General features: G+C 59.1%; 38 protein-coding genes and 9 pseudogenes. 20 read left to right on the plus strand and 27 right to left on the minus strand.

From position 1 onward, the window contains the following. Positions 1-183 precede the first annotated feature (183 nt). The 8 genes from EOB59_RS37205 to EOB59_RS15525 form a co-directional block, all read right to left on the minus strand. Entirely contained in the window at positions 184-573 is a 390-nt protein-coding gene (locus tag EOB59_RS37205; protein WP_281061723.1) for a transposase, read from the minus strand. Positions 574-1287: 714 nt separating this feature from the next. Further along, positions 1288-2337 carry a C45 family peptidase gene (locus EOB59_RS15490; RefSeq protein ID WP_128288723.1) on the minus strand — a complete coding sequence of 350 codons (1050 nt, stop codon included), beginning with the start codon at positions 2335-2337 and terminating at the stop codon, positions 1288-1290. A gap of 319 nt (positions 2338-2656) precedes the next feature. Next, positions 2657-3730 carry a dipeptide ABC transporter ATP-binding protein gene (locus EOB59_RS15495; RefSeq protein ID WP_128288724.1) on the minus strand — a complete coding sequence of 358 codons (1074 nt, stop codon included), beginning with the start codon at positions 3728-3730 and terminating at the stop codon, positions 2657-2659. Beyond that, positions 3727-4734: an ABC transporter ATP-binding protein gene (locus tag EOB59_RS15500; protein WP_128288752.1), complete on the minus strand. Its 1008-nt coding sequence runs from the start codon at positions 4732-4734 to the stop codon at positions 3727-3729. The genes EOB59_RS15495 and EOB59_RS15500 overlap by 4 nt, the downstream gene beginning before the upstream one ends. A 1-nt stretch (position 4735) precedes the next feature. After that, positions 4736-5617: an ABC transporter permease gene (locus EOB59_RS15505; RefSeq protein WP_128288725.1), complete on the minus strand. Its 882-nt coding sequence runs from the start codon at positions 5615-5617 to the stop codon at positions 4736-4738. 1 nt (position 5618) lies between these two features. Continuing rightward, the gene (locus EOB59_RS15510; protein WP_128288726.1) at positions 5619-6560 is read right to left on the minus strand and encodes an ABC transporter permease; all 942 of its coding nucleotides are present in this window, start codon (positions 6558-6560) and stop codon (positions 5619-5621) included. After that, positions 6560-8164: an ABC transporter substrate-binding protein gene (locus EOB59_RS15515; protein ID WP_128288727.1), complete on the minus strand. Its 1605-nt coding sequence runs from the start codon at positions 8162-8164 to the stop codon at positions 6560-6562. Before EOB59_RS15515 ends, EOB59_RS15510 begins: the two co-directional genes overlap by 1 nt. Before the next feature lie 866 nt (positions 8165-9030). Beyond that, a complete protein-coding gene (locus EOB59_RS15525) occupies positions 9031-9918 on the minus strand; it encodes a MurR/RpiR family transcriptional regulator (RefSeq protein WP_245486642.1) in 888 nt (295 codons plus the stop codon). A 468-nt stretch (positions 9919-10386) separates the two neighbouring features. Between EOB59_RS15525 and EOB59_RS15530 the strand changes: the two genes are divergently transcribed. The 5 genes from EOB59_RS15530 to EOB59_RS15550 all read left to right on the plus strand — a co-directional run bounded on the left by EOB59_RS15530 (position 10387) and on the right by EOB59_RS15550 (position 16507). Next, complete coding sequence (locus tag EOB59_RS15530) at positions 10387-11742, plus strand: Glu/Leu/Phe/Val dehydrogenase (RefSeq protein WP_128288753.1); 1356 nt, start codon at positions 10387-10389, stop codon at positions 11740-11742. Positions 11743-11840: 98 nt separating this feature from the next. After that, positions 11841-13484, plus strand: coding sequence for an MFS transporter (locus tag EOB59_RS15535; RefSeq protein ID WP_128288729.1), 1644 nt, complete (start codon positions 11841-11843; stop codon positions 13482-13484). A gap of 344 nt (positions 13485-13828) precedes the next feature. Then, entirely contained in the window at positions 13829-14347 is a 519-nt protein-coding gene (locus tag EOB59_RS15540; protein WP_245486643.1) for a UPF0262 family protein, read from the plus strand. Positions 14348-14403: 56 nt separating this feature from the next. Then, positions 14404-16047, plus strand: coding sequence for an MFS transporter (locus EOB59_RS15545; protein WP_128288730.1), 1644 nt, complete (start codon positions 14404-14406; stop codon positions 16045-16047). Between the two features lie 178 nt (positions 16048-16225). Beyond that, positions 16226-16507 carry a hypothetical protein gene (locus tag EOB59_RS15550; RefSeq protein ID WP_206622050.1) on the plus strand — a complete coding sequence of 94 codons (282 nt, stop codon included), beginning with the start codon at positions 16226-16228 and terminating at the stop codon, positions 16505-16507. A 480-nt stretch (positions 16508-16987) separates the two neighbouring features. On the opposite strand, the gene EOB59_RS15555 is transcribed toward EOB59_RS15550, so the two are convergent. From EOB59_RS15555 to EOB59_RS15580, 5 genes are all read right to left on the minus strand, one after another. Further along, positions 16988-18016, minus strand: coding sequence for a helix-turn-helix domain-containing protein (locus EOB59_RS15555; RefSeq protein ID WP_164895659.1), 1029 nt, complete (start codon positions 18014-18016; stop codon positions 16988-16990). Between the two features lie 655 nt (positions 18017-18671). Continuing rightward, positions 18672-19853, minus strand: a complete 1182-nt coding sequence (locus tag EOB59_RS15565; RefSeq protein ID WP_128288732.1) for an acetyl-CoA C-acyltransferase — start codon at positions 19851-19853, stop codon at positions 18672-18674. Beyond that, positions 19850-21919, minus strand: coding sequence for a 3-hydroxyacyl-CoA dehydrogenase NAD-binding domain-containing protein (locus EOB59_RS15570; RefSeq protein ID WP_128288733.1), 2070 nt, complete (start codon positions 21917-21919; stop codon positions 19850-19852). The genes EOB59_RS15565 and EOB59_RS15570 overlap by 4 nt, the downstream gene beginning before the upstream one ends. After that, positions 21919-22398, minus strand: coding sequence for a MaoC family dehydratase (locus EOB59_RS15575; protein ID WP_128288734.1), 480 nt, complete (start codon positions 22396-22398; stop codon positions 21919-21921). Before EOB59_RS15575 ends, EOB59_RS15570 begins: the two co-directional genes overlap by 1 nt. Next, positions 22395-23156 (minus strand): TetR/AcrR family transcriptional regulator, encoded by a 762-nt coding sequence (locus tag EOB59_RS15580; RefSeq protein WP_164895660.1) that lies wholly within the window; start codon positions 23154-23156, stop codon positions 22395-22397. Before EOB59_RS15580 ends, EOB59_RS15575 begins: the two co-directional genes overlap by 4 nt. A 121-nt stretch (positions 23157-23277) precedes the next feature. On the opposite strand from EOB59_RS15580, the gene EOB59_RS15585 reads away from it, so the two are divergent. The 8 genes and pseudogenes from EOB59_RS15585 to EOB59_RS35640 form a co-directional block, all read left to right on the plus strand. Further along, on the plus strand, positions 23278-24909 hold the full coding sequence (locus EOB59_RS15585; protein WP_164895661.1) for a class I adenylate-forming enzyme family protein: 1632 nt from the start codon (positions 23278-23280) through the stop codon (positions 24907-24909). A gap of 186 nt (positions 24910-25095) precedes the next feature. After that, positions 25096-25563 (plus strand): GNAT family N-acetyltransferase, encoded by a 468-nt coding sequence (locus EOB59_RS15590; RefSeq protein WP_164895662.1) that lies wholly within the window; start codon positions 25096-25098, stop codon positions 25561-25563. Then, a complete protein-coding gene (locus tag EOB59_RS15595; RefSeq protein ID WP_128288738.1) occupies positions 25560-26612 on the plus strand; it encodes a histone deacetylase family protein in 1053 nt (350 codons plus the stop codon). Before EOB59_RS15590 ends, EOB59_RS15595 begins: the two co-directional genes overlap by 4 nt. Beyond that, on the plus strand, positions 26609-28231 hold the full coding sequence (locus EOB59_RS15600; protein ID WP_128288739.1) for an NAD(P)/FAD-dependent oxidoreductase: 1623 nt from the start codon (positions 26609-26611) through the stop codon (positions 28229-28231). Before EOB59_RS15595 ends, EOB59_RS15600 begins: the two co-directional genes overlap by 4 nt. Then, entirely contained in the window at positions 28218-29789 is a 1572-nt protein-coding gene (locus EOB59_RS15605; RefSeq protein WP_128288740.1) for an NAD(P)/FAD-dependent oxidoreductase, read from the plus strand. The genes EOB59_RS15600 and EOB59_RS15605 overlap by 14 nt, the downstream gene beginning before the upstream one ends. Continuing rightward, entirely contained in the window at positions 29789-31015 is a 1227-nt protein-coding gene (locus tag EOB59_RS15610) for an aminomethyltransferase family protein (protein ID WP_245486644.1), read from the plus strand. The genes EOB59_RS15605 and EOB59_RS15610 overlap by 1 nt, the downstream gene beginning before the upstream one ends. Positions 31016-31072: 57 nt before the next feature. Then, positions 31073-31586: pseudogene (locus tag EOB59_RS15615) on the plus strand (IS481 family transposase); the annotation flags it as partial. A 33-nt stretch (positions 31587-31619) separates the two neighbouring features. Next, positions 31620-31719, plus strand: a pseudogene (locus EOB59_RS35640) (transposase); the annotation flags it as partial. Positions 31720-32111: 392 nt separating this feature from the next. On the opposite strand, the gene EOB59_RS15625 reads toward EOB59_RS35640, so the two are convergent. The 3 genes and pseudogenes from EOB59_RS15625 to EOB59_RS36345 form a co-directional block, all read right to left on the minus strand. After that, on the minus strand, positions 32112-33401 hold the full coding sequence (locus EOB59_RS15625; protein WP_128288741.1) for an acetyl-CoA carboxylase biotin carboxylase subunit family protein: 1290 nt from the start codon (positions 33399-33401) through the stop codon (positions 32112-32114). A gap of 227 nt (positions 33402-33628) precedes the next feature. Next, positions 33629-34456, minus strand: a complete 828-nt coding sequence (locus tag EOB59_RS15630) for an IS5 family transposase (protein WP_128288742.1) — start codon at positions 34454-34456, stop codon at positions 33629-33631. Between the two features lie 109 nt (positions 34457-34565). Continuing rightward, positions 34566-34708 (minus strand): annotated as a pseudogene (locus EOB59_RS36345) (IS5/IS1182 family transposase); the annotation flags it as partial. Between the two features lie 301 nt (positions 34709-35009). Here EOB59_RS36345 and EOB59_RS36350 point away from each other — a divergent pair. Both EOB59_RS36350 and EOB59_RS15640 read left to right on the plus strand, forming a co-directional pair. Next, positions 35010-35175 (plus strand): annotated as a pseudogene (locus EOB59_RS36350) (IS110 family transposase); the annotation flags it as partial. Positions 35176-35435: 260 nt separating this feature from the next. After that, positions 35436-35642: pseudogene (locus EOB59_RS15640) on the plus strand (ISNCY family transposase); the annotation flags it as partial. 219 nt (positions 35643-35861) lie between these two features. Here the strand turns inward: EOB59_RS15640 and EOB59_RS15645 are convergent. The 4 genes and pseudogenes from EOB59_RS15645 to EOB59_RS15660 form a co-directional block, all read right to left on the minus strand. Beyond that, complete coding sequence (locus tag EOB59_RS15645; RefSeq protein WP_128288743.1) at positions 35862-36401, minus strand: SET domain-containing protein-lysine N-methyltransferase; 540 nt, start codon at positions 36399-36401, stop codon at positions 35862-35864. A gap of 206 nt (positions 36402-36607) precedes the next feature. After that, complete coding sequence (locus EOB59_RS15650) at positions 36608-37888, minus strand: KamA family radical SAM protein (protein WP_128288744.1); 1281 nt, start codon at positions 37886-37888, stop codon at positions 36608-36610. A gap of 209 nt (positions 37889-38097) precedes the next feature. Then, positions 38098-38226: pseudogene (locus tag EOB59_RS15655) on the minus strand (aminocyclopropane-1-carboxylate deaminase/D-cysteine desulfhydrase family protein); the annotation flags it as partial. A 53-nt stretch (positions 38227-38279) separates the two neighbouring features. After that, a pseudogene (locus EOB59_RS15660) lies at positions 38280-39000 on the minus strand (IS6 family transposase). A 567-nt stretch (positions 39001-39567) separates the two neighbouring features. Here EOB59_RS15660 and EOB59_RS15670 point away from each other — a divergent pair. The 4 genes from EOB59_RS15670 (at position 39568) to EOB59_RS15685 (ending at position 43865) form a co-directional block, all read left to right on the plus strand. After that, the gene (locus EOB59_RS15670) at positions 39568-40326 is read left to right on the plus strand and encodes a class I SAM-dependent methyltransferase (protein WP_164895663.1); all 759 of its coding nucleotides are present in this window, start codon (positions 39568-39570) and stop codon (positions 40324-40326) included. A 634-nt stretch (positions 40327-40960) separates the two neighbouring features. Further along, on the plus strand, positions 40961-41737 hold the full coding sequence (locus tag EOB59_RS15675; protein WP_128288746.1) for a condensation domain-containing protein: 777 nt from the start codon (positions 40961-40963) through the stop codon (positions 41735-41737). Between the two features lie 37 nt (positions 41738-41774). After that, positions 41775-42827, plus strand: a complete 1053-nt coding sequence (locus EOB59_RS15680) for a lysine 2,3-aminomutase (RefSeq protein ID WP_128288747.1) — start codon at positions 41775-41777, stop codon at positions 42825-42827. Positions 42828-42983: 156 nt separating this feature from the next. Continuing rightward, entirely contained in the window at positions 42984-43865 is an 882-nt protein-coding gene (locus tag EOB59_RS15685; RefSeq protein WP_128288757.1) for a MurR/RpiR family transcriptional regulator, read from the plus strand. 472 nt (positions 43866-44337) lie between these two features. Here the strand turns inward: EOB59_RS15685 and EOB59_RS15695 are convergent, their stop codons facing one another. The 5 genes and pseudogenes from EOB59_RS15695 to EOB59_RS15715 all read right to left on the minus strand — a co-directional run bounded on the left by EOB59_RS15695 (position 44338) and on the right by EOB59_RS15715 (position 50232). Beyond that, on the minus strand, positions 44338-46014 hold the full coding sequence (locus EOB59_RS15695) for an IS66 family transposase (RefSeq protein WP_128288748.1): 1677 nt from the start codon (positions 46012-46014) through the stop codon (positions 44338-44340). Positions 46015-46058: 44 nt separating this feature from the next. After that, a complete protein-coding gene (gene tnpB / locus EOB59_RS35650; protein ID WP_281061724.1) occupies positions 46059-46424 on the minus strand; it encodes an IS66 family insertion sequence element accessory protein TnpB in 366 nt (121 codons plus the stop codon). Then, a complete protein-coding gene (locus EOB59_RS15705; protein ID WP_245486645.1) occupies positions 46343-47800 on the minus strand; it encodes an ISKra4 family transposase in 1458 nt (485 codons plus the stop codon). Before EOB59_RS15705 ends, tnpB begins: the two co-directional genes overlap by 82 nt. A 47-nt stretch (positions 47801-47847) precedes the next feature. Next, positions 47848-48804 (minus strand): annotated as a pseudogene (locus EOB59_RS15710) (DUF1403 family protein); the annotation flags it as partial. Between the two features lie 768 nt (positions 48805-49572). After that, positions 49573-50232: a hypothetical protein gene (locus EOB59_RS15715; protein ID WP_128288750.1), complete on the minus strand. Its 660-nt coding sequence runs from the start codon at positions 50230-50232 to the stop codon at positions 49573-49575. A 385-nt stretch (positions 50233-50617) separates the two neighbouring features. Between EOB59_RS15715 and EOB59_RS15720 the strand changes: the two genes are divergently transcribed. After that, positions 50618-52564, plus strand: a complete 1947-nt coding sequence (locus EOB59_RS15720) for a nucleotide-binding protein (protein WP_128288751.1) — start codon at positions 50618-50620, stop codon at positions 52562-52564. A gap of 227 nt (positions 52565-52791) precedes the next feature. Here EOB59_RS15720 and EOB59_RS15725 read toward each other — a convergent pair. Beyond that, positions 52792-53001, minus strand: a pseudogene (locus tag EOB59_RS15725) (HRDC domain-containing protein); the annotation flags it as partial. Positions 53002-53756: 755 nt separating this feature from the next. Further along, a partial coding sequence (locus EOB59_RS36355) for an HRDC domain-containing protein (protein ID WP_245486646.1) occupies positions 53757-53874 on the minus strand: 118 nt, incomplete at its 5' end.

Raw genomic sequence — 53874 nt, forward strand, 5'->3', positions numbered from 1 at the left:
CCTGAAGCAAAACAGGTTGCCCCCAAGGGGATTATGTTTGAGGACCTCCTGCACCCGTAGCGCCAATGATGGAAAGCCACATCTCATGTCGGTGTAGCCTGTGGCTAACCACACACGCACGCCTTCTGTCGGGATCATCGCAGCATTTCCAGCCCCTGCAAGATCCGCATCAGGACACCTACGTCAACAGTGGTCAATGATCACACGCCGGCCGTTGGCCCCGACGATTTCCATCCGGCCACCGGTAGACACCGCTTGGCTGGTCGTAGCTGGTACTTCAGAGTGCGATCGCTCAGGAGCCGGCTCTTCCAGCTCTACATCGTGCAGGCTGGGACCGACAACACCCATGTCGATGAAGGCGATCGGTGGGGGCTCGGGCAGCGGGTTGGACCGGCCCAATCGCCCTTGCTGGGCTTGCTTCATCCAGATGAACAAGTGGTTCGCGTTCATGTCGTGACGCCGCGCCACAACCGACACCGGATCGCCGGACTCCTGCACCTCACGCACGACCGCCAGCTTCTGCTCGACCGTCCAGGAGCGGCGCGTCCGCTGTCGTTCCGCACCCGGCGGCAGCGGCACAGCCGCGGGCGTGCTCGCTTCCACCGTCGACGGCTGCTCCATAGCCAGATACTTCATTCGCCAAGTGTCCACTTAATCTAAGCGGACACTAACGCCTCAAGGTACGCGTCAGTAGGCGGCCTTCATCGTATGAATACCGAACTTATTCGGTCAAGCGCAATCATCGGGTCGGCGTAAGCTTTCTCGACGAAGGCGCCAAAGGTCTCGACGTCCCTGGATCAGGTTCGGCGTCGCCGCTTACCATGTAGCACTGGGGTGACCTCTTGGCCGCGCTCACCGCGCGCCGGTATTCGTCCACTAGCTCAAGACAGTCACGAACCAACGCTACGATGTGCCGGGGCCGCTTGCGGCGGCCAAGATCCTGAAGGCCGAACCCAGAAGAACTCCTCGTTGTTGGCAAGCAGGATGAGGGATCCTTAGGCGGCGATGCAGAAGCTGGCTATGATTAAGCAGGAGGCCTCGACAAGGTCCGGTAGCCTCTCCTCGATGGAGGCGACATCATTTTTGAGCCTTGGTCAAGTTGTTCCGTTCGAGGGTCATCAGACGAACGATAGTACGTGCGGCGGGAACGTAGCCAAGACCGCTTACAGCTTTTTCGGCACATCTTCGTCGGGCTTTCGCGCGACGGCGGCTGACTCATCCACGACAATAAGACGCGGAATAAAGCCGAAACACCTGTCGCGTTTTCGTCAGCTCAACGTCCGCAAGTTAGACGACGGGCATTGTCCCGCCTAGCGCATCGCGCTCGTCAGGACCGGCATGAACGCGCCATTCAATGCGATCGGGGAAAAGCGAAAAGATGCCGGTGGCAAGAGTCTGGGAAGTACCTGAACCGTTCTTATAGATCGGGACGGTCTCGTCAAACAGCACCACCTCTGCGCCCGGAGTGTGCGCGTGTTCCGCAATCATCCGGTCGGCCGCTTCCTGTCGATCGCGCGACGAAGGGGAGATCGTCTGCCCCAGACCGTCGAATTCCCGCGAAAGTAAATGGTTTGCGTGGGCAAGCGGCGAGACAGCTTCCCGAAAGACGCAACCTGAGGCCGGCGCCTCGACAGAGACGAGCCGGCCCGTCTTCGCCTCACCAAGATTGTGATGATAGCCGCTGGCGCGGTCCCTGCGTTTCAGAATTTCGATCGCGTCGTCCAACCCTCTCGCGCTTAGGATCGCGCGGCAGATGATTTCCCGCGGCACGCCAGCTTTGAAATCATCGGGCGTGACGTTGTTATTGGCTTGGACGAGCCCGGCTTCGTTCAATCCGAAGTATGTCGGCAGCACGCCGGGCGTCATGAAACCGCTCCAAGCCGGGCCCTCGTCGGGTTCAACCTCGACCCAGAGACAGGTGCCGAGAAATACCGCCGGGCCGTCTTCGTTATGGGCAATGATCGCCGGGCCATCACCGTCGGATGGGATCAGGAGCGAAGTGCAACCTGTGGTCGCGGCGTTTCTCGTCTCCAGGGAAACATTTTCGGGAAGGGGCAGGTCGGCGTCGCAGATCTTGAGAAAGATGGTTTCGAAGTCCTGCCCGGAGCCTGCGGCAATTCCCTCGATCTCGCGCACATATTGAGGATAGGCCGCGCGGGCCGCCGCTTCAAGATTCTTCACATAGTCCGATCCGCGCCAGCAAGCGTCCAGGGCCTGGTAGTACTCAGTTCGAAAGCCGTGCTCGAAGAAGGTGGAGGCGGTAGCCTGACCGATCGCTACGCCGATCGAGAAGGCATCTCCCTTCGCGCGGACGCGTTGGATGGGATTCTTGGACATTTTTTACATCTCCTCGCTTATTAGTTGATGATTGCACCGGGCCGTGCGATCCGCTGGGGTCCGACCTGATCAGCGAAGAAGGATCGCCGCGTCAAAAGCCGTATTGTGTCCGGAACATCTACGACGACCTGGAAGCCGGCCTTCTGGTATATTATTGCCAGTGCCGGCGGATGGTAGAGCTATCAAGGTTAAACGTACGGGTCGTCTCACAGCCTCCTGCCCTTGGGCTGGCTGACAACCTTTCTCGTGCGCATGTTTCCCCACGGACTTCTCCTTTTTCTTCTTCCTGCCTAACTTGACACGATGTTCCGTGTTCGTGTCAGCCGTACGCTGGAGATGTCCGATCGGATGAAGGCGTCTGTGGCCTGCCACGGGACTGAGCAGAACTAGCTGCCGCAGCGGGCTGGGTTGTGATGTCTGTGGCCGGAGCGCGTACATGACAGGCCACGACGCGCCCATCTGGCATTGGCACCAAAGGCGGCACTTCGATGCGGCACCGCTCGATTGCAAGCGGGCAGCGGGGATGGAACGCGCATCCCTTTGGCGGATTGATCGGGCTTGGAACCTCGCCCTCGACGGGCGCCTCCAGCCGAACCCGCGTCGGATCCGGCACTGGTGCCGCCGCGATCAGCGCCTCGGTGTAGGGATGGACCGGCTTCGCGAACAGCGCCTCGCTCGGGGCGAGTTCCACGATCCGCCCCAGGTACATGACGGCAACGCGATGCGCGATATGCTCCACGACGCCGAGGTCATGCGAGATGAAGACGAAGGCGATGCCCATCTGCTGCTGGAGATCCAGAAGCAGGTTCAGGATCTGCGCCTGCACGGAGACGTCAAGGGCTGACACCGCCTCGTCGGCGATGATGAGAGAGGGGTTGAGCGACAGGGCGCGTGCAATGCCGAGCCGCTGGCGCTGACCGCCCGACAATTCGGACGGGAGCCTGTGCATCATCTCGGGCGACATTCCGACTTTTTGGAGAAGGTCCGCGGCGAGCGCGTTGCGCTGCTTGCGGCTGAGGCGCTCAAAATTCTCGACGGGTTCGGTGATAATTTGCCCGGCCGTGAGGCGCGGATTCAGCGACGAGTAAGGATCCTGAAAGACCATCTGCATCCGACGGCGCCACGCGTGAAGCGCGTCCTTCTTGAGACCCGCAATATCCGTCCCGTCGATCAGCACGCGGCCGCCCGTCGGCTCGACGAGCCGCATCAGGAGCCGAGCGACAGTCGACTTGCCGCAGCCGGATTCGCCGACGATGCAAAGCGTCTCGCCCGCCTCGACGGAAAAGGATATATCTTCCACCGCCCGGATCACTGACACGCTTTTCTTGAAGATTCCTGCACCAAGCGGATAATGCTTGGTCAGATTTTCGACCTTCAGCAAAGGACCGTTCATGCGCCCATCACCTCTTCGGCGCGCCAGCAAGCCGCGCCGTGGCCCGACCCGACATCTCGCAGGGCAGGTGTCTTCTCGCGGCAAATGTCGATCGCAAACGGGCAGCGTGGTGCAAAGCTGCAGCCGACGATGGGCTCGCGCAGGCTTGGCACGATGCCGCGAATCTCCGGGAGGCGGCGCTGTCGGCCGCGCCGCGGATCCGGCACCGATCGCAAGAGGCCCTGCGTGTAGGGGTGCGCCGGATGCGCAAACAAATCTATGACGTTTGCTTGCTCGACGATCCGGCCGGCATACATCACAATTACGCGTTGGCATGTCTCGGCGACGACGCCGAGGTCGTGCGTGATGAACATCACGGCCGTTCCCGTGCGTTCTTTCAGATCGACGATCAGCCGCAGGATCTGCGCCTGGATGGTGACGTCGAGGGCCGTGGTTGGCTCGTCGGCGATCAATAGTTCTGGTGAGCAGGCGAGAGCCATTGCGATCATGGCCCGCTGGCGCATGCCGCCCGACATTTCGTGGGGATAGTTGTTGACGCGCCGTTCCGGATCAGCGATGCGGACGAGACGGAGCATCTCTTCGGCTTTCTTCATGGCCGCCGGGCGGGAAGCCTTGGTGTGGATCTGCACCGCCTCGGCGATCTGGTGGCCGACAGTATAGACCGGGTTCAGACTCGTCATCGGCTCCTGAAAGATCATGGCGATCTGGTCGCCGCGGATCTTCCGCATCTCCCGATCGGACAGTTCAAGGATGTCGCGTCCGTGAAAGCGGACCTCGCCGCCGACAGTCCTGGCGGTCAGCTTCGGCAGCAGGCGAAGGATGGAAAGAGCTGTAACGCTCTTGCCGCAGCCGGATTCACCGACGACGCCGAGCGTTTCGCCTTTCTTTACCTGGAAGCTGATGCCGCCCAGCGCGCGAGTGACGCTCTCTTCGCCGTAAAAGTGCGTCTCAAGGTCTTGGACGTCGAGAAGCACGTCATTCCCTGCGGTTTGATGCATCTGCATGTCAGCGCCTCCGCTTCGCGCGGGGGTCGAACAGGTCGCGCAGGCCATCCCCGAGCAGGTTGACTGCAAGCACCGTGACGGCAAGGCAGATACCAGGGGCGAAGATCGTCGATGGGGCGATAGCGAGATACAGTCGAGAGCTTGAGATCATGTTGCCCCAGCTGGGCGTCTCGGGCGGCACGCCCACGCCGAGGAAGCTCAGCCCCGCCTCTGTCAGAATCGCATCTGCGCAGACTATGGCGCCCTGCACCATAAGCGGTGGAATGGTGCTCGGCAGAATATGCCGCCATAGCACTTTCGGCAGGCGCGCGCCGCCGCAGAGGGCGGCTTCCACATAAGGACGCTCGCGAACGCCCAAAACCACCGAACGGACTAGCCGCGTGACGCTTGGCAGCTGGGGGATCGTGATGGCGACGATGAGAATGCCTATCCCGGGACCCGTCAGAGAAATAAGGGCGATGGCGAGCAGAATGGTCGGGATCGACATCAGGCCGTCCATGACCCGCATTACGATATTGTCGAAGCTGCGGACATAGCCGGCAATGACTCCGATAAGAAGCCCGCCTAGAGCCGCGCCCACCGCCGACGTCAATCCCACCAAAAGTGAGATCCGGGCGCCGAACACTGTTCGTGCAAAGACGTCACGGCCGAGATTGTCAGTGCCAAACCACGCCTCCGAGGAAGGCGCCTGAAGCCGTTTGAATGGATCCAAGTTCAATGGATCCCCGGCGTAAAGCGGGGCAGCGATAGCTACAACGATCAACAGAGCTAACAGGCCGCCGCCTATCACGACTAGCGGATTCCGCCTCGCCAGACGGGGAAGGTCAGATAGTCGCCAGCGTCCCGTCGGAACTGTTTCAACTGGCGCGGAGAGTATCGTCATATCAGTACCGGATCCGAGGGTCGACGAGCGTATAAGAGAGGTCGATCGCAAGATTGATAATGACGTACAGCCCGGAAACGAGGATGAGCACGCCTTGAATGATGGGATAATCGCGGTTGTTGATCGCATCGACCACCAAACGACCGACACCAGGTATGTTGAAAACCGTTTCCGTGATGACAACACCGCCAATCAGACCTGCGAAACTTAAGCCGATCACGGTGAGGATCGGGACACCTGCATTCTTCAGTGCGTGGTGGAAAAGCATAGAATAGGATGACGCGCCCTTGGCAGCGGCTGTTCGCATATAGTCTTCCGACAGCACTTCGAGCATGCTCGCCCGCGCGATCCGAGCAATAAAAGCAATGTAGGGAACGCTCAAAGTCACAGTCGGCAGGATCAGATGCACAAGCCAGGGCCCTAAGCCATGGTCGATAGGCTGGTATCCTTGGACGGGCAGCCAATGTGCTCTGATAGAGAACACGTATATGAGAAAGAAGCCGACGACAAACACCGGGACAGAAAAACCAAGTGTCGCGAATGCCGTCAGGATGCGATCAACAAGACCGCTCGCTCGCCACGCGGCAAGGATGCCGAAGGAGACCCCAATCGTCACCGAAAGGAGCATCGTCAGGATCGAAATCGAAATTGTCGGTTCCAGCCGCTGCGAGATCAGCCCGAGAACGGATCCCCCCGTGAAAATCGAGTGCCCGAGGTCGCCGCCGAGGATGCTGAGGGCCCAATTCACGAACTGGACCGGCAGCGGATCATTGAGTCCCAACTGCTCGCGGATGCCAGCAATCTGATCGGCCGTGGCCGACCTGCCGGCGATCATGGCCGCCGGGTCACCCGGTGCTAGCCTCAGCAACAAGAAGACAAAGATCCCGACCATCGCCATGACGGCGATGGTCGAGAACATCCTGCGAAGGATATAGGCAGGCATTACGCCCCGGCCTTCTGCATGTTCCACATCGGCATGCCGTATCCGCTCGTGACGTCGAGGAGCCCGGTTAGAACCTTGCGGCGCGCAATCGGCGAGACACTTTGACCCAGTTGAACGTGGCCGACGAAGTCCCACCATATGTGTTGCATCTTGCGGGCTAAAGCTTTGCGCTCTTCGAATGTTTCGACGTCCGCCCATTTGGCCCTGAGAGCCTCGTATTCATCGTTCTTCGGCCAACCAAACCAGGCCTTGTCGCCGTTCGCGAGCAAGGGAGCAGTGCTGATGGGGTTGCCGAGGCTGAAATCGGGATAGGTCGTAATGAAGATGTTCCAGCCGCCATTCTCGACCGGGCCCTTATTCGTTCGTCGCGAGGCAAGTTCTGCAAAGGCCATTGACTGAAGCTCAGCTTTGATCCCAATCTTCCGCAATGAGTCCACTAGCAGCAAGGAGGTATTGTTGCCGTCACCCCAATCCGTAGGTTGCAGAATGACGACCTTCTCGCCCGCATACCCAGCCTCATCGAAAAGTTGCTTGGCCTTTTCCGGGTTGCCCCCCTTCTTATACCATCCCGTATTTTCGTCATTTGTGTAGGGGCTGGTATTTCCAAATATCGAAGTGGCAGTGTGGCCGTATTTTGGATCCGAATTTACGACATGCAAAAAGGCCTCCTGGTCGATCAGGTGAAGCATTGCTTGACGCGCCTTCACGTTGTCGAACGGCGGCTGCAGGAAATTCATGCGCATGAAAAATAGTTGGCCAGACTTTAGGATGACGTCAAGAGCAAGATTGGGATCGGCCTCGATTACGCTGTAAAAATCTTGGGGCGGGGTCAGGAGATCTACTTCTCCTGCCTGTAAGGCGGCGAGAGCCGTCTGGCTATCGTTAAGATGCTCCCAAACGACCCGATCGACATTGACAATCTTGCCGCCGGCCAGTCCGTCGGCCGGCTCGCTGCGCGGTACGTATTTATCATTGCGGTCGTAGGTGATGCTCGCGCCTGGCTTCGCAAGAGCCTCGTTGAACTTAAACGGCCCAGAGCCGATGTTTGAGGTCACCTGCTCGGTTGCCGGACGATCCGCGTCCTTCGCGCGCATGACAGCGAGATAAAGTCCGCCTGCCATCAATTCGCGCAGTAACCCCAGCGGCTCCTTTAAAGCGATCCTGAAGGTCTTCTCGTCGATTTTCGAGACATCCTTGGCCCTCTCCATAATCAGTTGTCCACCTGCATCGGCTTGGCCCCAGCGGCGGATCGAAGCGACACAATCGGCCGCCGTGACGGGAGTACCGTCGTGGAAACTTAGGCCATCCCGGAGCTCAAATGTGTAAGTCCTCTTGTCGTCGGAAGTGCCCCACTTCCCAACCATTTGCGGCTGCGGCACAAGTTTGGAATCGAACGAGAACAAGGTGTCGTAGACTGCCAGACCATGACTATAGACAATGTCCAGCGTCGATACGATGGGATCGTAACCACGAAGGGCCTCCGTCACCATGCGGACTGTCCGAGCGTCGGCGGGCGACGTCTGCGCCCGAAGGATCGACGGGAAAGACAAAGCGGTACCGGCCGCTATCCCAGCCTTGATAACTTCGCGTCTAGATATTGTCATGTTCCTACTCCCCTTTTTCTAGTTTTGACATCCTTGGTTGATCGATTACGTGGTCAGCGCTGGCTCACCAAGTCACGCGGCACGGGACCGTCACGAGAGCAATAACACTAGGTCAGGAGACATGCAACAAGTGTTTTGCCACTGACACGTATGATCCGTGCGTTTCGCAGGGGCCCTGACAGTGAAAGGTCGTCGAGGACTTATTTTAGGGCCACGTTTTCAGCCAAGACGATTTCATAGAGTGCGTAGCAGGATCCCCCGGCCGCGGCCTCGGGCTCTTGTGTTGGGGCTACATCATACGAAGGGTCTGAGGAAGTTTGCCGCCGGGTTACTATCACTCACGAGTTGGCCTTATTTTGCGCTGGAGGATTGGGTCAGCCCGCGCCAATGCGGGTTCGCCCGGCGTGGACGGTCTGACCTTTGCCCGGATCGAGGCTGAAGGTGTAGAGGGTAGCTGGAGGGTCTGGCCGTAGCCGGTGCGCGGGGGCGGTGAACGCCCGCTCGGCATCCCGACTATTCGGGATCGGGTGGTCCTACGGCCGCCAAGCTACCAAGCTGCCAAGCTGCCAAGCTGGTCCTGGAACCGATATCGAGGTCGACTTCGAGGATAATGCCTATGGCTATCGGCCCAAACGCAGTGGCACCGACGAGGGCGCCGATCTTGAACAGTTTGTGGCGGATGGTGCCGCAACTGGCGCTCGCGAATTGGGTGAAGCGCAGCCCGATGTGGCGCAATGCGCATAAGACAGCTCAAGTTGTCGTGTCCCGATTTTCTTGTTGTGATAAGCATCCCCTAACACGCCATCTTCGCTCGGGATTAATCAGAAGCTCATTTTGTCACAGACTTGATCGCGAATTAGGAGTGATTACTCGCGTCTCGAGTCACTATTTTCATTTCCTTGAAGAGGCAATCGGATGTTTCGAGACGAAGGACCCGATTGTGCGTGGGCATTGATATCTGAAAGGTGAGCGTCAAATTGAAGGAGGTTCTCACGCGCGACATCCGAACTCCGCCCAGCAATAAGAGCGCCGAGAACCTCGGCTACAGCGAATGCCGGAGTCATTGTATGGAAAAATGATGGACTCTTAGTTTGTACAATAACTACATCGTCTGCGATGCGCGCAAGTGGAGACACTTCACTATCGGTGACAGCAACAACGGGAATACGGTGGCGGCGCGCGTATTCTGCAATTTCTAAAGTAACGCGGGTGTATGGAGCAACACTTACTGCCAAAAGCACATCCTGTTCAGCTGCGCGGGATAAGGCATCAGATCCTGTTCCTCCGACGGCGTCGAGTAAAACCGATTTGTCTCCTATCATCGATAGTATATAGCTGAAATGCCACGCAATCGAATGACTCGACCTTAAACCAATGCAAAAGGTCAGGCGCGAAGCCGCAATGCGCCTTGCGGTTGATACAATCGCATCAAGCTGCGTGGAATCGGCCAATTGAGCAATCTCAGCGGCTTGGGCACGGAGGATTTCGCGAGCAAGCCCATGGTCACCCTTCCGTCGCTGTGCAATAGCTTGAGCGCTGGCCTTGCCGGCAAACCCGGATTCCCCGCCGCGCAGGGCGTCAGCATAAAGCGCGCGAAATTCATCATAGCCTGCGAGGCCAAGATGCTTTGCCAGCCGGGTCATTGTCGATGGCTGAACGCCGGCTATTCTCGCTTGATCGCGCATGGACAGAAGTGCGACGTCATGAGGCTGGTCGATGATGTATCGTGCCGCCAGCTTGAATTGCTCCGACATTGTATCGAAGTCTTTGATTAGTCGGTCAGATAAGGGTCCGTGAGCCATATACCGTTGATAGCTTAGCAAGCTGCGTCATGCAACAGATGTTGCGTCGCAGATCCATTCATACTCGTGTTCCCTCGCCTCTCCGGTTTCAGTCGAAGAAATTTCCTGGGCACCTAAGATCGGCTCCATCGTGCGTCGATCGATTCATGAATGGGTGTCGTGAAACACATGTTGCATTGTGGTCAAACTTTGCTATTTTGAATTTCAGTAAGCCAGTTCTGGGCCTCATTGGATGGACGGATGTCGGCTCCCAATCAATATTCCCAGGAGAAAACACGAAGTGTATGCAACGTCTCAGCTACCGATGCGGATCGGCAAAAGTCAGTCTCGACATACTTCTTCTCAAGCTGAGAGAGGTGCATGATGCAGGTTGGTTCCGCAGGCTTTCTCGAAAGCGTCGACCAGAACTTCCGACATGCCATGTCTTTCCTGGATCTGCCGGAGGGTCTCGCAGAACGGATCATCCAGTGCAACTCGACCTATACGGTCCGGTTTGGTGTTCGGCTGCGCGGCCGCATGTACAGCTTCATTGGCTGGCGTTCGGTCCACAGTGAGCACTGCGAACCGGTCAAGGGCGGCATCCGTTACGCCTCCAATGCCGATGCCGAGGAGGTCGAGGCGCTTGCTGCTTTGATGACGCTGAAGTGCTCGCTCGTCGACGTTCCCTTCGGTGGTTCCAAGGGTGCACTTAAGATCGATCCGCGCGAGTGGACAGCGCAGGAACTCGAGCGCATAACCCGCCGCTTTACCCAGGAACTCAACAAGCGCGGCTTGATCGGTCCGGGCGTCAACGTTCCGGCTCCCGACATCGGCACCGGCGAACGTGAAATGGCCTGGATGATGGACGAGTTCCGCCGAGCCAATCCGACCGACGTCGTCAACGCACGCGCCTGCGTCACCGGAAAACCCTTGTCTAAGGGCGGCATTGCCGGGCGGACGGAGGCAACCGGCAGGGGTGTGCAATTCGCCATTCAGAGCTTCCTGCGCGACACCCGCACGCCCGGTCTCGACGGCCGGCGAGATCTCAAAGGAGCCTCCGTCGTCGTCCAGGGCTTCGGCAATGTCGGCTTCCACGCTGCCAAGTTCTTGTCGGAAGAGGACGGTGCGCGCGTCACCGTCGTTGCTGAACGCGATGGCTATGTGGCCAATCCCGAGGGCTTGTCGGTTGAGGCGCTGAAGCAGCATCAAATCCGCACCGGCAGTATTCTGGGCTTCGAAGGCGCCAAGTCCTTCGCCGACAGTATGACTGGCATCGAACAACCTTGCGACGTTCTCATCCCTGCGGCGATGGAGAACGCCATCCATGCCGAGAACGCGGAGCGCATCAAGGCGCACCTCGTCGTCGAGGCCGCCAATGGGCCAGTTACCTTCGATGCTGACAAGATCCTCCGCTCCCGCGGTGTGACCATCCTTCCGGACCTCTATGTCAACGCCGGCGGGGTCGTTGTCAGCTACTTCGAGTGGGTCAAGAACCTGACCCATATTCCGTTCGGGCTGATGGAGCGGCGGCGGCGCGAGCGGCGCAACCAGACGATAGCTGCTGCACTCGAACGGATGACCGGCAAGGAGTTCCCGGCCGACATTCGAGACGAGTTTCTCGAAGGCGGCGCCGAGATCGACCTCGTCCGCTCAGGTCTCGAAGATGTTATGCGCAGCACCTGGGCCCGGATCGGGGATCTACTGGAGAAGCAACCGGAACTCGGTGACTATCGCACAGCGGCTTATGTCGCCTCCATCCGGCAGATTGCCGAGGCATATGAGGCAATTGGGATCTGACTTATGTGGTTCAAGGGGAACGAAAAGGCGCCAGGAAAGAGGCGGCCACTAAAGCCCTCTGTCGAAAGGTGACAACCGAGTTGTGAGAGACATCCATCATGCAGCGTGAGGATTCCCATTCGGCCGTCTCGGCGGTACTAGCCCCTCTTCAGAACCGTGCGTTCCGCGCGATCTGGTCGGCTACGCAAATTTCTAGCCTCGGCTGGCTGGTGCAGACCACGGCGATCAGTTGGCTCATGGCGACGATTTCAGCGTCCGATGTGATGGTCGCGCTCGTTCAGGCTTCGTCGACGCTGCCGGCATTCTTTCTGTCCATCCTGGCAGGCGCTATCGCAGACAGTTTCAGCCGACGCGGTGTGATGCTCGCCGGCCACTGCCTGATTGCACTGGCATCCGCAACGCTGGCAATCTCTGTGGCACTGGGCTTTTCCAGCCCCTGGTTAATCCTCTGCCTCGGCTTTCTGGCGGGATGCGGATTTGCGCTGAACGATCCGGCCTGGCACGCCTCCGTTGGCGACATTCTCGAAAAGCGCGATATCCCGGCAGCGGTGACGCTGATGTCAGTCGGGTACAATATCATCCGCAGCATTGGTCCGGCTCTCGGTGGCCTTATTCTCGCTTTCCTCGGACCACTTGCCGCCTTCGTCCTGGCTGCGCTGAGCGATCTGGTGCCGCTAACCGCGGTGGCCCGTTCAAAATGGCATGTTCGCGCTTCTCCGCTGCCGCGCGAGCGCATTACCACAGCCATCCATGATGGCCTACGCTTCACCGCGATATCTTCGGAGATCCGAGCGGCCATTCTCCGCGGAACCTTGTTCGGACTGGCGAGCATATCCATCCTGGCGCTGCTGCCACTCATCGTACGAGATCGCTTGGCGAGCGGGCCGATTGTTTATGGCGCACTACTGGCCGCATTCGGCATTGGCGCATTTTCCGCTGGCCTTTGCAGCAGCCACCTGAGGCGGACGATGTCTCGAGATCAACTGCTCGCAGCCGCGTCCACCGCCTGCGCCGTTTGCTGCCTGACGCTGGCTCTCACATCGTCGCTTCCTTTGGCGGCCGTGGGTTTGGCAATTGGCGGTGCAGGCTGGCTTCTTACCTGGACCGGAATTGACGTCGCGATACAATTGTCGAGCCCGCGATGGGTCGTCGGCCGCACACTATCTATCTACTATGCCTTGTCGTACGGCGGCTTGGCGGCAGGCAGTTGGATCTGGGGTACCATTGCCCAGAACTACTCCCTGACCATCGCCTTCGAAGGCGCGGCGGCGGTCCTGTTGCTCGTTGCGGCCGGTGCTTTCGCGTTGCCGATCGAGCTTTGGGAGGAATCCGAACAGGGGTCGTCAGAGTTCGTCGCACCGTCGCTAGCACTGGATCTGAAGCCCAGAAGCGGGCCGATTATCGTCAAGGCCGATTACCTGATACCCGAGCACAACGTCGACGCCTTCCTGGACTGCATGCGCGAACGGCGACGTGTTCAGAGCCGGGCCGGTGCGCGGAACTGGTCGCTGCAGCGAAGCTTGCACACGCCCACGCTTTGGACCGAGACCTACTGGACGCCGACTTGGATGGACTACCTGCGCCTGAATCATCGGCTGACCGTCGGCGACAAGGAAATCGGCGTGCGTCTGGCCGCTCTGCATGACGGCGACCTTCCGCCTGAGCCAGCGCTGTCGATAGAGCGCGGAACCGGTCCGGCTCGCAGCCGCAGCCAGCCCATAACGCGCATTTCGCGGCCTTGAGGTGAAACTGGCGATGAGGAAAGCAGTCAATCAGCCGCAGCATGCTGTCCGCACATACTTCGAGGGCAGGTTCCCGACCTGCGCACGGCTATGTCTCCGGTCTCGTCGGGCCACTCGGCTGTCGTTGCCCCTGTCTCGACGACAGCCGCTTTTTCTTCGTTGTTCGGCGATGACGATGCGACCGTGGCAACGCGGAACAGCGAGACGGTCTCTAACAAGTTCCCCCTGCCTCCCAAGGCGCGTGGCTGTCGCTGGACATGTTTCGGCGGCAGCCACATTTTTCGGAACGCCGAGGGGCTTCGTCCGTGCCGACATATAACCACCGAAACAGAACGGGGCGCTCGATGACCTCCGTAACGATCACTTCGAGCGCCTTCCGCCTTTCCGCGGTATCATTGGACAATTCGTCCGGGCGCCCGACCAATTCAGAGCGGAAACACGAACAGGCTGTCGCGATTTTCGATCTGATTGACAGCAACAGTGTTGCGCCCGTCGATCACATCGGCGGCCCCTGCCGCTCTCTCTTGCGTTGGTGGAAAGGCCTGATGGTCTCTGTCACCACCGAAAGAGCCGGGCATGTTCTTTGCCATTATCAATCGCTCACGCCGTTCCGCCACATCCTGAAGGACTATGCTCTCGTTTGCAACGTCTACGCCGATGCCAAGGCGCCGCCGTCGCTAGATAAGCTTGAAGCGATCGACATGGGCCGCCGCGCCGTCCACAATGAAGCTGCTGCACTCCTGCTGGAACGGCTCAGATCCAAGCTCGTCATGGATCAGGAGACCGCCCGTCGGTTGTTCACGCTGATCTCCCTGCTGGTCACCCGCGATTCATTCGATCGCGCGGCACCCTTTCTACGGTAGCCGGAAGCTGTCTGCGACGGCGGGCGGCGCTACCTCTCCACAAGAGAATAAACGACATGTCGTCAAACGCAGAAATCGCATCCACAGGCTTGCTGGCGCCGCTGAAGAACCCGATTTTCCGTTCGGTCTTTCTCGCGTCTCAGCTCTCAAGTCTCGGCTGGCTGATGCAGACGGTGGCGCTCAGCTGGCTGATGGCCACGGTTTCAACCTCGGACGTGATGGTTGCGCTCGTCCAAGCCTCGTCGACGTTGCCAGCCTTCTTTCTGGCGGTCTTCGTCGGCGCGATTGCCGATAACTATAGCCGTCGCATGGTCATGATCGTCGGTCGAAGCCTGATGATGGCCGCAGCCGCGATGCTGACGATCCTCATGGCGTTTGGCATTACCGATCCTTGGCTGATCCTCGCGTTCAGCTTTCTGGACGGCTGCGGCATAGCGCTCAGCGATCCCGCCTGGCGCGCCTCGCTCGGCGACATATTGGAACGCCGTCAGCTGCCGGCTGCCGTCACCCTCCTCAATGTCGGGTTCAACACGGTGCGCAGCGTCGGTCCGGCGCTTGGCGGGATCATCGTTGCCGCTTTTGGACCGCTCGTCACATTCGCGCTGACCACGCTCGGTTTTATCGCCCCTCTTACCGCCTTGTGGCGCAATAACTGGAAGGTTGAAATATCGTCCCTTCCGCGCGAGGCGCTGATGACCGCCATTTACGATGGTCTGCGCTTCACCGCCATATCCTCGGAAATTAAGTCAACGATCGTCCGCGGAACGCTGTTCGGGTTCGCAGGCACCTCAACGTTGGCACTGTTGCCACTCGTTGCACGCGATGGCGTCAAGGGCGGACCAATCGGCTACGGCATCATGATGGGCGGTTTCGGCGCCGGCGCACTTCTGGCCGGACTGATGAATCCGACGCTCCGGCGGGTGCTCACGCAGGAATGGCTGGTGGTGCTTGCCTGCATCGCTTGCGCCATTTGCCAGGTATGGCTTGCGCTGACTTCTTCGCTCGTGGTTGCAGCGATCTCCCTCGCTCTTGGAGGCGCCGGGTGGGTGACGGCATGGTCCGGGCTCGGCGTGAACGTGCAGCTGGCAAGCCCCCGCTGGATCGTTGGGCGCACGATATCGATCCACAGCGCCTTTACCTATGGCGGCATCGCTGCCGGAAGCTGGTTTTGGGGCATCATCGTCCAAAACCACTCGCTTGCCTTGGCGCTCGGCTGGTCCGGTGTCGCAACCCTTCTGGTCGCGGTGCTTGGGCTCAAACTGCCGATCAGCAATCGTTCTGAATCGGAACTCGAACCCTCTGGTGGTTTCAGCGCACCTGCGGTGGCACTCGATCTGAAACCGAGAAGCGGCCCTATCCTCATCACGACCGAGTATGTGATCTCTGACGAGCACGTAGATCGGTTTCTGGAGATCATGCAGAAGCGGCGATACGCCCAAAGCCGTGTCGGGGCACGGCAATGGACGCTTACCCGGGATGTTCAGGAGCCGTCACGCTGGTTGGAAACATTCCGGACGCCGACCTGGACGGACTATCACCGTCTTCATCACCGCCTGACCGCGGCGGATAAGGAATTGGACAACCAAATTCTGAACCTGAGCGAGGAGAGCAAGCCTCCTCGAACGAGGATTCTGGTCGAACGGCCGACCGGCGGAGCGCGTAAGTCCTATCCGCTGGTGCCCTATTTTTCGCAGAAATAGCCGCGTGGGCATCCGAGCAAAATTGATGATTTCTGGCGCCGAGACGAAAGGGACACGACATGCTTTCACCTATGAAATAATGATGCCTGCGCTGGCTGGCGGAAGGTCGGAGCATCAAGGACTTCGCTCGGCTTGAGGCAAAACGCGTGAGCGAGATCGAAGAAGGCCTGCCGGCGCTATGGTCTCGCTGAAGGTCGCTGCGATCAAGGACGCGCTAAAGGCACTTCGACGTCTGATTGATAGGGACTTGGGCAAAGCATGGGACAGTCCCGATGCATCCATCGACCCACGCAAAAAGGTCATTCGGCTGCTGATCACGGAAATCGTCGTTGAGATTGTCGACGACACATTGGCGCTCGTCATTCATTGGCAGGGTGGCGACCACACTCGGATGATGGTGAAGAAGAACAAGATCGGACTGCGAGGCAGTCGCCGGATTTGTCGATCGCAGCGATGCTGAATCGCTTCGGAAAGCGGACCGGGCATGGCGGGAGCTGGACACGAAGTCGCGTTGGCAGTCTGCGCAACATCCACGACATTCCTGTCTCTCGCGAAGGCGAACGGGCCGAACGACTCTTGATGAGGCTGCCGACTACGCCATCGCAGTCGAGCTTTCATTATTGGCTGAAACTATCGGACGATCATGAAAATCTGTGAAAGAGAGACAAAAGCATATGCTCTTGACGATGACACAGGATCAGATCGGCATTATTGAAAGGCGCCGGCGCAACGGGAATGATGTCAGCAGTCTTATAATGCATTGGGGTACCACACTTCTGAAGATGAAGATGAAAATGAACCCGCAGCGCAAGGTGAAAAAGCGTGAAGACGCTGAAGGGAACCGAACTAATGACATTTAGTTTGCGCCTCGCTCGACGACAGTTCCGTTGTGCACAATTGGGTCTTTTCGGACGATACCTCTGGGCGCCAAGCTAAAACTTCAGCGTTCTATCAGGCGTCTGAAGGCGCATTGTGCGTCAGTCGATGTTCCGCTGGGGTGGTCAACTCTGCGGCAATCAGTCGGAGAAATGCCAAATGCGGTTCTGAAGGCCTTCGAAAAGTGTGATGGAGAAATAAATCCGGTGGCCACGGCAACGTCGATAATCGGCATGGCTGAATACCTTAGAAGTTCTAGCGCCCTTTCCAAACGGAGCCTCAGGTAGAACTTCTGGGGCGACATACCCATTTCTCTTTCAAATAGCCGCTCCACCTGGCGTCTCGAGATGGGAGAAGTTTCAACCAATTCGTTGATACCAATAGGATTCGCCAGATTACTTTCCATGAGATCGACGACCTTCAGGATAGGCGAACCGAGCCGCTCGAGCTTAATGTGCATCGGAGGTTTCTGGCGATCAGTGCTACACCGCAACGATCCGTAGAGCGTCTCGCCCGCCACCCACTCCGCCGTCGTACGACCGAAGTTGGACTCGACGATTCGCAAGATGAGATCGAGAGCAGACATTTCACCCGCGCAAGTGTGAAAGGGACCGTCGATCTCGTAAAGAGTCCGGGCAAACAGCACCCTTGGGAAGCGCTCGACTGCAACCCCGAAATCCCTCCAGTGGACGGCGCACCGGCGGCCACACAAAAAGCCCGCTTCCGCAAGGAGCATCGTGGCGCGACCCACCGCGATGACTTTCGTTCCGCGCGCGAGCCCTTCCCGAATCCAAGCCGTCAACCACTGTCGAACATCAGGCTGGGTGATTTCGGAAACCAGAACGATGAAATTCGCAGGGCGGGCATCGCTGCGCCGGCCCTCGCTCGTCGTGGCCCTGTTGGTCATTACGTGTTGCAAAGCATCAGAGGTAATTACACCGCCTTCACTTGAAACGACATCCCAGGTGTAGGCTTCCGAATCGAGGACTTTGTTGACCGCACTGAGACCAGCTACGATCGCCGAATATGCGAGGGTGGGAAATCCCTCAGCGACGAAGATCTTTAGCTTCTGGTTGGTTGTCCATTTGTCCATTACTGCTCGCTCGAGAAATTTCCAAGGACCCACCTTACGCGGCAACTCGGCTTTGAAGCAGGAAGGACGCATGTGACTGGTATTGCTCGCGTCCGTGTGGACACCGAGGAATGCCCAGCGGGCTGAGCGCTGCCTGTCATGCGAATGACGTAAGCTCTCGATCGAGCATTCTTTTGGCCGACACCTCATGCGCCGCATTTCTGATGTGATCTGGCAGCGAAATTGCCTTACGCTCTGCCAGATCGAAATAGACGGATTTTATCTCGTCCGTCGCTGCCAGATCGTCGTTCGAGTCCAGCATCCTATGGCACGTAGTCAAAGATCTGGTGCCGCATTCGACAACGCTACTCACAACGCAGAAGAGGTCCCCTGACCTGAGCTCCCGCAGAAAGTTCATGTCGTGACGTACATCCGCCCAGCCCTCGTTTCTGGTTACTCGTGCTTCGATGGAATAACCCAGCGACCGAACCAGGTGCCACATCGCTTGGTCGAATGCTGCCACATAATGCTGAACATTCATGTGGCCCATTGCGTCACATTGGAATGGATAGACAACACCTGTGTACGTTCGCATCGACAGACTCCCATAACGCGCTTAGGTGAGGCAACGGGGGTGAGTTGGGGAAATCGAAGTGCGCCGATGTTCTAGAGGGCGCTACGCAGCCTCAAACAGCGCCGCCGCACCCATGCCGCCGCCCACGCACATGGTAACCACCACATGTCTGAAGTTCCTCCGCTTCGCCTCGAGCAAGGCATGTCCTGCCATGCGTGCGCCCGACATTCCATAGGGATGACCAATCGAGATGGCGCCACCGTTGACGTTGAGCCGCTCCGACGGCAGGCCGAGCCTGTCGCGGCAATAGACCGTCTGCACTGCAAAGGCTTCATTGAGCTCCCAGAGATCAATGTCATCGACCGTGAGCCCGTGACGGCTCAATAGCTTCGGCACCGCAAAAACCGGTCCGATCCCCATTTCGGCGGGTTCGCAGCCGGCAACGGCCATGCCCCGGAAGAACCCGAGCGGCTCAAGTCCCCTTCGTTCCGCCGCCCTGCCGTCCATCACCACGCAGGCCGACGCGCCGTCCGACAGCTGGCTGGCGTTGCCTGCGGTTATGCTGCCGTCCGGATTCGAGACGGATTTCAATGCGGCCAGCTGGTCGAGGGTGGTCGTGGGCCTGTTGCCCTCGTCTCTATCAAGCGTGATGTTGACCTCTGCGGTCTCGGCGCGGGTTGTGTCCCTGGTCTTCATCGTGACTTCGATCGGCACGATTTCCTCAGAGAAGCGTCCGCCAGCCTGCGCATCCGCGGTGCGCTTCTGGCTCTCTAATGCATAGAGGTCCTGGGTTTCGCGCGAAACGCCGTAGCGGACCGCGACATTCTCCGCCGTGTCGATCATCCGCATCCAGATATCGGGCTTGTGGATGGAAAGCCATTCCTCCCGTTCGCTTGCAGTATTCATAAACGGTTCGACCAGGCTGATCGATTCGACACCGCCGGCGACCATGATATCCGCCTCGCCCAGCATGACCCGGTGCGACGCGAAGGCGATTGCCTGCAGGCCCGAGCTGCAGAGCCGGTTGACCGTCGCGCCTGAAACGCTGATAGGAAGGCCTGCACGTATCGCTGCAAGCCGCGCGATATTGCGGCCCGTCGCGCCCTCCGGCATGCCACAACCGAGGATCACATCGTCGATGTCCTCGGGTGCCACACCAGCGCGTTCGACGCTGGCACGGATCGCGTGCCCAGCAAGGGTTGCGCCATGCGTAGCGTTAAAGGCACCGCGAAACGCCTTGCCGATCGGCGTGCGCGCGGTAGAAACGATGACCGCTTCCCTCATTTCTGACATCTCCATGTGCTGAGCGCGATGCGCTCGTTCATCGCCCGGCGAAGCAATGTGGCCGGCACGACGCCTGACCTGTCGAAAAGGCGCTCCATCTCGGAAACCAGGTCGGCGAGCCCGAAGCGGTCGGCCCAGAAAAGGGGTCCGCCAAGCTCCTTCGGGAAACCGAAGCCCGACGTCCAGATGACGTCGATGTCACTGCCGCGCTCGACCAACCCCTCTTCCATGATGAGGCAGGCTTCGTTGACAATGGCGTGGAGGCATCGCGCCCGGATCTCCCTCTGCGAAATCGCCCGCCTTGCGATCCCCATTTCGTCAGCCCGCCGCGCGAGCAGTTCCGAGATCTGCGTGTCGGGAAGTGGCTCGCGGCTGCCGTTTTCGTAGCGATACCAGCCGAGGCTGGATTTCTGTCCCAGCCGGCCCAGCGCGACGACGCGCTCCAGCAACGGCGTTTGGCGGCCCGCCTCCCGTGCCAGGGTAGGATTTTCCTGCGCCATTTTCAGCGCCACATCGTTTCCCGAAAGGTCGTAGACGGCGAAGGGTCCCATCGCGAAACCGAATTGATGCAGCGCAGAGTCGACATCCTGAGGCTCGGCGCCTTCCTCCAAAAGCAGCGTCGCCTGGCGCAAGTAGGCGGCGAGCATGCGGTTGGCGGCGAACCCTGGACCGACCTTGACCGTAACGGCCACCTTGCGCAGAAGCTTGGCGATCGCCATGCAGGTGGCGACAACCGCATCGTCGGTGCGTCGGCCGACGACGATTTCTACCAATCGCATCACATTCGCCGGGCTGAAGAAGTGCAAACCGACAACCCGCTCGGGATTGGGAACGTTGTCGGCTATCAGGTCGATGTCGAGGCTCGACGTGTTGCTGGCGAGGATAACGTCGCTGCTGCAGATCCTGCAGAGGTTTGTAAACAGCGCGCATTTCGCGGCCATGTTCTCAACGATGGCTTCGACGACGAAATCGGCCGCCGCCGCGGCTTCCAACTGGTGGGAGAAGGCCAGCCGCTCGTCGAATTGTTGACGAGCTTGCGCACTGAGGCGGCCCCGTCGGACGGATGTCTCGAAATGCTCGTCGAGGAGCTGCTTGGAATGCGCCAAACGCTCCGCATCCTGCTCGACGACAGTGACCCTCAGGCCTGCATCCAGGAATGCAAGGGTTATGCCCCGGCCCATGGCGCCGCCGCCAATGACGGCGACCTGGGACGGAATAGTAGGCTTGGCCGCCTCCGCGGACCTTCCCTGCCGCTCAGCCTTAAACAGGTAGATGAGGCCTTGCGCCGCCGGTGACTGCAGGCAAAGCGCAAAATTATGCGCCTCCCGCTGGAGACCCCGATCGAAATCGAGGGATCGGGCGGCCTCTATCGCATCGGTCGCCTTATTCACCGCGAAGCCGGGCTGGACGCGTCTGGATGGAACGAAATTGCCGACAGGAGTCGCCACGCTTCTATCGCTCGTGCGCGCTTTGGGCCGAGCCGTAGTTTCCCCGGCGATAAACAGTGCCCGCTCCAGGGGGGACTCATCGACTATATCGGCGAGCCCGAGTTGCGCAGCCTGCAGGCCGGTGATGGATTCGCCCGAGGTTATCAGGGCGCATGCATTGTCGATGCCGATCAATCGGGAAAGCCGCTGGGTGCCTCCGGCGCCCGGGATCAGGCCGAGCTTGATCTCCGGCAATCCCAGCGTAGCCGATTGCGCCACGACCCGGAGGTCGCAGGCCATAGCGATCTCCAGGCCGCCGCCCAGACATATCCCCTCGATTGCTGCGATGACGAATTTGCCGCACCGGCCAACCCGTTCAACGAAGGCACGGACGGAAAGCCCCGGCGGCACCTTATCCACATCGAGCATCTCAATATCCGCGCCGGCGCTGAAGTGCTTGCCGACGCCGACAATGACAATAGAATGCACCTTCGGATCTCGTTCCAACCGGTCGAGTTCGGCCGCCAGGCGCGCTATGACGGGCGTGGCAAGGACATTCAACGGAGGAGCTTCGATCAGCAGCAAGCCGACGCCCGGCATGACGGATGCAGCGCGAACTTCCTTGACGCGCGGCGGCATCAGATCTTCTTGAACCACAACGTCCTCCAGTCGCAGACCATCGCCGGCTTTTCCGAGCCTTCGAGTTCCACAGTATTTCGCGTGGTGAGCAGTTTGCTGCCGTCCCCTCGCGGCTCGACCGACAACAGGCTGGTCAGCAGGCGAATGCGCGAGCCGACGGGCACCGGCTGGGTGAACCGCACCCGGTCGAGACCGTAATTCAGGGCTAGGTCGAGGCTCGGATCGGCGACACCCATCTTGTGCCAGAACTGAGTGAGTAGCGACAGGACGAGGAAACCCTGGACGATCGTGCCCTTGTAGACCGTCTCGCTCGCGCGCTTGGGATCGATGTGCATCCAGTCGTCATCGAGGGTCGCCTTCGCGAATGTATCGACCTGCTTCTGATCGATCTCGAGCCATTTCGATGCGCCGATGCTCTTGCCGACGAAAGAATCGGCGCTCTCGAATGAGAAAGGCACGGTCTCCTGGTGAACGGTCATTTCTGTTCTCCGCGTTTCTGATGTGCCCGGTTTTCGTCGACCCCCGCGAGTTCCTCGACATTGAACATGTGGTTGGCGGCGAGGAGATTGTCTGCGAAACGAAGCCGTTCCGCTGGCGGATCCTGCGCGTAGACGGCGCGATACCAGAGCACCGACAGGACTTCGGCCGCGTGATCGTTCGAGGCGACCAAGGCCACGAGCCGGGGATCCTTGACCACGTAGATCAACCGCAACAGTTCATCGACCATGGCGGCCAGCCCGTAGCCGACCAGTTGCAGAAGCTCGCGTTCGATCTTCTTGTTCTGGCGACGCGTCATGCCGTCGGCGAATATTCGGGAGAACCGGTGGTTGGTGTCGTTCCACAGCGCCTGGAAGTCGCTGTCGATATCGCAGAGCTGCTGCAGGCAGCGGAGCAGTCCTGCATTGGAGCTGTAGACCCGCACATATTGCGTGATCTTGGCCAGCACCGTGGAGAACGGATCGGAACCGCCGATGGCCAGTCGGTTCTGGTCGTCAAGGAACGTAACCAGCTCGGTCATTAGTTCGACCGTGATGGCCTTCTTGTCCAGGAAGTACGTGTAGAAGGTCCCGACCGCCACATCCGCGCCGCGCGCGATGTCGGGAATGCGGGCGTCCAAATAGCCGATCTGCTCCAGGACGTCGATCGCACCGAGCTTTAGCCGGAGGCGTGTCCTGTCGCCTTTGGGAGCGCTGGCTGCCTCCTCGACGAGTTTGGCGACATGATCTCTAAAACGCAAAAGGCACCTCTTGTGGTTGGACCGCAGGAACCGTTGCTTCGCGGGCCCCTTGACAGCTGCTGGCAAAGACGAATAATTGAAAATGAATTCAACGTCAATTCCTAAGGACGATCTTAACGCCATGTTTCGAGTAAGCATCCCACAGCCGAATGCCGGGCCGGAGGCTCTGCGCCGCCGCGTGGAAGCGGCTCTATTGCCGAACAACCTCTTTGAGCTGCTCGAGACCTGCGCGTCGGATTCCGCCGACAGGATCGCGATGGATTTCTTCGAAGACGGTCGGCAGATCACCTATGGCGACTTTGCGGCGGATGCGAGTAAGGCGGCGCAGGGACTGAAGGGGCTAGGGGTCCGCAAGGCGAGCAGGGTCGCACTGATGACGCCCAATATCCTCGAAAACCTCGTCGCCTGGTTCGCCTTGCTCAAGCTCGGTGCCGTCACCGTGCCGATCAACCCCAACTCCACTACGCGCGAAATCGATTTCATGCTGGGCGATTCAGGTGCCGATATCCTGATCACGGTCGAGGACCTGCACGAGAAGCTGCTGGCGTGCGAATCCATGCCGAAACTCCGGGCTACGGTGACGATCGGCGCAGGCGCCCTGCCCGGCGGAGTGAGCTGGTCCGAACTACTGGTATCGGACACCGCTACCGGAATTGCCGACGAACCCGTGCAGACAGGCGATCTCGCCAATATCCAGTACACGTCGGGGACGACAGGCTTTCCGAAGGGCTGCCTGCTGACGCATGAATATTGGCTGAAGCTCGGCTGGGTTGTCGCCGAGGAAATCGAGACCTCGCTCGACAAGCTCCTGGTTCCACAACCGCTTTTCTACATGGAGCCTTTGTACGTCCTAATCATGTCCATGTTCAACCGCGCAACCTTCTGCTGCGCCCGGCGCATCAGCTCGACACGGCTGCTCGACTGGATCAAGACCCTCGGCATCAACTACTGCAATTTCCCGGAACTCGTGCTGCGGCAGCCGCAAAAGGCCGACGATCGCGAGAACGAGCTTAGACTCGTCCACGGCTTCGGCATCAATCCCGCCCGCCGCCAGGAAATCGAGGACCGGTTCGGCACCATCGCGCGGGAGGCCTATGGCACGACGGAGCTGGGCGCCGTGCTTTATGTGCCGCGTGCCGCGACCGAAAAGGCGAAGAGTGCCACCTGCGGCATTCCCGCTCCGTTTCGCGAAGTGAAGATCCTGCGTCCCGACAACCAGCCGGCTGCCGCCGGCGAACTCGGCGAGCTCTGGGTTCGCGGACCTGGCATCTCGCTCGGCTACAACAACCGGCCGGACGCAACCAAACGCGCGCATGTCGATGGCTGGTTCCGGACCGGCGACCTCTTCACCATGGACCAGGAGGGCTGGTACAGGTTCGAGGGTCGTCTCAACGACGTCATTCGCCGAAGCAGCGAGTTCATTTCGGCCTATGAGGTCGAGCATGTGATTTCGAAGCTCGAAGCGGTACGCCAGGTCGCAGTCGTCAGCGTTGCCGACGACCGGCGCGGAGAAGAAGTCAGGGCCTGCATCGTCCTCGGCGACGAAGCCGCCCCCGACGCGCTGCCGCCCGCGACGATCGCCGCGCACTGCGTCACCGCGCTGGCCCCCTTCAAGGTGCCGCGCTTCATCACCTACCTGCCAACGCTTCCGATGACAGCGAATGGCGATAAGGTCGACAAGCCCCGCTTGCAGCAGGTCATCTTGTCGACGAATCCGGCCACCTTCGATCGCGAGACCTCGCAATGGTCATGAAACGCGCCATCGACGGCAGCGCCCGCACTGCCGTTCCCAGCCTTCGCCGTAGTGGTCGCGCTGCTCGTGTGCCTACTGGCCTTCGTCCTGGCCTATTCATTCTGGATCTGGCCCAGCGCCGGCCCCGAGATCCCCGCTTTGGATTGCATGCATCCGCATGTTGTCTCGTGCCGGAGGAATAGCGCCATGACTTCATCGACTCTGGCCCTGGTTGAGGTCGACGCCCACAACTGGGAAGCCTGTGCCTGGCTCAAGGTTCAGGAGCGCCAGACGGCTTTCGTGTTCACGGCCGCCTTCTCGCTCGCCCAATGCGCCTACGTGCCGGAGCTCCTGCCCTTCGCCGTCGAGGTCGACCAGCGCGTAGTCGGCCATATCGTCCTCAAGCCGGACGACAAATCGAGCTGGATCCACCGTGTCATCATCGGGGCGGAGCACCAGGGCCACGGCTATGGACGAGCCGCCGTCGAAGCTGCGATCGCTCTTCTCGTCGAGACGACCGCCTGCCGCGAGATCATGCTGGCGGTCACGCCGGGAAACGAAATGGCCACACGCCTCTATCATTCGCTCGGTTTCGTCGCGACGGGAGAATTCAAGGACGGCGATGCCGTCTATTGCCTCGCGCTCAACCGCAAGGCCTCACAGGCAATTTCATGAAGACCGTCTATTCCGACAAACATCGGCTGCACCAGCCGCGCCACTTTCTGAACAGCCGCTTCGATGTCCCGAATCCGGAAGTGCCCGAACGCGCCGATATCCTGCTCAAGGCGGCCAGAGCTGCGGGTTGTGAAGTCGTCCCGCCGAAGGATTACGGCCCCGGCGCGCGGGAGGCTGTCCACGACGCCGACTATTTAAAATTTCTCGAGACCAGTTGGGACAGGTGGCAATATGTGGATCCCAACGCGGTCGAGATCATCCCGAATGTGCATGCGGTCGGGCGCGGGCGCGGCGCCTATCCGCAGGCGGTTGAAGGCCAAGCGGGCTTTCACCTGACCAATGCCGCCTGCCCGATCTCGGCGCATACATTCGAGGCGGCCGGCGAGAGCGCCAATGTCGCAGCCACTGCGGCCCATCTCGTTCTCGAAGGCGAGCGGTATGTCTATGCCCTTTGCCGGCCGCCGGGGCACCACGCATCGAGCAATACCGCATCTGGATTCTGCTACCTTAACAATTCGGCGATTGCAGCCGCGATCCTTCGAAGCCGATACGATCGCGTCGCCATCCTAGATATCGACCTGCATCACGGGGACGGCACGCAGGAGATCTTCTATGAGCGCGGCGATGTTATGACGATCTCCATCCATGCCGATCCGCAGCGCTTCTATCCTTTCTTTTCGGGCTATGCGTCCGAAGTCGGCCATGGCGAGGGAGAAGGCGCCAACATCAATATTCCGCTCGAACGCGGCTCGGGCGACGACGCATTCCTGCGCGCGCTCGAGATCGCGATAGGCGTAATCGATCGCTTCTCGGCATCCGCCCTGATTTTGGCCATGGGCCTCGATGCGTCGGAAGAAGACCCGTTCGGCGGGCTGAAGGTTACCGGCGGCGGATTTTCCCGGATCGGCGAGATGGTCGGCAGGGCCGGCCTGCCCACCGTGCTCGTCCAGGAGGGAGGCTATGTCTACCCCTCGCTGGGAGCAAATCTGATCCGTCTGCTGCACGGATTCGAAAAGACACAGGCCGCTCTGGGAGTGAGGGCAATATGAGCAAGAGTTATGATGCAATCATCGTGGGAGCCGGTCACAACGGCCTCGTTAACGCGTGTTATCTCGCCAAGGCGGGGTTATCGGTTCTCGTCATCGAGAAGAACGACTGGGTCGGGGGCGCGGCTACAAGCCGTTCGCATTATCCGGGGTTTGTCTATTCCAACTGCTCCTATGTGTGCAGCCTGCTACGCCCGGAAATCATTCGCGACCTCAACCTGCCGCGTCACGGCCTGCAGATCCTTCCTTTCGAAGGCGGTGCGGTCCTGACCCAGGACGGCGACGCGCTCGCGAGCTACCGGAACCACGACGCGCATCGGCGCGAACTCGAACGCTTTTCGCTGAAGGACGCCGAGGCCTACGAACGCTATGCGGCCGACTTGATCCGCCAGTGCCGTTTCATCCAGCCGATGCTGATGCGCACGCCGCCAGACCCGACTTCGTTCCGCCCGCGCGACGTTTCCGAACTGCTCTATATCGGCAAGAAGTTGCACGACCTGACCGAACGCGAAATGTGCGACATGATGCGTTTCTGGACCATGTCGATCTCGGATTTCCTCGACGAATATTTCGAGACGGAAGTGCTGAAGGCGAAGCTGTCGATTTCAGGCATCATCGGCACGGCGCTGGGGCCGATGTCACCTGGAACGGCCTATGTCCTGCTCCATCACTACATGGGCGAAGTCGACGGCACGATCGGTGCCTGGGGCTATGCCCGGGGCGGCATGGGCGCGATCACGCGGGCGCTGGCGCAATCGCTCCAGTCCTATGGCGGCGAGATCCGGCTGAACGCCGGCCTCGACAAGTTCCTGGTGCGCGGCGGCCGCGCGGTCGGCGTGGTTCTGGAAAACGGCGAGGAGGTCCGGTCCCGGATCGTCGTCTCGAACATGGACGCCAAGCGGACCTTCCTCAAGCATGTCGACGAGAAGGAACTGCCGGACACGTTCCTGAAGAAGGTGCGCAACTACAAGATCCGCGGCTCGTCGGGCAAGCTCAACATCGCGCTTGACGGCCTGCCGACATTCCGCGCCCTGCCGAAGGGATCGCCCTGCATCAAGGGCGACCTGCATTTCACCGATACGGTCGAACGCATGGAGCAGGCCTATGACGACTGGAAGGCCGGCAAATGGTCGGCCGATCCCTTCATCGACCTGGTGATTCCCACCACCGTCGATCCGACAATGGCGCCGCCGGGAAAGCATTTCATGAGCTGCTTCGTGCAATATTGCCCGCCCAAGGTCGAGGGCCGGGACTGGACCGACGCCGATCGCGACGCCTTCGCCGAGACCGTGGTCAGCCAGATTGCCGACTATTCCGACGATTTCCGCTCGAAGATCCTGCATATGGAGGTTCGCACCCCGCGCGAGATCGAGGCCGAGGTCGGCCTGACCGAAGGCAACATCTTCCAGGGCGAACTGACCTTCGACCAGATTCTCTTCAATCGCCCGATCCCCGGCTATGCCCAGTACAGGGCGCCGATCTCCGGCCTCTATATGTGCGGATCGTCGACCCATCCCGGCGGCGGCGTCATGGGCGCCCCCGGCCGCAATGCGGCGAAAGAAATTCTCATCGACCTGAAGCGGAACACAACTGTGGTGAGCGATGCCTATGCGATCCTTTGATATCATCGTAATCGGCGCCGGCCACAACAGCCTCGCATGCGCCGCCCTGCTGGCCAAGTCGAAGCACCGGGTCCTGGTGCTCGAGGCCGGCCCCGAGATCGGCGGCGCGGCGCGAACGGCGGAGTTCGCGCCGGGCTACAAGGTCTCCCCGGTCGCGCATATCGTCAACCAGATCGACCCCGCCGTCATCGCCGCGCTCGATCTAGGACGTCATGGCCTGGAGCTTTCCCCGGCCATACTGCCGACCACACTCCTCTCGCCGGACGGCCGCAATCTGGTGATGCGGGGCGGCTTCGGCGATACGATTGACGGCGACTTGTCGAAGGCCGATCTCGCCGCATGGCGGAAGCTGCGCGCCAAGCTTCTCAAGCTGGCCGACACGCTCGGACGCATGCTGTCCGAAACGCCGCCACGCCTGAAGAACGGTGAACTCGCGGACTGGATTACGCTCGGAAAACTGGGGCTTTCGATCCGACGGCTGGGTCGCGAGAGCATGCGCGAACTGCTGCGCATGATCTTGATGAATATCGCCGACGTGCTCGAAGAAGAGATCGAGGACGATCGCTTGAAAGGCGCGCTCGCCTTCGACGCGGTGCTGGGCAACCATTTCGGGCCCCGCTCGCCGAACACGCTCCTGACGCTGCTCTATCGTCTCGCCGGCCAGGTAGGGGGCGTCCAGGGCGCCGTCGCGCTTCCCAAGGGTGGAATGGGAGCGGTCGCCAAGGCTTTTCATGCGGCCGCCACAGCCGCCGGCGTCACGGTTGAGACCAATGTCAAGGTCCACAAGATCCTGATCGAGGACCACCGTGTCGCCGGCGTGCTGACGGGCTCCGGCGAGAAGATCGCCGCGAAACTCGTAGTATCAGGCACCGATCCCCGTCAGACCCTGCTCGACCTCGTCGGTCCGAGACATCTCGACACCGAGTTCGTCCGCCGCGTCCGGAATTTCCGCGCGAGAGGCAATGTGGCGCGCGTCCACATCGCGCTGAACGGCATGCCGCGCTTCAACGGCGTGGACGGCAAGGGCATGGCCGGCCGGTTTCTTGTCGCTCCGGGCATCAACGCGCTCGAAAAGGCTTTCGATGCCTCCAAATACGGCCGCTTCTCGCCCAATCCGGCGCTGGAGATCGTCGTCCCGACCGTGACCGATCAGAGCTTTGCTCCGGCGGGGCATCACGTCCTGTCCATCAACGCCATCTATGCGCCCTATGCCTTGAAGGGCGGATGGAATGAGGAGCAGCGTGCTGGCTTCCTGGAAAGCGTTCTCGCGACGCTGGATACCGTTTCCGCCGGCCTGCGCCGGCAGATCGTCAGCACCGAAGTCCTTACCCCGGCGGATCTCGAGGCTCGCTACTGCCTGCCGGGCGGTCACTGGCATCACGGCGAACTCGCGGTGGACCAGATGTTCATGCTCCGGCCGGTACCCGAGACGGCGCAATACGAGACTCCGCTGAAGGGCCTGTGGCTCTGCGGCGCCGGCAGCCATCCCGGCGGCGGGATCAGGGGCCTCGCCGGCCTCAATGCAGCAAAGCGAATCCTCAAACAGAGGGCCGCGTGATGACAAGCGCTGATCAGATGCACAAATCCTTTCCTCGCGACCATTTCCGCAAGCCGTTGCAGGAGACCCCGTTCTACCCGCGCATCTCCGAACTCTCGACGACGCATGATTGGCACGGCTGGGCCGGCTATCTAGCCGCCGGCGTGATCGCCAATGAATCGACGGAGTATTTCTCGATCCGCAATTCGACATCGGTCTTCGACATCACGCCGATGGTGAAATACAGGATCACCGGTCCCGACGCGGCCGCCCTGCTCGATAAGATGACCCTGCGCGACATCACGAAACTCGCACCGGGACGGGTGCAATATACCGCTTGGTGCAACGACGACGGCAAGGTGATCGACGACGGGACCTTATTCCGCCGCAGCGCCGACGAATTCATTCTGTTCTGCCAGGAGCGGCATTTCGCTTGGCTTTGCGACAGCGCGGTCGGCTTCGACGTTTCGATCGGCGATGTCAGCGAGGATTTTGCCGGCCTTTCCGTCCAGGGACCGACATCCTGCACCGTCCTAAAGGAGGCTGGCTTTACCGGCATCGAGACATTGAAGCCTTTCGGCATCCGCGATTTTGTGATCGACGAAGCAGCCATTATGGTATCGCGCACGGGCTTCACCGGCGACCTTGGCTATGAACTGGTCCTGTCGCCGGACAATGCGCTTGGCCTCTGGGACAGGTTATTCGATGCCGGCGCGCTCTACGGCATCACATCCATCGGCAGCAACGCCCTTAACCTCGCGCGGCTCGAAGCCGGATTCATCGCGACGAATTCGGATTTCGTCAGCGCCGCCACGGCTATCCGGGCCGAACGGAGGCGCTCACCCTTTGAAATCGGGCTCGGGTGGATGATCGCCTTCGACAAGGCCGCGCATTTTACCGGCCGGAAAGCTCTCCTGCGCGAACGTGACAGCGGCAGCTCGCGCTATGCCCTCGTTGGTCTCGATACTGAGGGCAACGTCCCCGCCGTCGATTCCCTCGTCTACCTGAACGGCAACAAGGAAATCGGCCATGTCACGGCTGCGGCTTGGTCTCCCACCGCCAAGCGCAATATCGCGATCGCCTCGCTCCAGAGCAAGTATGTCGGCAAGGACAACGATAATCTGTGGGTCGAGATCTACACGCTTCGCGAACTGGGATGGCGCAAGCTCAAGGTCCGGACCGCGATTGTCGAGCGGCCCTTCTTCACCCACAAGCGTCGTTCGGCGACCCCACCCGCCGCCTTCTAGCTGTTTGATCCAAGGCTTTGACGGTTCATCATTGTCGTCCGAATCAAAGGATGCACTATGGGCCAGGTTCTGCATGGGAGCGCCACAACGACAGAGGCGATCCCGTCGAGCGATACAACATAGTGAAGCGAGCCTGAGGTCGCTTTCGAAGCGCTATGGCATCAACCCCAAGACGGTAGCGAAATGGAAGAAGCGGAGTTCGACCGCCGATCTGCCCGCCGGCCCCAGGGAGCCGAGATCGACGGTTCTGTCTGCCGGAGAAGAGGCCGTTATTGTGGCCTTCCGCCGCTACACGCTGCTGCCGCTCGACGATTGCCTCTACGCGTTGCAGCCGACGATCCCGCATCTGACGCGCTCTTCATTGCACCGCTGTCTGCAGCGCCACGGCATCGGCCGATTGCCGGATGTCGAGGGCGACAAGCCGGCGAAGAAGAAGTTCAAGGCCTATCCGATCGGCTTCTTCCACATTGATATCGCGGAGTTCCGAACCGAACAGGGCAAGTTACACATGTTCGTCGCCATCGACCGGACGACCTCGAAGTTCGCCTTCGTCGAACTGCACGAGAAGGCTCCGACAGCCATTTCCAAAGAGTTTCTGCTGCGGCGCGAGCGGGATTGGGAGATGCGAGCGGGGAACCGTCGAACTTCGCGTTCCCAAGCTCAGGAAGGGCTCCTACTTCCCGAGCTTCCTCGAACCGCGCCGCATGCCGAGAAGGCGCTCGCCGCCCCAGGAAGCCCTGTTCGAAGGCAGCACGGCTGCCCTCCTGCTATAGAAGCTGCTCGAGAAGATCATTCGGTATCCAGCAGGTTCTTTGCGTCGGTTATAGTGGGAATGCTTATTACCCATTAAGCCCGCCCGCACACGGAATTCCCGACAATCTCGATGCTGCATGAGCTCGCCAGATTTTGGGACCTGCCGCGCATCACTATATCGGCCTGCGGCATGTGAATGGCCGCACCTGAGACAGGCATGACACAAGTCCGCACTTGATCACACGTCCAAAGTTCAATCTCTCCTTGCAATACGGCTGGCATCCAAGTTTAACATTCCTCGCGCGTATGAGCGCCGGATAACGCTTAACCTGCCTTCGCGCTGTTAGCTGGAGTTCGCAACGGAACCGTTCGGACGCGATGAAAGTCCTTGCTCCGCGGATTGTTCCTCGCCGCCGTCGGTCGGAAATGGTGTGATTGACCAATCGATTAAGTCAACGGCAGTCTGAAGTATTGCCTCAGTCCCAGCAAGTGTGGGTGAAACGGCGATGATGGATCCGATACAGTCGCCCCAATCGCCTTTCCTGACGATCGGCGTCTTAGGTTCAATCTCCAATTTCACCTCTACGACACCTGGTACTGCAGCTGCCCGGGTGTCGCCATTGATCCAATCGAAGATGCCGTCCCGATCAGGAATCAGGCGCCGCGCGACCGCGGTGTGCGAATTCGTTCTGCGTAAATTCCATTGGTCGCCGATGACAAGCTTGATGTGCTCGGTGAAGAGATCGATACCGTATGCCAGTTGAACCAGCCGAGGATTGGGCCCACCCGGAAGGCGTGGATTGACCTCGATGACGACTGGACCACGCTTTGTCCAGCGGAATTCGATGTTCGTTGGCCCCCAGCCAAGGCCGAGAGCTCGCAAACAGCTCCGCGAAACATCGGCGATTCTTTGATACTCCTCATCAGTTAGCGGGGCCGGAAAGGTCAACTGACGAAAAACGAAATGCGGTGGGCGATCGAAGTCAACTGTCTCAACCCCGACGACTTCAGTTCCCATGATGTCAGCGCTATAGAATGGGCCATTTGCAAATTCTTCGACCATTACCCTCGGCGAGGACCGCCATATGTGCTTCCCACCAAAGAGATAGGTCGTATGTTCGGCCACCTCATCGGCGTTGCGGCACAATTTGACACCGCTGCTGCAGCTGCCCACAGCTGGCTTAAGAACTACCGGCAACCCAATCTCCGCGGCAGAGCTTCCTATGTCCGTCGCATCCGCAGCCAAGCGGTAAGCAGGCACCGGAACGCCGGCCTCCGCGAGGAGCTGACGTTGGACGAATTTGTCGCAGCATCTTTCAATGGATGCGGGGTTCGGTCCCGGCAGATCGAAATATTGGCAGAGCTTGCCAACTGTGGCATAGAACGAGTCCCCGGCGCACGTAATGCCAACAATGTCATACGTCCCATTTAGCCGGGAACATTCGCAGATCAGCGCATCGAGATTGTCTGTATCTACCCGGATCGCCTCAATGCTTTCAGTTGCAATATAGCCGTACCGACCTGGATCCGCTGACAGCATAATTGGATGAAGACTAAGACGTCGGGCCGCTCGAACATATAGTAGAGTTTCATTAACGAGGCCGTCAAGCAGGATGATCGCTCTTGTTGCCATTGGATTTTATCTCCATTGCATGTTGTGCGACGGCCTAGAATAAGTTGGCGTCAGCTTTTCGAGCCGCGCCCCGGCCTCACACGTTGTGGGGAAGGTAGCATTATTAGCAATTTGCGGTCGCAAAGATTCTATGAAGTTTATTTGAAGGATGCGTTGCTACGAGCGGTGTTCCACGTTTGGCATCAGCTGGCGTTTTGGCGCCGCCCCGTAAGAGTCCGTTTGGAAATTCACGGATGAGCGGTTCTTCGTAGGAGGTTGCCGCCCATGGCGACGAGGATCATGGCGTGAGAGACATCGATGCGCTGCTCGTAGTCGCGCACGAGGCGTCGCCATCGGGTCATCCAGCCGAAGGTGCGCTCGACGACCCAGCGGCGGGGCAGAACCTGGAAGCCCTTCTGGTCGTCGGATCGGCGGATGATGTCGATGACGAAGTCGAGATAGGCGGCCTTGTCCATGAGCTTGAGCCGATCGTAGGCGCCGTCGGCGAACAGATGCTTCACCCAAGGCCAGCGCTTGCGGATGCCGTCGAGAACGGCCTGCGCGCCAGCGCTGTCGGAGATGTCGGCTGGCGTCAGGTTGACCATCAGGAGCCGCCCGTCGGTATCGACTGCAATGTGGCGCTTGCGGCCGACGATCTTCTTGCCGGCGTCATAGCCTCTTTGCACGCCAGGGGCTGAAGCCTTCACCGACTGGCTGTCGATCACCCCCGCCGTGGGACTGGCCTCGCGCCCAGCCCGCTCGCGATCCAGCATCAGCATCACGTCGTGGATGGTCTGGAACAGAAAGCGCCGCGCCAGTTCACGGAACCAGCCATAGACCGTCTGCCAAGGCCCGAAGTGGATCGGCAGCATCCGCCAGCCGCAACCGGAGCGGACCAGGTAGCGCACGGCGTTGATCACCTCCCGGAAATCAACCTCGCGCGGACGGCCCCGACGCCCGGGCTTGGGCATCAGCGGGGCGATCTGGTCCCATTCCTCGTCCGTCAAATCAGACGGGTAACGCTTGGTCTTCTTGGCGATCTGGGCCATCCGCCCACGGCTCTGTTTGGTCCACATCCACAGCTTGAACACAAATCGCCTGACCGCAAAACCCCAACCCTCGATTTTCCAAACGGCCTCTAAGAGTGCAATTTGTGGGTGATCATACGGTTTGGCTGCAGACGTTGCTCATTGCCTCGATGTGCCACACCGCGAGCCCTCCCCAGCTGACATCGGCGCGGATCAGGGAGGCGTTGACATGAACAACCTCGCCCTTGGCTATCTTTGCGTCGATGCAAGCCCTGTTCGCTCGAACATCCGGCGAGTGCGAAGCCTGCAAGCATCAGTCGACCGGCGATCGTGCATAGATCTCACGGGCCGATAAAAGCGCCCCGGTCGCGATAAACCTGCCGCCAAATCCCATCATAGGGCGGCTGGGCGCGCGGCATCCTGTCCGAGGCGCGGGTCCTGCGCATCGCTCAGCTGCACCGCATCGGCTGCCGTGGGGCTTTTCCTCCTGACACGAATGCGCAAACCGTCGTGTTGCGGTCCTTTTACGTCAGTAGCCTGATCGCGATCAAAGCAATGGGAGAGTTTGCCACGTCTGAAATCAACTGCCGCACGTTGCCTTTTCGGGCTGACCTCGCGGCTGGCAGCCGGGCTCTTCGATCGACGTTGACGGTCGCATCTCGAAGGCTGACGAAGCGGACGTGCGGCGCGCGCTCTACGAAGAGGCGTCAGGTTTGATGACGCGCTGCAAGGGCAGGGACAAGGTCAAGAGCTGGGGCCAGGAGATCGAAACGCTCCTGCCACCGCAGCTTCAAGGCCAAGCAAGAGCATCTCTCCATCAACGCGCAGTCCTGCGTAATGCAGCGCCGCGCCGGGACTGTCTGCGGGGGATACGCCTTGGTCTAGCCTAGTGCGCGTCCATAAACGGCAAGCTGCTGATATTATTGAATGAATCCTGATTTTTGGTAGGCAAGGCCCGGCGGGTTCAGATACACTTCGAGATCAAGCCACTGATTCCAAAGCGTTTCTGCCACCGCCGGAGCCGACAATGCGCCAAGAACGCACCGTCCAATCCAGTGTATTTGATCTTTTCGCCGGACACGAGATCGGCTGTGAATTGAAAGCCATGTCGCAATGGCTGGACGAGCATCGCGAGCTTTTGAGCCTGGTGACGCGGGACCTGCGCCGGCACGATCTCAAGGAGACCGGCCGCGAGGGCCTGCCGGCGGAGGCTGTGCTGCGCTGCGCGCTGCTCAGTCATCGGGCTGCGTTCAGGAGCACGCCGGCGAGCGCCGGCCGATACCCCATGACCCCATTGCCGCCAGATCGACCCCCGGCCGCAACCTCCATGCCCTTGTACCATCACGCGTCCCCAAAACATCGCTTCAGCAGGCCAAAGACCACTGAAAACTCCGGGAAAACAGCCGTTTATGGACGCGCACTAGCCTAGGAACCGATAAAGGGGAAAACACCCTTATCGTCTTCGGCGGTTGCCCACCTTCTCATTAAGATACGGTGCGTACAGTCCGGATACGACCATCGGATGGTCGTGAGGCAACGTGGCGAAACCTCCAGCTGCACCTCGGCAGTTTTCCGCCTCACAGAGACAGACTGATACCCCGAGGCACGAGAACTCTGAGGTCGCATAGTCCCATGTCACTTCGACATCAGTGAATATTTCACGGATCGCCACGAAGTCGTAGGCTCCAAATCGATTAGGAACAACTGCCAAATTGGGGTCGCAAGAATGGTTGATAATGACAGCTGGTTGCTCAAAGAGAGCATGGACATCCCGCTCCAGTTGAATGGAGTCTGTCGTTCGAGCCGTCTCCAGACGGGCAATCAGCCCAATGACAACGACCTCGCCCGGCATGAAGTCGCGAGCCGAGAACACGCCGCGCCCTTTATCTTCACTTACGTCGCGGACTTTTACATTATGGTCATTGAGTCGCCTTGCGCAGCCAACGTCGTCTAGTATGATAGAAGTGGTTTTTTTAATTTGTGGTCTCGGCATGCCAAAACTCCTTTCATGAACATGGGTCGGTTCTGCCGAGGTGCCATATTTCTGTTGAAACGGCCTCGACAAGATGGTGTTTACAAAGAACTTCCGCAGCAGCTCCCGCGCTCAATCTTTCGACATGCTCCCGGCAAACAGATTCCATAAACTCTCCTAGGAAGGCAGTGCTCATGCGCGATGCAGTGTGCCGCAGAGTCGTCTATTCAACCCGCCGCCGATCTGGCTTGAGCAGCCTGAACCGCATCGGTCAGCATGCGTTTGGCGCGCTGGGGATCTAACCACGCGGCCTGCGCATTTCGTGATAAAGATTGCAAAGGATCCGGATATATGAACAGCTGCTCCGGCCGGACAGAAGGAGCCCGGTAAACAGCAATCCCTGTCTGTCTATTATAATGCTCGAAGCTGTGAATGTCGCGTTTTCCGCCGCCCCCGGGCGTGTCGACAGCAAACAACGGGGTGTTGTACCCAGCCGTGATGCCGCGTACTGCCTTTTCTATCTGACAAGCAAGGCTGATCGAGCAGCGCATGTGCTCGAGTCCGTCGACAAGATCACAAGCGAACACGTAGTACGGCTGTATATGCAGGTGCGAGAGTTTTTTGACTAGCACTTTCATGACCAGGGGATCGTCGTTGACGCCAGCCATCAGAACCGACTGATTGCGCATCCTTATTCCGCGCTTGAAAAGAAGTTCTGCAGCCGCGATCGTGTAGTGGGTGATTTCTCGCGGGTGGTTGAAATGGGTATGAAGTGAGATGTCTACGCCCTGATTCCGGCCAGCGTCGCTAATATTGACAAGAGCATCAGTCCATTCATGATCGCTCGTGACTTTCATAGGCAGTACGGCGAGACCTTTCGTAGCGAATCTGATGTGGCGAATTGAGGAGATGGACAGAAGTCCCCTGCCAATCGCCAAAAATTTAGAAGGACTCAGTCGAAAGCAGTCCCCTCCCGAAACCACCACATCAACGATGACGGGGGTTGCACGAAGATACGCAAGGATAGCATCCCATCGGGTTTGAAATGGCGAAGCCCTTTTCTTCGACACCGATCGAGTATCTAGGCCCACGCTGTAACTTCGGGTGCAAAAACGACAATAGACCGGGCAACGATCCGTCGCGAGTAAAAGCGCCTTGTCAGGATAGCGATGCACCAATCCATCTACAGGCGAACTTTCTTGTTCATGTAGCGAATCCATTCTTATTAACGGGTGAGATGGAAGAATCTCGCTTCCGACGGGTATGAACTGCTTGCGGATTGGGTCTTGGAGGAAGTTCGACCAGTCGATTAGGTTCAGAACATAGGGTGTGATCCGCATCGCCATAGGCGCGCGCGAGAGGCCGAGTTCAACGTCTTGTATCAGGTTGCCGTTGGCGCCGCCTCCCATCAACTCGCGCAACTGGTCCACGTGAGTAACAGCACTGCGCTCCTGCCATGCGGCGTCAGCGAATTCGGGTCTTATCATCTCTTGCAGTACAGGTTTCATCGGCACTTCTCTCGGGCGGGAAAGGGGAAATTGGACGGGTTCTCCACAGTCCGTGACGCATATATGGATAACTATGCGAGAACCGTGCCGAAAGCAGATAGTTCTTTTGGAAGCAACATGTTAGCGCTAGCACTACATATTTCCGCCCTCTGAAATGTCGAAAATCCAACAAAAGATGTCTGCCTGGTATGGACGCTCCAACACGCTGCTTTCATGCCCATCTTGTCGGCGACCGCTGCCACCATCCGGGTGCGGTTGGACTGCACGCCCCCGACGGTGACCAGCGTATCGGCATCTGACGCGATCGCATCGGGAACGATGTATTCGAGCTTGCGCAGCGGCGATGTCACGTTTTCTGGCTATGAACGCGCTGAGAGCTACGGCGCTGTTGTCAGCTGACCACGGTTACGACTTTCCATTCCGCCATGGCCTGCAGGCGGTGAATATGTGTGGCGAGAGCGGAGCGTTTTGAGCGAGGTGGAACGAAGAGGTTGCGCAGAGCCGAGAAGATCGAGACGAAACGCTGCAGGCTTCCTGGCGACCGGAAGCCCTGCATCACCCGCTCTCGTTTTCGCAGCGGCACATGGGAATTCTCGGCGCGGTTGTTCAATCCTTTGTGTGACCGGTGCTCGACTGTGTGACCGGTGCTCGACGTCCGGCATCACCTGACGCTTGGCCGCCCCATACGAGCGCAGCTTGTCAGTGATCATGCGCTTCGGTGCGACGCCCTGTTTCTTCAACAGGCGCGTCAGCAATCGCTTGGCCGCCTTGGTGTTGCGGCGGTTCTGGACGATCTCGTCGAGGACCTAGCCGTCCTGATCGACGGCGCGCCATAGCCAGTGTTTTCGGCCAGCAATGGTGATGACGACTTCGTCCAGGTGCCAGATGTCATCGCGGCTCGGCTGCTTGCGGCGCAAGCGGCGAGCATAATCGGGCCCGAACTTCTTGCCCCAGCGGCGGATCGTTTCGTAGGAGACCACGATGGCGCGCTCCAGCAGCATTTCCTCGACCAGACGCAGGCTCAAGGGTAACCGGTAGTAGAGCCAGACCGCATGGGCGATGATCTGCGGCGGGAAACGATGGCGCTTGTAGCTGATGGCAGGCATTATCATGCCGCCGTCCCTATGCAGCAAATGCTGACGCACGGTTTACGTGACAACACCCCCACGCCTCATCGACAAACTCACCCGCGCGCAACTGCTCATCCTCGATGACTTCGGAACTCACAGCCTCACCGACCAGAGGTCTGCTCAGGCTTCCCTCGCGTTCGGCCCGCTGGATCGCTCGACTACCCGAGGCGGCCTTTTATCATGAGGCTTCGATCCGACCAGTTACCCAGCCAAACCGCTCGTCAGCTTCCACATCAATCGACAATTCTCTGGATGGAGTCTTCCTCCACTTGCGATACTCGCCTTCGAGCCGCACCGAGAGAAGCGGGCTGGGAGCGCCGATTATGCTTGTTCCGCAACGCTGCTGCTTATTGCGGAGACGCAAGGTTAGAAAAGCAAACCTTCACAGGGTGCTCCCTGACCTGTCAGTCATTTCACAAACTTAACGAAATATTGACAATTGTTCACTTTCAACATGTCCGGTCACGTGCGAAACAAAGCGGGCGTGGAGATAGCCTCTTTCGCAGATCATGTAACCTAAACGAAGCCACCCCAGAACGGATGATTCACATGAACGATGCCACACCCCCACATTCCCTATCCGAACTTGAAACATACTTCAGTGAAGATTATTTGCATTTCGCGGACCTCGTCAATCCGCGTGAGAAAAGCGACCGGGAAGCAGGAGCAATTTGGAAGCTTCTTTCACTTGAACATGGCAGCCCAGTTCTTGAACTCGGATGCGGCTATGGCCGGATTACCAATCGGTTGGCGGAAAAAGGCGCGCGAGTAACCGGCTTGGATGCCTCGCCGACTTTGCTGAAAAAAGCGGAAGCGGATGCGGCTGAACGGACTGTGGATGTTGAGTATGTTCTTGGCGACATGCGCTCACTTCCCTGGCGGGATCGGTTTGACGCAGCCTATCTGTGGTATACTACGTTTGGCTATTTCGATGAAGCCGATAATGAGAGAGTCCTTCGTGAAGCCGCTGCTTCACTTCGAAAGGGCGGTCGTCTGCTGATCGATCAGATAAATCGCTTCTTTTTGCTGCGCGAGCAGTCGCCTAGCTGTGACGTCGTGCAACGCGACGATGATTTAAGGATTGACACAATCAACAACGACCCGCTGACCGATCGTCTAAACTGCGAAAGGATCGTCGTCCGTGGCGGTTCCGTGAGACGTATGCGTCTTTCTGTCAGACAATATGGGTATTCCGAATGCGTTCGTATGTTGCAAAATGCGGGGTTCGATTCTGTTGAAGCCTATGGACAGGAAGGCGCGGAGTTTACACCCTATGGCCCGCGTCTCGTCGTAGTCGCGTACAAGTAGATGGCTGCGAGGCCGATTTGAAGCCGAGCATTGATCGCGGGGCTCCGAGCAGCGGTCATCGGCTGGGTTGCTGACGCCAGCCTGATTCGAAGTAACCACCGTTGACGGACGATACAATGAACCTGCGCGCGCTCATGGACAAGGGCCCTGAGCCGGCGAACGCCACATGCGCAAGCCGTGGCCGCGAGTGAGCCTGAGTGCGCCGACCTGCTGGAAAAACGCGTGGCCAGATTTCAAGCGAAGTGACAACGCCTCTCCTCGCCATCGATGCCCGCGACGGCCCCGATTTTAACTTTCGATCTTGAGCGCGCTGGCCGGCCCACCGTGGTCGTTTTGGGCACAAACCGACGAGCCCACAACCAAACGCGTCGACGAATGGATGAAGAAAACATCCCATGAGTGCCGAATGACGACCGTCTTGGACGTCGGTGTATTGAGCAGTGTCGAGTGGACGACGTCAATGTTCGGAACCCGACATGCTGAGGCGCAAGTATTCCGGAAGTGCGGCGCTGAACGGAGGGTTTTGCCCTTTTGCTTGCACAACCTCTCCGGTGGCATGCCGATTGCACAGTAACATGCCGAGGAACGCGATACGACCACAACGGTTTCGCTGCCTCCGGCCAAGGAGGGCCACATGAAACTTGCCCTAACGATCCAAATCATTGCCATAGACACTGCACTCTCGAGTGAGGTCTCGCCAGTTGTAGCTTTGGCGCGTCGGTTGCGGGTGCTGCTGTCATTTCCTCAGCAGGGGGTGTGGTTATTGTGGCGTCTGGCGTGCGGTTGCGAGATCTGTCGCATCCAGATGGAGCTATCGCTTCCCGGCGAACTCGATGAGACGGCGGCCTTGGGCGTTTTGGTGGCGCATGATGAGGTGCTATGCGTCACTTTCCCGGCGAAGGACGGTCTGGCAGCGGCAGCGGACGCGGAAGTGATACTCGCGGAGCTGAAGCTCCATGGAGCACAGGCGGCCAACCATCATGTGCTGCTGATCACTATGGACCAGATGGTCGTGGACGACCGGTCGGAAAAGATCCTGGCCCGCGAACTTAGGGAGCTCTACGCCGCGGCCACGAACCGGCAGGAGCCGTTGCGAATGAGGTATGCGGACCACGCCATTTGGCAGCGCAGTTGCTCAGCGAGGGCGGGCGTTGGGCGTCAGCCGGCATACTGGTGGATACTGGCGGACACATCAAAGATGCTAGAGCTGCCGACGAACCGGCCGCGTCCGATGCAGCAGGGCTACAGGTGCTGCCACGTCGACTTCGCGCTGCGCGAGGAACTGGCCGCACAGCTGAAGACGCTGAGCCGGCGTTGCGGGGACGACGGTGTTCGTGAATCTGCCGGCGGGTTACCCGTTGACGCTGGCGCGGTTGTCGCGCGGGACTCAGCGCCGACTCACGCTTGCTAATTGTCTTTCCTTAACTCCGGCCGGAGCCCAGACTCTCATGAATTTTATCGAGCGAACGCGCGTCGTTACCGAAGGTGAGCTGCGAGCTAACGGAATTACGCGTTATCATGTCACAAAATTCTACCGTGAACAGATCACCAGCAGCGGTTACTACGATCAGCTTAAGTACATCGTGGAGCCCTCACTTAAGGAGTTCGACAGCCCCGGCAATCTGGATACGAGCGGCGAACACGACAACACGGTGGTGCGCGGACTTCAGCACAAGTATGCCCAGACGGGATTGATACTGGTGACCGCCCTTTGCGCTTCGTACTGCCGTTATTGCTTTCGCAAACGCATTGTCGGTAACGACTCGGACGAAATCGCACCTGATTTCGCACAGATTGCGCAATATATTGGTGACCATCCTGAGATGACGAACGTGCTGTTATCGGGTGGTGACCCGTTCGTGCTTAGCACCGGCAAGCTGAACGAGATCCTCGATCAACTGCTGCCGATCCCACATTTGGATTCGATTCGATTCGGCACAAAAATGCTCGCTTATGAGCCGAAGCGGTTCGAAGATCACGCTCTACCGGCCTTGATTCACCGGATTCATGAAGCGGGTAAGGCCGCAATGGTCGTCACACATTTCGACCACATCGGTGAAATCTCGGTCGATGCGGAACGCAACATTCGCTCTTTGCGCGCACAGGGCGTGCAGTTCCTCAACCAGGCCGTGCTTCTCGCGAAAGTCAACGATGATCCCGAAATCTTGGCGGCGACCTTCGCCAAGTGTCACCAAATAGGCGTCCGCCCATATTATCTTTTCCAGGGCAGGCCGGTGAAAGGCGCATCGCATTTTCAGGTCACACTGCGGCGCGGACTAGAGATTGCGCACGGCATCAACCAACGTCTCAGCGGCATCCAAAAGACATTCAAATACATCATGTCCCATTACACCGGAAAGATCGAGATCCTTGACCTCGGAGCCGATGGCCGGGTGTACATGCGCTATCACCAAAACAAGACCCCGGAAAAGATCGGAAAAATCTTTTCGCGGCCGGACCGCGAGGGCGCCTGCTGGTTGGACGATTTGCCCGAAGGATGAAAACCGAAAGGCGCGTAATGCTCAGTACCTATCCAAAGCGAGCGTCCCGCCGTTTCATGCGATTGCGCAGCGAAGCGGCGCTGGAGGCTTTACCGGTGCTGTCACATTGTAGCGCGGCAATTCCAGAATTTGCAACAACGACAGGTAAGCATGGCTATTGAAAAGGGACCGCTCGGGGAGACGCTCCTCAAGGCTTTCGACGGAATGTCGGAACAACTGCAGAACGCGGCCCGCTTTATTCTCGATCGCCCATGTGATGTCGCTCTTCTTTCGATGCGTGAACAGGCTCGGCAAGCCGGCGTACAACCTGCAACAATGACGCGTCTTGCTAAGCATCTTGGGCTGCGGGGGTTCGACGATATTCGCAACATGTACGCTGAAGCGTTGCGGGATGCAGGTGCTCGATTGCCTGGAATGGCAGGAAAACAGGTTGCGAACCGAAAGCAAAGGGACGATAACGCGCTTGCTGCAGAGATGCTCAATTCGGTCGCAAGGCACATTGCGCAGCTTGCGCAGGCGTCATCCCTTGATCGGATAGTGTCAGCGGCAGCATCTCTGGCTAAGGCCCGCACGATCTACTGTCTTGGACTGCGTTCCAGTCATCCAGTGGCTTGGCAGTTGCAATATATTCTCAGTGTCGTCGGCGAGAAATCGGTGCTGCTGGATGGGATTGCGGGCACAGGGAGCGACGCTATTAGAAACGCTTGTGAAGATGACGCTCTGCTTGTCGCAAGTGTCCACCCGCATACACGGGCGACGTTTGAGTTAGCAAAGTACGCCAACTCTGTTGGAATTTCAGTTATTGCTATTACTGATAGCGAGGTCTCCCCTTTGGCACGCATCGCAGAAACCACCGTCGTGGTTTCGACGAATAGTCCATCATTATTTCATACGATGACCCCTGCTTTTGCAATTGCCGAGATTCTGGGATCTCTCATTGCGGCCCGTGGGGGTGATAAAGTACTGGAAGCCATCGAGTGCTTCAAAAAACAACTCGCAGCACTCGACACGCATTTGAAACGAGTCAGACCCCAGTAGGCCTCGGCCAATCGCAAGGCGACAATCTGGAAGAGAGGCGCTCTCACGTTGATTGCCGCGCCGCAGCCGCAGTTCGTCCAAAGACAGGAGATCTTCCTGGTAGGTGGCCCACAGGCGCTCGATGCCTTTGCCGACACGCGTGAGGTCGCGTTCAGCAGCCCCCTGCCGTTTCTTTGTGGGCTCGCACGCGGGGCCGCATCAAGGCGACGGTCAGGCTTGGCTGCCGAGAAGACTGAGGTGGAGACGCTTCAGTGATTCTCGGAGGATCGGATGAACGTGCACAAAAATGCTCGTCTGACGCGACACCGTCGAGAGCGAATCGTCAGACAAGTCGAGAGCGGGCAAGCGCTGGAGGCCCGCAATGTACTTGTAAAGCCGGATCCGGCGGGCGTGTCGTACGCATACGACGAAGGCCGCATGATTGGCACGCGCGCGTGCGTGCGGCGGGCTCTATGATGGCGATGCGTGAAGGTCAGGCGGCCTGCTGATTGGCGGGCTTGTCGGCTTCGCGCAGGCGCTTCCAGTGCCAGGGCAGTAGTTCGTGCAGACGTGAGGTGGGAAGATCGGCAATGCGGGCCAGGACATCGGCGAGCCAGGCTTTCGGGTCGACGTCGTTGAGGCGTGCCGTGGTGATGAGGGTAAGCATGACGGCGGCGCGGTCGGCGCCGCGCTGGGAACCGGCGAAGGTCCAGTTGCGCCTTCCCAGAGCAATGCCGCGCAGCGCTCTTTCGGCCGCGTTGTTGCTGAGGCAGATCCTGCCGTCGTCGATGAAGCGGGCGAAGTCGGCCCAGCGCCTGAGCATGTAGTTGATCGGCTTCAGGACCTCGGAAGAGCGCGAGAGGGTATCGCGCTCGCGGAGCAACCAGACGTGCATGTCGTCGAGAAGTGGTTTGCTTTTCTCCTGCCGCACGGCATACCGCTCGTCCGCGCTGCGGCCGTTGATGGCGCGCTCGATCTCGAACAGCGCGTCGAGGCGCCTGACCGCCTCCAGCGCGATCGGTTTGCCCTTCTTGCCATCTCGGGCCTTTTTCGCGATGTCGGCCAGTTCGAAGAATCCTCGCCGCGCATGGGCGTAGCAAAAGGCGGGCGTGATCGGCTGCTCCTTCCGCTGCGGGTCGAACAGCGGCTCGAAGCCACTGTAACAGTCGCACTGAAGAATGCCGGCGAACCCGGCCAGATGCTTCTGAGGACGCTCGCCACGTCGGTCGCTCGAGGCGTAATAGATCGCCGCCGGCGGCGCAGGCCCGGCGAAGGGACGGTCATCGCGCGTATAGGTCCATATGCGCCCGGTCGCGCACTTGCCCTTCGCCAGGATGCGAATGGTGGTGTCGTCGCCATGAAGGCGCTCGGCCGCGAGCACATGGCGCTCGATCAGCTGGAAGAGCGGCATGACGGCGGAGGTTCCGTGGCCGACCTGATCGGCCAGCGTCGACAGCGGCAGGTCGATCCCCTCGGCCTTGAAGCGCGCGCTCTGGCGGTTGAGTGGAGCATGCATGCCGAACTTGTCAAACAGGATTGTCGCCAGCAGTCGGGGACCGATGAAGCCGCGCGGCGTGGCATGGAACGGCGCCGGCGGCTGGGTGATCTTCTCGCAGTCGCGGCAGGTGAACTTTTCGCGCACCGTCGCGATCAGCTTGAAGCGGCGCGGGATCTCCTCCAGCGTCTCGGTCACGTCCTCACCCAGTTTCGACAGCCGCGATCCGCCGCAGCAGGCGCAGGCAGTTGGAGGGTCGATGACGACGCGCTCGTGTTCGATGTCATCCGGCCATGGCTTGCGCACCGGTCGCTTGCGCGTGAAGGGGCGCACCGTCTGCGTCTTCGCCGCCGCGGCCTGCGCGGCAAGCTCGTCCTCGGTCGCCGAGGTGACGAGGTCTTCGAGTTCCAATTCCAACTGCTCGATCAGCCGCGCCGTGCGCTCGGAGCGCTGCCCGTACAATTCGCGTTTCAGCTTCTCGATGCGCAGCTCGAGATGCGCAATCCGCGCCGCGGTGTCGGACAGCATGGCCTGCGCGTTGGCGGCTTCAGCCTGCCAGTTGGCAGCATCCGCGACCGCCACATCGCGTTCAGCCTGCAACGCCTCACGTTCAGCCAGCAGCGCCACGTAGGCGCTGGCAAGATCCGAGGGGAGCTCAACCGGCTTCGAAGTCATATGCCGATTGAATCACATTCCATTGTATTTTCAACTAAAAAATGCTACCCAACCCGAGCTGGGCGCCAGGTTTCCTGAGGGTTCCGCCAGTCTATGCCAGACAAGAGATAACTCAGCTGTGCAGAAGATACTGTCACAGCTCCACCCTCAACTGTTGGCCATATGAAGCGGCCGAGCTCGAGTCTTTTTGTGAACAGGCATGCTCCTTGGCCATCATGCCAGATGACCTTCAACAAATTTCCGCGTTTCCCCCTGAAGCAAAACAGGTTGCCCCCAAGGGGATTATGTTTGAGGACCTCCTGCACCGAGACCGGTAACTTCTCTGGGGTCAGGCGGCGCGCAGGAGTGGCGGTCTGGGCTTGAATAGTGGTGGGACGTTCGGCTCTGTCTGTCGGAACGATGCCCGCAATCGATCGCGAAGCTCGCCGTTGAGATCTGCCGTGCGGACCTGCATGAGCATGTGAGCGCCGTGAAGCGACCATCGCATCTGCTGTTTCTTGACCATCCGCTTACCGACGAGTGAATTCACTGCTGACTCAGCCAAGGTCGTGGCGACGCGAAGCCCGGCTCGGTAGCGCTTGCCATAGTTGATGATCGCGCCGCGGTTCGATCGGATATAAGTCAGGAGCTGCGAGCCGAGGCTGTGAAGACGGACGACGGAGAACTCGCCGCCTCCCTGCAAATCGATCACTCTCTCCAAGAGTTGTTCCAGGTCGCGGATCGCGCGATCGACCCGCCCATGCCACAGACGCCACTTCACCGCTCTGATGTCCTGGTCGATGAGGGGAAGCGCTTCCGAGAGACCCGATGGGGATCGAGCCATATGATCGGCGATCTGCTGCATCGGCTGGATCTTCATGGCGATGTGGAACCAGTCGATGATGTGGGCCGTCGGCTTCGGCATTGCGCGGGGCAGCCGCTTCAGGATTTCGGCGCCGTCCGAAATCACGGTCACATCGCCAAAGCCGCGGTAACCTACTTCCCGAAGGGCATGAAGCGCACGATCCCGGATTGCCCGTTGGTCCGTGCTGCTGGTCACGAAATAGCGGCCGCCACCTTCGCCCCGCCCGCCGCGGCCGCATCGGGCCACGACGAGCTCGAAGTTGCGCGCTGAATTGGGATCGGCGCTGCGAACATGCGCAGTATCGATGCTGATGACGAACTCTTTGCGGCGATCGCCGGGCAGCTGCATTTCAAGCTGGCGTCGTTCGTCCGTTTGCGCCCTTGCGTGCAATTCTTCGTCAGCAACCTGGTCGTCGAGCCGTTCGCCAATCCTGATGGTTCGCTTGCGCACGGTGGCATGCGTCTCGGTCGGCTCAACAGGTAGGAATTCGGCAAGCACATCCGCTGCCCGTCGGTACGGCATCATGCTCCCCAGCCGCGCCGTCAGTTCCATCAGCTCGGATGTCGCTCGATCGGGGCAGATCTCCTTCAGCGGCGCGAAGGCAATGACCATGCCCGGGTAACAATCTCGGCACATCATCCAGCGAGGATTGCGCACCTCCACGGTGCCGAAGACGGTCCGGATCTGGCGCGTCGTGTAGTCCTTGACCGGCCGAAACCTGTGGCAATCCGGGCAGACCCGGCGAAAGAGCGAATACGTCTCCGCCTCGTGGTTCACAACCGCGCTCTGCAGCGCCGTCATGATCGTCTTACCATCCTCGATCGACAGGCCAAGGTCGCCGTCAGACAGGCGGTTCCAGCTCTTGTCGATGCGAACCGCCTTCCGGCAAACGTCACCGAACTCGTTCCTGCCCTCGATCGTGATCGTCCATTCCACCGCCATCGCATTCTCTCCGAACAAAGCGACGCTGATGGACTACGCAGGCCTAATAAACCGTATTCGACCCCAGAGAAATTACCGGTCTCGAGCTCGCGCACGGCCTCCAGTTGCTGCAGCCGTTCGAACAGCCGCCGCGATGCAAAGCGCGACAGATTTTTCGTCGTCAGCGATCCGGAGACGGCGTCCTCACTGAGCAGCAGAAAGATTACGTCGCCGGCGCCTTTGGCGCGCAGTTTCGGCGCCACCGACAGGAGTTTTTCGGCCCGGCGCGACAGCTCGGCGGCCAACCGACAAGCGTCCGCGGCGGCCGTAACGAGCGCGACGCAAACCGCCCGCTCAAAATTCTTGTCCCCGGGCCGGATGCGCCGGCCAGCGCCGGCCTCGCCGCGAAAAGCCGGACCAAAGGCTTGCGCCATCAGCAGCGGCAGCGGCCGCGGCCAGCGCAGGCTTTGCGCCAGCACCAGGTCGGCGAGCCACCAGGCCAAAAGCTCCGCATTGGGGCGCATGGCGACGACGCGAGCGGCGATCGCCGCCGCGGCGAACGGCGCCGGCTGCTCCGAGCGCGCCAGGTCGTCGATGTGTTCACAAAGCGTGGCCAGCGCCTCGACATCCCAATGGAGGCCAAGCTGGTTGAGTATCTTCTCGAGCCGGTCAGGGGTAGCGACGGGCGGCTGCCCGGCCAACTGCCGCCAGGCGCCAAAGATGGTGCCGGCGGGACCGGGGTCGGCACCGGCCTGGCGCAGATACCAGGCGTCGCGCAAGGCGGCCGCGTCCTCGGCGCGGCCGGCGAGCAGCATGCTGGTGGCGGCGCAGCGAAGCGCCAGCCGCTGCCGCCAGGCCCCGGCCCAGGCAGGTTGCGCGCGGCCGAGCGTGTCGAGGACACCCAAGGCGGCGCCGGCCCGGAAGGCGGCGTCGCTCTCGCTCGGCGCGCTGGCAATTGTGATCGCCCAGGCCGGAACGGAGGGCGGCGCAGAAGAGCTGGCGGTCGAGGGATCAAGGCGAATCATGATCTGGAGGGTAAAGCGGCTGTGCGCTTTGCGCCATCAATTTCGCACCGAAACGCACAGCCTGTCGGATCAGCATAATGAATGATAATGTTGCATTATCAATCTCTTCACGAGTTCGTCCCTGCTAAGCCATCCGGCCAACAAGTAAGTCTCGACAGGGCACCTTTTTGCGCAGCCGGACGAAACTCCGTTCGGAAATGTGCCGGCTCGCGGCGTAGGAGCCTGCTCAGGTTCAGATGTCATGAAGGCATCTAACGCCCGATCTGCCGCGCAACTTCGGTCCCATATTCATTGCCGACGGGGTATCTGAGGGCGACGTTTTTTGCGGGTTTTTCCTGGTCGGCGCTTTGGAGGTGATGCTGGCGCCGATTGTCACAGGCTACTTCACTATCTGTTCCTTGACCGATGAGATCTTTTGCGCTGCGGCGCTCCCGTCTTTGCTGTGGGTCACCTTCTGACCCAAGCCCCAACGTACACACGCGGGAGTGTCCTACAAGCCATCGGTTTCGACAGATAGGATGGATTGGGCAGGCGAGCCCAAAAGCTGCGAGCTTAGAGCGGTTATAAATCGTAGTTGTAGCTGTGTAACAAACTGTGTAACAAAAAGCGCGAAAAGACTAGTATTTTCAGTATCATAGGAGTGAAAGGGAATCCCTCCCTCTCCGCCATATTTCCTTGCGTGTAACGGGTTAGAAAAACGGGCTTATTCAAGCGAGCTATTGACCCAGGTGCCCCACACCGGTGCTCCAATATTAGCAATTCGGCCCGCTATTTCGCGTCCCCTTCAGGTTTCTTGACGGCCCGGCTACGGTATTCCTCCCTTTGCTTTTGCCTATCCCTTTGCTCTCGGGCTCGGTCCTCGGATGAGTAAACGTCTGCGCTGAGCTTCCGCGATCCGCTTGCGACGTATTGCCAGTCCTCGCGAAGCTTCTTAACTTGCTCAGCTATCTGAATGAGCGGAGAGCGAGCCCCTAAGGTACCAAACCCCTCATAGTCGTCCAACGATTGTTCGTAACTGAGCGATAGGCGCCGCTTCTCAGCCGGACGATGTTTCCAGCTTGTCGTGATCTGGTAGGTCTTCTTGTTGTATAGGCTAAACTCTCCGACATAGCTGGATAGCGACTGGCCTGGCTTCAGCACGCTCACGCGCTTTAGTGGCCGTTCTCCTGACAGGTTACCTTTATATTTCTCCAGCTCGGGACTAAAGGTCACTTCAACGTCGTGCGCAGCAGCATTTCCTGTGTTGGTAACGATCAAGTCTAGGTGGTTAATAGCCCAATCATTCGGCTCGAGGGTTGCTACGACGTGCGCCTGAGCCGTCGCATTCGAAAGCCGCTTAGTTTCCCGCGCCAACACCCAAGTGAAGATGCCGAGGCCTATAGTTGCAATGGCGGTGACAACCATAGACGCGGTCTGCACATCTGCCATAGCTCGCAAGCCCGCCAACAAATAGGATAGAACGTCTCCAACCATACTGGCACCCCCCCAATTCTAGGCAGATAACATGAACGCAGAGGATGATCTACTGGCCGCGAAGATAGCTGGTCGGCACCTGTTCTAGTACCTGTTTCTCGGGCTGTAAGATCGAGGGTACTATCAACGCCCATGGCTAGGGTGGCGGACAAGCTGTAGATCACCAGTGCATAAGCTGGCAAAACGCAGGCCCGGGTGGGGCAACTGAAACGGCCGCCGGTGCCCTCACGAGAGAACGTCTCAAATGTGTAACACCAGATTTCTTAATGCATGCCTTGAGGTGGAATCAAGTAATCAAGCGACAGCAATTGCGACTGACCCACTCCATTTGGACCGATAAATGAGCAAGCCAAAAATATTCATCGCTTCGTCACGAGAGAACATCGAAACTGCCCGGGCGATCCAAGACGCGTTCGACCACGACGCATTGGTAACGACCTGGGACCAAGACACGTTTGGGCCGTCCGAGTATCCTCTGGAATCCCTCGATAAGGAACTCGATAAGGCTGATTTCGGTGTGTTCGTTTTTTTCCCCGACGACGTGACGGTGATGAGAGGGGAACAGCTAAGCACGGTTCGTGACAACGTGATTTTTGAACTTGGGCTTTTCGTTGGGCGCCTAACTCGGCGACGAACCTTTATTCTGAAGCCTCGCGGAACTGACATTCATTTGCCGTCCGATCTCAGCGGAATCACGCCTGTTGAATACGACCATAAGCGTGAGGACGATAATCTATTGGCGGCGGTTGGACCTGCGGCGCGAAAAATCCGCAAGGCTATGAGAGAAATGGGAACACGGCTCAAGGCCGATACAGCTGGCCTCGTCGAAGCAGAAGACCGTGCAATACCGGCAAACGTCGAGCCAAGCACATCGTCGTACTTGATAGAGCCTGAGCCCTCTTGGTCGCGTTCGAGATTCGAACGAGCTCTTATGATGGCTGTCTTCAGCGACAGTAAGCTTGACGAGGAGGCCGTGGATTCTGCGTTCAGAAGAAGTCCAATGGCGAACTCTGACGAGTCAATTGCAATATGGGAAGCTTGGCAAATCTACGCTCATATGATCGCTGGTGAGCCAGGGGCAATCAATAACATTCAGGAAAAAGTTCACGCGTTTCCAAACAGCAGCAGGCTTCTGCAATTGCTCGGGCAAGCGCTTGCCCACTATGGCGATAAAGAGGCCGCCTCTCATACATTCATGAGTGCACTAACCAATGCCTCAAACATTGAAGCTGCTCAGTCATCTATTTCCAAATTGGTTGACATTCATCAAGACACTCCAGAACTGTTGGACCATGCCAAGCTGCGCGCCCAGTTGATCGCCTTTCCACACACCGCGCCAACGGATCAAAAGCAATTTAATGGTGCGATGAGAAGCTTGGCGGGGTACGCCGGGTTGAAGCACATAGCCCAGGCCATTGATGAGGTACGTGTCAAAAGCGCTCCCGATGACGGATCCTTGAGATTTAGCCTAGCCCATGGCTATAGCGAAAATGATCCAGAACTAAGTTTGCTGCACTATGAATGCATTCCAAACTCAGAGCGGTCAGGCATGGTTTGGAACAATCTTGGGGTGGCGTATTCAGCTTTGACTATGCGAGGGGCCGCAGTTGCAGCCTATCGGATTGCATCCGAAAAGGGCGAGACAATCGCGGACGGAAATCTAGCCCACAATCTCATTCACGCTGGCCTATTTGACGACGCCCGAAAGCAGGCGGAGTCTGCAATCAAAGTGCCAAACCATAACGAAAACGTTGTGACAGCGCTTAACACGCTTAGCGCAGCTATCGCCGAGGAGGAAAAGAAGGCCCAACAAGCAAGAGTCGCTGCGTCTCAAAAGCAAGCATTTTTCGAACGGCTTGGACGAGCAAGCTTGACCTCGGGCGAAAGAGGTATCGTTGGGAATTGGCAGACCCAAGATGGGACGATCAATTTCGAACTGGTGGGGGGTGACAGATATGTTGGAACGGGTGAATTCAAACGCGAAGTACCAAATAACAGTCTAATCGGCTTGTTCGCACCTCAACCTAATACGCGAATTGAAACAATCCTTGTGGAGGTTCATCTCCGCAGATTCGGAGACGCCTTCGAAGGCACAATAACACGCCGCTCTGAAGATGTTAGCGCATACAAAACGATCCTTGGCTCGTTTGGTCGAGACAACTCTGTGACCATTTATCTTGCCGATGACCACATCCTTCTTGGCCAAATCAATAGCTATGAAAAAGAAACAATAAGTTGGCGTAAGGTCGGAGAATCGCCCCTCCAGATTGAGGTGGCGTCGGCATAACGTGTCGATTTTGTTAATCAGCCCGAGAGGTTATTTTGAAGGTCGGGCGGGAGCTTCACGGCGCCCACGAACGCTCTCTTCGCCTTCTCTGGTTCCTGTCCATGTAGTAGTGCTGGCTTAAGTCCAGACTCTTCCCGCGCTAGCTCCCGGCCCAACCACCCACAAAAACGTTCCGCTCTTGCAAGCTGGCATCAGCCGCTTTGCGGATGGTCAGCGGTGGAACGACTTCAGGCCGAGCCATCGGATTGGTGCGCCGCGATTGCATCCAGAAAAACCTGGCCGAACTCCTTGAGCTTTGCCGCCCCAACCCCATTCACTTCGGCGAAGGCGTCGAGGTCGTGCGGGCGGCGCTCGGCCATGTCGATCAGCGTGCGATCCGAGAACACCACATAGGCCGGCACCTGGCGCTCCCTGGTGAGACGCAGGCACAGCGCCTTGCCGGTGCGTGCCGCCGCGGCACGTGGCCCAGTTGGCACGTATATTAGCAATCAACGATATATTAACGGCCATGATGCAACCTTTCAGTGTCGGGGACGGGAACCAAACCCCGATCGACGTTCCAGCGCCCCTCTGTGCCGGGACGTTCCGCCGATGCGGAGCAAAACGCATGAGAGTCGAAACAGCACTGGCACAGCTGCTGCGGATGATTCACCGTCGCGCCCTGAAATTAGCGACATTGCCAGACGATGAAAGAGATCCGCACTACGATCTCATCCGCCTGTCATGTTGCGGAGCCGCTGAGTTGATTGGGCAAAGTCCGGACAGGGCAGCTGTCACGGCAAACAGCATGGTTGAATTTACTCGCGCAATGGTCGGGATCATTGAGACAAGCCGCGGATTAGATGCAGGACGAAGCGACCAATGGGCGCCGAGCGACAGTTCTACAGTTTGGCAGCCTGGGCGATCGCAGTAGGCGTGGTCGCTGATCGCTTTATCGCACGTACCTGCCAACGGCTGGCTGATAGCTGAATAAAAGACCTCGCCGCTCCATTTGCGAAGCGGCGAGGGCCCCATCGCCCCATGCCGGATCCCATGGTCCCAACACCCGGCATTGCTGACATTGCAATTGTGATGCCAGCGGCAAATGACCCATTGTGGGGCAGGCCAACCGGCGCCTTGGCCTACGTCCCGTCCCAGAGCCTCACCAACGCGCGTTGTGGCGGCTGCGGCTGCGCAATTCCTTGGCCTGATTTCAGACCGTTCCACCCGACTGGTGCGCCGCAATAGCGCTCAGAAAAACCTCGCCGAACTCCTTGAGCTTCGCCGCCCCGACACCGTTCACTTCGGCGAAGGCGTCGAGGTCGTGCGGG

Origin of the sequence: Mesorhizobium sp. M7A.F.Ca.MR.176.00.0.0 (assembly GCF_004023165.1) — a bacterium.
In the GTDB taxonomy this organism is placed as follows: domain Bacteria; phylum Pseudomonadota; class Alphaproteobacteria; order Rhizobiales; family Rhizobiaceae; genus Mesorhizobium.

Coding starts and splice junctions, on each gene's coding strand:
- EOB59_RS15490 (WP_128288723.1), bottom strand. CDS start 2,337: ATGTCCAAGAATCCCATCCAACGCGTCCGCGCGAAGGGAGATGCCTTC.
- EOB59_RS15495 (WP_128288724.1), bottom strand. CDS start 3,730: ATGAACGGTCCTTTGCTGAAGGTCGAAAATCTGACCAAGCATTATCCG.
- EOB59_RS15500 (WP_128288752.1), bottom strand. CDS start 4,734: ATGCAGATGCATCAAACCGCAGGGAATGACGTGCTTCTCGACGTCCAA.
- EOB59_RS15505 (WP_128288725.1), bottom strand. CDS start 5,617: ATGACGATACTCTCCGCGCCAGTTGAAACAGTTCCGACGGGACGCTGG.
- EOB59_RS15510 (WP_128288726.1), bottom strand. CDS start 6,560: ATGCCTGCCTATATCCTTCGCAGGATGTTCTCGACCATCGCCGTCATG.
- EOB59_RS15515 (WP_128288727.1), bottom strand. CDS start 8,164: ATGACAATATCTAGACGCGAAGTTATCAAGGCTGGGATAGCGGCCGGT.
- EOB59_RS15525 (WP_245486642.1), bottom strand. CDS start 9,918: ATGTCGGAGCAATTCAAGCTGGCGGCACGATACATCATCGACCAGCCT.
- EOB59_RS15530 (WP_128288753.1), top strand. CDS start 10,387: ATGTCTTTCCTGGATCTGCCGGAGGGTCTCGCAGAACGGATCATCCAG.
- EOB59_RS15535 (WP_128288729.1), top strand. CDS start 11,841: ATGCAGCGTGAGGATTCCCATTCGGCCGTCTCGGCGGTACTAGCCCCT.
- EOB59_RS15540 (WP_245486643.1), top strand. CDS start 13,829: ATGACCTCCGTAACGATCACTTCGAGCGCCTTCCGCCTTTCCGCGGTA.
- EOB59_RS15545 (WP_128288730.1), top strand. CDS start 14,404: ATGTCGTCAAACGCAGAAATCGCATCCACAGGCTTGCTGGCGCCGCTG.
- EOB59_RS15550 (WP_206622050.1), top strand. CDS start 16,226: ATGGTCTCGCTGAAGGTCGCTGCGATCAAGGACGCGCTAAAGGCACTT.
- EOB59_RS15555 (WP_164895659.1), bottom strand. CDS start 18,016: ATGGACAAATGGACAACCAACCAGAAGCTAAAGATCTTCGTCGCTGAG.
- EOB59_RS15565 (WP_128288732.1), bottom strand. CDS start 19,853: ATGAGGGAAGCGGTCATCGTTTCTACCGCGCGCACGCCGATCGGCAAG.
- EOB59_RS15570 (WP_128288733.1), bottom strand. CDS start 21,919: ATGCCGCCGCGCGTCAAGGAAGTTCGCGCTGCATCCGTCATGCCGGGC.
- EOB59_RS15575 (WP_128288734.1), bottom strand. CDS start 22,398: ATGACCGTTCACCAGGAGACCGTGCCTTTCTCATTCGAGAGCGCCGAT.
- EOB59_RS15585 (WP_164895661.1), top strand. CDS start 23,278: ATGTTTCGAGTAAGCATCCCACAGCCGAATGCCGGGCCGGAGGCTCTG.
- EOB59_RS15590 (WP_164895662.1), top strand. CDS start 25,096: ATGACTTCATCGACTCTGGCCCTGGTTGAGGTCGACGCCCACAACTGG.
- EOB59_RS15595 (WP_128288738.1), top strand. CDS start 25,560: ATGAAGACCGTCTATTCCGACAAACATCGGCTGCACCAGCCGCGCCAC.
- EOB59_RS15600 (WP_128288739.1), top strand. CDS start 26,609: ATGAGCAAGAGTTATGATGCAATCATCGTGGGAGCCGGTCACAACGGC.
- EOB59_RS15605 (WP_128288740.1), top strand. CDS start 28,218: ATGCGATCCTTTGATATCATCGTAATCGGCGCCGGCCACAACAGCCTC.
- EOB59_RS15610 (WP_245486644.1), top strand. CDS start 29,789: ATGACAAGCGCTGATCAGATGCACAAATCCTTTCCTCGCGACCATTTC.
- EOB59_RS15625 (WP_128288741.1), bottom strand. CDS start 33,401: ATGGCAACAAGAGCGATCATCCTGCTTGACGGCCTCGTTAATGAAACT.
- EOB59_RS15630 (WP_128288742.1), bottom strand. CDS start 34,456: ATGTGGACCAAACAGAGCCGTGGGCGGATGGCCCAGATCGCCAAGAAG.
- EOB59_RS15645 (WP_128288743.1), bottom strand. CDS start 36,401: ATGCCGAGACCACAAATTAAAAAAACCACTTCTATCATACTAGACGAC.
- EOB59_RS15650 (WP_128288744.1), bottom strand. CDS start 37,888: ATGAAACCTGTACTGCAAGAGATGATAAGACCCGAATTCGCTGACGCC.
- EOB59_RS15670 (WP_164895663.1), top strand. CDS start 39,568: ATGAACGATGCCACACCCCCACATTCCCTATCCGAACTTGAAACATAC.
- EOB59_RS15675 (WP_128288746.1), top strand. CDS start 40,961: ATGAAACTTGCCCTAACGATCCAAATCATTGCCATAGACACTGCACTC.
- EOB59_RS15680 (WP_128288747.1), top strand. CDS start 41,775: ATGAATTTTATCGAGCGAACGCGCGTCGTTACCGAAGGTGAGCTGCGA.
- EOB59_RS15695 (WP_128288748.1), bottom strand. CDS start 46,014: ATGACTTCGAAGCCGGTTGAGCTCCCCTCGGATCTTGCCAGCGCCTAC.
- EOB59_RS15705 (WP_245486645.1), bottom strand. CDS start 47,800: ATGGCGGTGGAATGGACGATCACGATCGAGGGCAGGAACGAGTTCGGT.
- EOB59_RS15715 (WP_128288750.1), bottom strand. CDS start 50,232: ATGGCAGATGTGCAGACCGCGTCTATGGTTGTCACCGCCATTGCAACT.
- EOB59_RS15720 (WP_128288751.1), top strand. CDS start 50,618: ATGAGCAAGCCAAAAATATTCATCGCTTCGTCACGAGAGAACATCGAA.